This is a genomic window from Sphingobacterium sp. B16(2022), assembly GCF_012030425.1.
GTDB lineage: Bacteria > Bacteroidota > Bacteroidia > Sphingobacteriales > Sphingobacteriaceae > Sphingobacterium > Sphingobacterium anhuiense.
Genome location: NZ_JAAUVN010000004.1, coordinates 173,015 through 230,685, shown reverse-complemented (window position 1 = coordinate 230,685; position 57,671 = coordinate 173,015). Strand labels below are relative to the sequence as shown.

General features: G+C 35.8%; 49 protein-coding genes and 1 riboswitch (2 of these 50 running past the window's edge). Of the genes, 26 read left to right on the top strand and 23 right to left on the bottom strand.

Features of this window, described 5'->3' with window-relative positions; translation table 11 throughout:
* Window positions 1–457, top strand: partial view of a galactokinase gene (gene galK, locus HCX49_RS19310; RefSeq protein WP_206368610.1) — the 3' end only. It extends 695 nt beyond the left edge of the window; the window shows 457 of its 1,152 coding nt (coding positions 696–1,152); its start codon lies off the left edge, out of view; the stop codon is at window positions 455–457.
* Window positions 458–531: 74 nt separating this feature from the next.
* Here galK and mfd read toward each other — a convergent pair whose 3' ends face one another.
* Window positions 532–3,867 carry a transcription-repair coupling factor gene (gene mfd, locus HCX49_RS19305; RefSeq protein WP_132771605.1) on the bottom strand — a complete coding sequence of 1,112 codons (3,336 nt, stop codon included), beginning with the start codon at window positions 3,865–3,867 and terminating at the stop codon, window positions 532–534.
* Window positions 3,868–4,008: 141 nt separating this feature from the next.
* Window positions 4,009–4,590 (bottom strand): hypothetical protein, encoded by a 582-nt coding sequence (locus tag HCX49_RS19300; RefSeq protein ID WP_021187994.1) that lies wholly within the window; start codon window positions 4,588–4,590, stop codon window positions 4,009–4,011.
* A 212-nt stretch (window positions 4,591–4,802) separates the two neighbouring features.
* Here HCX49_RS19300 and HCX49_RS19295 point away from each other — a divergent pair, with 212 nt between their 5' ends.
* Entirely contained in the window at window positions 4,803–6,539 is a 1,737-nt protein-coding gene (locus HCX49_RS19295; protein ID WP_168127915.1) for a tetratricopeptide repeat protein, read from the top strand.
* A 96-nt stretch (window positions 6,540–6,635) separates the two neighbouring features.
* On the opposite strand, the gene galE is transcribed toward HCX49_RS19295, so the two are convergent.
* Window positions 6,636–7,664, bottom strand: a complete 1,029-nt coding sequence (gene galE / locus HCX49_RS19290; RefSeq protein ID WP_168127914.1) for a UDP-glucose 4-epimerase GalE — start codon at window positions 7,662–7,664, stop codon at window positions 6,636–6,638.
* 193 nt (window positions 7,665–7,857) lie between these two features.
* Between galE and HCX49_RS19285 the strand changes: the two genes are divergently transcribed.
* The gene (locus HCX49_RS19285) at window positions 7,858–9,102 is read left to right on the top strand and encodes a 3-deoxy-D-manno-octulosonic acid transferase (protein WP_132771602.1); all 1,245 of its coding nucleotides are present in this window, start codon (window positions 7,858–7,860) and stop codon (window positions 9,100–9,102) included.
* A 49-nt stretch (window positions 9,103–9,151) separates the two neighbouring features.
* Here HCX49_RS19285 and hemW read toward each other — a convergent pair whose 3' ends face one another.
* Together hemW and HCX49_RS19275 are read right to left on the bottom strand one after the other, a co-directional pair.
* Window positions 9,152–10,276, bottom strand: coding sequence for a radical SAM family heme chaperone HemW (gene hemW, locus HCX49_RS19280; RefSeq protein ID WP_031286993.1), 1,125 nt, complete (start codon window positions 10,274–10,276; stop codon window positions 9,152–9,154).
* Between the two features lie 53 nt (window positions 10,277–10,329).
* Window positions 10,330–11,355, bottom strand: a complete 1,026-nt coding sequence (locus tag HCX49_RS19275; RefSeq protein WP_132771601.1) for a helix-turn-helix transcriptional regulator — start codon at window positions 11,353–11,355, stop codon at window positions 10,330–10,332.
* A 920-nt stretch (window positions 11,356–12,275) separates the two neighbouring features.
* On the opposite strand from HCX49_RS19275, the gene HCX49_RS19270 reads away from it, so the two are divergent.
* Window positions 12,276–13,370: a slipin family protein gene (locus tag HCX49_RS19270; RefSeq protein WP_132771600.1), complete on the top strand. Its 1,095-nt coding sequence runs from the start codon at window positions 12,276–12,278 to the stop codon at window positions 13,368–13,370.
* A gap of 107 nt (window positions 13,371–13,477) precedes the next feature.
* Window positions 13,478–14,959, top strand: a complete 1,482-nt coding sequence (locus tag HCX49_RS19265; RefSeq protein ID WP_243655461.1) for an RtcB family protein — start codon at window positions 13,478–13,480, stop codon at window positions 14,957–14,959.
* Window positions 14,960–15,005: 46 nt separating this feature from the next.
* On the opposite strand, the gene HCX49_RS19260 is transcribed toward HCX49_RS19265, so the two are convergent.
* A complete protein-coding gene (locus HCX49_RS19260) occupies window positions 15,006–16,877 on the bottom strand; it encodes a M1 family metallopeptidase (RefSeq protein ID WP_168127913.1) in 1,872 nt (623 codons plus the stop codon).
* 131 nt (window positions 16,878–17,008) lie between these two features.
* Here HCX49_RS19260 and HCX49_RS19255 point away from each other — a divergent pair, with 131 nt between their 5' ends.
* Window positions 17,009–17,869, top strand: a complete 861-nt coding sequence (locus HCX49_RS19255; RefSeq protein WP_132771598.1) for a hypothetical protein — start codon at window positions 17,009–17,011, stop codon at window positions 17,867–17,869.
* A 30-nt stretch (window positions 17,870–17,899) separates the two neighbouring features.
* On the opposite strand, the gene HCX49_RS19250 is transcribed toward HCX49_RS19255, so the two are convergent.
* The 7 genes from HCX49_RS19250 to HCX49_RS19220 form a co-directional block, all read right to left on the bottom strand.
* Complete coding sequence (locus tag HCX49_RS19250) at window positions 17,900–19,297, bottom strand: MBL fold metallo-hydrolase (protein WP_021192213.1); 1,398 nt, start codon at window positions 19,295–19,297, stop codon at window positions 17,900–17,902.
* Between the two features lie 11 nt (window positions 19,298–19,308).
* Complete coding sequence (locus HCX49_RS19245; protein WP_168127912.1) at window positions 19,309–20,151, bottom strand: sulfite exporter TauE/SafE family protein; 843 nt, start codon at window positions 20,149–20,151, stop codon at window positions 19,309–19,311.
* Window positions 20,152–20,234: 83 nt separating this feature from the next.
* Window positions 20,235–20,858 (bottom strand): Crp/Fnr family transcriptional regulator, encoded by a 624-nt coding sequence (locus HCX49_RS19240; protein WP_132771596.1) that lies wholly within the window; start codon window positions 20,856–20,858, stop codon window positions 20,235–20,237.
* A gap of 10 nt (window positions 20,859–20,868) precedes the next feature.
* The gene (locus HCX49_RS19235) at window positions 20,869–21,282 is read right to left on the bottom strand and encodes a DUF6691 family protein (RefSeq protein ID WP_021192210.1); all 414 of its coding nucleotides are present in this window, start codon (window positions 21,280–21,282) and stop codon (window positions 20,869–20,871) included.
* Window positions 21,283–21,288: 6 nt separating this feature from the next.
* Entirely contained in the window at window positions 21,289–21,843 is a 555-nt protein-coding gene (locus HCX49_RS19230) for a YeeE/YedE family protein (protein ID WP_021192209.1), read from the bottom strand.
* A 90-nt stretch (window positions 21,844–21,933) separates the two neighbouring features.
* Window positions 21,934–22,368 carry a hypothetical protein gene (locus HCX49_RS19225; protein WP_132771595.1) on the bottom strand — a complete coding sequence of 145 codons (435 nt, stop codon included), beginning with the start codon at window positions 22,366–22,368 and terminating at the stop codon, window positions 21,934–21,936.
* 78 nt (window positions 22,369–22,446) lie between these two features.
* Window positions 22,447–23,808 carry a WG repeat-containing protein gene (locus HCX49_RS19220; protein ID WP_132771594.1) on the bottom strand — a complete coding sequence of 454 codons (1,362 nt, stop codon included), beginning with the start codon at window positions 23,806–23,808 and terminating at the stop codon, window positions 22,447–22,449.
* Window positions 23,809–23,966: 158 nt separating this feature from the next.
* Here HCX49_RS19220 and HCX49_RS19215 point away from each other — a divergent pair, with 158 nt between their 5' ends.
* From HCX49_RS19215 to groL, 17 genes are all read left to right on the top strand, one after another.
* Entirely contained in the window at window positions 23,967–25,487 is a 1,521-nt protein-coding gene (locus tag HCX49_RS19215; RefSeq protein WP_168127911.1) for a sulfatase, read from the top strand.
* Window positions 25,487–27,004, top strand: a complete 1,518-nt coding sequence (locus HCX49_RS19210; protein ID WP_132843520.1) for a sulfatase family protein — start codon at window positions 25,487–25,489, stop codon at window positions 27,002–27,004. Before HCX49_RS19215 ends, HCX49_RS19210 begins: the two co-directional genes overlap by 1 nt.
* Before the next feature lie 50 nt (window positions 27,005–27,054).
* The gene (gene mutY / locus HCX49_RS19205; protein ID WP_021192204.1) at window positions 27,055–28,104 is read left to right on the top strand and encodes an A/G-specific adenine glycosylase; all 1,050 of its coding nucleotides are present in this window, start codon (window positions 27,055–27,057) and stop codon (window positions 28,102–28,104) included.
* An 18-nt stretch (window positions 28,105–28,122) separates the two neighbouring features.
* Complete coding sequence (locus HCX49_RS19200) at window positions 28,123–28,569, top strand: single-stranded DNA-binding protein (RefSeq protein WP_021192203.1); 447 nt, start codon at window positions 28,123–28,125, stop codon at window positions 28,567–28,569.
* 146 nt (window positions 28,570–28,715) lie between these two features.
* On the top strand, window positions 28,716–29,753 hold the full coding sequence (gene pheS / locus HCX49_RS19195; protein WP_132771591.1) for a phenylalanine--tRNA ligase subunit alpha: 1,038 nt from the start codon (window positions 28,716–28,718) through the stop codon (window positions 29,751–29,753).
* Between the two features lie 207 nt (window positions 29,754–29,960).
* Entirely contained in the window at window positions 29,961–30,536 is a 576-nt protein-coding gene (locus HCX49_RS19190; RefSeq protein WP_031289705.1) for a TetR/AcrR family transcriptional regulator, read from the top strand.
* A 34-nt stretch (window positions 30,537–30,570) separates the two neighbouring features.
* Entirely contained in the window at window positions 30,571–31,980 is a 1,410-nt protein-coding gene (gene rlmD, locus HCX49_RS19185) for a 23S rRNA (uracil(1939)-C(5))-methyltransferase RlmD (protein WP_168127910.1), read from the top strand.
* Window positions 31,981–31,982: 2 nt separating this feature from the next.
* The gene (locus HCX49_RS19180) at window positions 31,983–32,378 is read left to right on the top strand and encodes a hypothetical protein (protein WP_021192201.1); all 396 of its coding nucleotides are present in this window, start codon (window positions 31,983–31,985) and stop codon (window positions 32,376–32,378) included.
* Window positions 32,379–32,444: 66 nt separating this feature from the next.
* A complete protein-coding gene (locus HCX49_RS19175; RefSeq protein ID WP_132771589.1) occupies window positions 32,445–33,206 on the top strand; it encodes a hypothetical protein in 762 nt (253 codons plus the stop codon).
* Between the two features lie 152 nt (window positions 33,207–33,358).
* Complete coding sequence (locus HCX49_RS19170) at window positions 33,359–34,039, top strand: OmpA family protein (protein WP_231577295.1); 681 nt, start codon at window positions 33,359–33,361, stop codon at window positions 34,037–34,039.
* A gap of 151 nt (window positions 34,040–34,190) precedes the next feature.
* On the top strand, window positions 34,191–35,627 hold the full coding sequence (gene miaB, locus HCX49_RS19165; RefSeq protein ID WP_168127909.1) for a tRNA (N6-isopentenyl adenosine(37)-C2)-methylthiotransferase MiaB: 1,437 nt from the start codon (window positions 34,191–34,193) through the stop codon (window positions 35,625–35,627).
* Between the two features lie 39 nt (window positions 35,628–35,666).
* On the top strand, window positions 35,667–36,941 hold the full coding sequence (locus tag HCX49_RS19160) for a sigma-54 interaction domain-containing protein (RefSeq protein WP_021192197.1): 1,275 nt from the start codon (window positions 35,667–35,669) through the stop codon (window positions 36,939–36,941).
* Between the two features lie 8 nt (window positions 36,942–36,949).
* Window positions 36,950–37,471, top strand: coding sequence for an LptE family protein (locus HCX49_RS19155; protein ID WP_132771586.1), 522 nt, complete (start codon window positions 36,950–36,952; stop codon window positions 37,469–37,471).
* An 11-nt stretch (window positions 37,472–37,482) separates the two neighbouring features.
* Window positions 37,483–38,541: a tetratricopeptide repeat protein gene (locus tag HCX49_RS19150; protein WP_132771585.1), complete on the top strand. Its 1,059-nt coding sequence runs from the start codon at window positions 37,483–37,485 to the stop codon at window positions 38,539–38,541.
* 13 nt (window positions 38,542–38,554) lie between these two features.
* A complete protein-coding gene (secG, locus tag HCX49_RS19145; RefSeq protein WP_132771584.1) occupies window positions 38,555–38,920 on the top strand; it encodes a preprotein translocase subunit SecG in 366 nt (121 codons plus the stop codon).
* 214 nt (window positions 38,921–39,134) lie between these two features.
* Window positions 39,135–39,410 (top strand): co-chaperone GroES, encoded by a 276-nt coding sequence (groES, locus tag HCX49_RS19140; protein WP_021192191.1) that lies wholly within the window; start codon window positions 39,135–39,137, stop codon window positions 39,408–39,410.
* A gap of 75 nt (window positions 39,411–39,485) precedes the next feature.
* Window positions 39,486–41,123, top strand: a complete 1,638-nt coding sequence (gene groL, locus HCX49_RS19135) for a chaperonin GroEL (protein ID WP_207898652.1) — start codon at window positions 39,486–39,488, stop codon at window positions 41,121–41,123.
* 74 nt (window positions 41,124–41,197) lie between these two features.
* Here groL and HCX49_RS19130 read toward each other — a convergent pair whose 3' ends face one another.
* From HCX49_RS19130 to HCX49_RS19105, 6 genes are all read right to left on the bottom strand, one after another.
* A complete protein-coding gene (locus HCX49_RS19130) occupies window positions 41,198–41,569 on the bottom strand; it encodes a DUF3192 domain-containing protein (protein WP_031289700.1) in 372 nt (123 codons plus the stop codon).
* A gap of 87 nt (window positions 41,570–41,656) precedes the next feature.
* Window positions 41,657–43,354 carry a gamma-glutamyltransferase gene (gene ggt, locus HCX49_RS19125; protein ID WP_168127908.1) on the bottom strand — a complete coding sequence of 566 codons (1,698 nt, stop codon included), beginning with the start codon at window positions 43,352–43,354 and terminating at the stop codon, window positions 41,657–41,659.
* Between the two features lie 4 nt (window positions 43,355–43,358).
* Window positions 43,359–44,420: a hypothetical protein gene (locus HCX49_RS19120; RefSeq protein WP_132771581.1), complete on the bottom strand. Its 1,062-nt coding sequence runs from the start codon at window positions 44,418–44,420 to the stop codon at window positions 43,359–43,361.
* A gap of 150 nt (window positions 44,421–44,570) precedes the next feature.
* Window positions 44,571–44,897 carry a nucleotide pyrophosphohydrolase gene (locus HCX49_RS19115; protein WP_021192353.1) on the bottom strand — a complete coding sequence of 109 codons (327 nt, stop codon included), beginning with the start codon at window positions 44,895–44,897 and terminating at the stop codon, window positions 44,571–44,573.
* A gap of 4 nt (window positions 44,898–44,901) precedes the next feature.
* Window positions 44,902–45,360, bottom strand: coding sequence for a D-aminoacyl-tRNA deacylase (gene dtd / locus HCX49_RS19110; RefSeq protein WP_132771580.1), 459 nt, complete (start codon window positions 45,358–45,360; stop codon window positions 44,902–44,904).
* A gap of 130 nt (window positions 45,361–45,490) precedes the next feature.
* Window positions 45,491–47,911, bottom strand: a complete 2,421-nt coding sequence (locus tag HCX49_RS19105) for a TonB-dependent receptor (protein WP_132771579.1) — start codon at window positions 47,909–47,911, stop codon at window positions 45,491–45,493.
* A gap of 60 nt (window positions 47,912–47,971) precedes the next feature.
* A riboswitch (TPP riboswitch) is annotated at window positions 47,972–48,097 on the bottom strand.
* 630 nt (window positions 48,098–48,727) lie between these two features.
* Between HCX49_RS19105 and HCX49_RS19100 the strand changes: the two genes are divergently transcribed.
* From HCX49_RS19100 to HCX49_RS19090, 3 genes are read left to right on the top strand one after another with little or no spacing between them, the layout of a single operon-like run.
* Window positions 48,728–49,897 (top strand): amidohydrolase family protein, encoded by a 1,170-nt coding sequence (locus tag HCX49_RS19100; RefSeq protein ID WP_206368607.1) that lies wholly within the window; start codon window positions 48,728–48,730, stop codon window positions 49,895–49,897.
* Window positions 49,898–49,931: 34 nt separating this feature from the next.
* Window positions 49,932–50,213 carry an acylphosphatase gene (locus HCX49_RS19095; protein WP_021192356.1) on the top strand — a complete coding sequence of 94 codons (282 nt, stop codon included), beginning with the start codon at window positions 49,932–49,934 and terminating at the stop codon, window positions 50,211–50,213.
* Window positions 50,214–50,224: 11 nt separating this feature from the next.
* Window positions 50,225–51,736 (top strand): oligosaccharide flippase family protein, encoded by a 1,512-nt coding sequence (locus HCX49_RS19090; protein ID WP_132843534.1) that lies wholly within the window; start codon window positions 50,225–50,227, stop codon window positions 51,734–51,736.
* Window positions 51,737–51,748: 12 nt separating this feature from the next.
* On the opposite strand, the gene dusB is transcribed toward HCX49_RS19090, so the two are convergent.
* The 4 genes from dusB to HCX49_RS19070 all read right to left on the bottom strand — a co-directional run.
* Window positions 51,749–52,747, bottom strand: a complete 999-nt coding sequence (gene dusB, locus HCX49_RS19085; protein ID WP_132771576.1) for a tRNA dihydrouridine synthase DusB — start codon at window positions 52,745–52,747, stop codon at window positions 51,749–51,751.
* A gap of 307 nt (window positions 52,748–53,054) precedes the next feature.
* Window positions 53,055–55,496, bottom strand: coding sequence for an outer membrane beta-barrel family protein (locus HCX49_RS19080; protein ID WP_168127907.1), 2,442 nt, complete (start codon window positions 55,494–55,496; stop codon window positions 53,055–53,057).
* A 10-nt stretch (window positions 55,497–55,506) separates the two neighbouring features.
* A complete protein-coding gene (locus HCX49_RS19075; RefSeq protein ID WP_132771574.1) occupies window positions 55,507–56,640 on the bottom strand; it encodes a PepSY-associated TM helix domain-containing protein in 1,134 nt (377 codons plus the stop codon).
* A gap of 82 nt (window positions 56,641–56,722) precedes the next feature.
* Window positions 56,723–57,671, bottom strand: the 3' portion of a protein-coding gene (locus tag HCX49_RS19070) for a DUF4374 domain-containing protein (protein ID WP_132771573.1). It continues 308 nt past the right edge of the window; 949 of the gene's 1,257 nt are visible here — the last part of the coding sequence; its start codon lies off the right edge, out of view; the stop codon is at window positions 56,723–56,725.

Below are 57,671 nucleotides of genomic sequence, written 5' to 3'. Positions count from 1 at the left end.
TTGGGTTAAGGAAAAATATCCTGAAGTTGTCAATATGCGTGATGTGTCGGTTTCGATGTTGGATGAAATTGTGAAAGATAGAGATGCTGAAGTATATACAAAAACACGTTTTGTCGTTGAAGAAAGCGAACGCGTGCATGAGGCATGTGAGCATCTGAAAGCTGGTAATTTAAAAGCATTAGGACAAAATCTATTGGCGTCACATCATGGTTTGAGTCAAGAATATGAAGTGAGCTGTGCTGAGTCAGATTATTTGGTGGATTTTATCAAACAGTTTCCTGAGGTGCTGGGGGCAAGACAAATGGGGGGTGGTTTTGGTGGTTGCACGATTAATCTTGTGAAAAATGATTTTGTTGTCGCACTTATCGAGAAGATCTCACCAGAATATTTCGCGAAATTTGGTAAGGAATTGACCGTAATACAGGTGAAAACAGATGATGGTACATCTGTTTTGTAATGAATAATCTAAAAAAGGTTTCTATCATTAAATAGAAACCTTTTTTAGATCGTGTACTCATATGACAAATGCTATTATACCATTTCTTTTAAAAGCTTTAAAGCATAACTAATACTATTCACATTACTTAAAGCCAGCCTAAGCTGCTTTTTGATTTCTTTTAAATTACTAATCTCTGGGTGCTGCTGAACAAAAGCAAGTACTCTTCCAAATTGATCTGATTCGAAATAAGTTGATTTTGGGTTGTTAACGAAATATCCTTTTAAAGTGTTTTTCTTGTAGGATATTTTTTCAAATCCAATCTGCTTTCCAAACCATTGTAGGCGCAAAGTATTAAACAATTCAAAGACTTCATGTGGTATCGGACCGAATCGGTCTTCTAATGATACTGCAAAATCTGTCAGTTGGTCTTCATTTTCGAGTTTCGATATTTCCGTATATAGGTTATATCGCTCACTGATATTGGTTACATATTCATCAGGTATCAATACTTCCATATCGGTGTCGATCTGCGTAAAGGAGACATATTTGTGGTCTTTATCATCGGCAAAGACATCTGAGAATTCGTCTTCTTTTAATTCCTGAATTGCTTCATCAAGAATTTTATGATACATCTCAAAACCAATTTCGGCAATAAACCCAGATTGTTCTCCACCTAATAAATTTCCTGAGCCACGAATATCAAGATCGCGCATAGCGACATTAAATCCTGCCCCTAATTCTGAAAACTCTTCGATTGCTGATAATCGTTTATAAGCCTCTGGCGTAAGTGTAGATAATGGAGGGCTTAGCAGGTAACAGAATGATTTTTTATTTGAGCGACCTACACGTCCACGCATCTGATGAAGATCGCTTAGACCAAACATATGCGCATGGTTAATGATGATGGTATTGGCATTGGGAATATCCAATCCGGCTTCGATAATGGTTGTGGCAACCAATACATCAAAATCGTGATTGATAAACTTAAGCATAACATCTTCGAGATCATCACCTTCAAGCTGTCCATGCGCGATACCTACCCGTGCATTAGGGACTAATTTTTGAATCATAGCACCTAGTTGCTTAAGATCGGCAACACGGTTGTGAATAAAGAACACTTGTCCACCGCGTTCCAGTTCAAAGGATACTGCTTCCTGTATCAGTGTTTCATTGAATACATGCAATTCTGTTTGAACAGGTTGACGATTGGGGGGTGGCGTGTTGATTAAACTCAAATCTCGCGCCCCCATCAGCGAAAAGTGTAATGTACGGGGTATAGGGGTTGCGGTTAATGTCAGTGAATCGACATTGGCACGTAATAGTTTTAATTTTTCTTTAACGGAGACTCCAAATTTTTGTTCTTCATCAATGATCATCAGGCCCAGATCTTTAAATTTAACATCCTTACTTACTAGGCGATGAGTACCGATGATAATATCAATTTTCCCCTCAGCTAATTTTGCCAATGTTTCTTTAATTTGTTTTGCTGTTTTAAATCTATTGATATAGTCTATGGTACACGGTAGATCTTTGAGGCGTTCAGTAAAAGTTCGGTAATGCTGATGTGCAAGAATCGTTGTTGGTACAAGTACTGCAACCTGCTTGCTGTCTGCAACAGCTTTAAATGCTGCTCTTATAGCAATTTCCGTTTTTCCAAAACCAACATCACCACATACTAGACGGTCCATCGGATGTGGCGATTCCATATCACGTTTTACATCTGCAGTAGCTTTTTCTTGATCTGGTGTGTCTTCATAAATAAAAGAAGCTTCCAGTTCATTCTGTAAATAAGAATCTGGACTAAAGGCCGTACCGGTCTGTGCTTTACGTTTCGCATAGAGCATGATCAAGTCTCGGGCAATGTCCTTGACTTTTTTCTTTGTGGTTTTCTTTAGCTTGTCCCATACATCTGTTCCCAGTTTATTCATTTTTGGAATAGAACCTTCTTTTCCTGAATACTTGGAAATCCGATTTAAGGAGTTGATGTTTACGTACAGAAGGTCATTGTCAGCATAACTCAATCGGATCATTTCCTGAGATTTGCCATTGACTTCCACTTTCTCAAGTCCAGCATACTTTCCGACACCATGGTCGATATGGGTAATATAATCACCTGGTTTAAGATCTCGCAGATCTTTTAACGTGATGGCCTGACTTTTTTCATAACCTTTTTTTCGCTTGTACTTATAATATCGATCAAAAATTTGATGATCTGTATAGCAGGCTAATTTGACATCATCGTCCCTAAATCCTTCTCTGAATCCTTTATGGACAGGAATAAAGGTAACTGTTTTGTCGAGATCTTCTAAGATTTTATATATCCGCTCTATTTGTTTAGGCGAATCTGAGAAGATTAAATTTTCGATTTTATTTTTCTCATTCTCTTTGAAATTATGGATCAACAGATTGAAATCTTTATTGAATGAGGGTTGTGGGTGGATATCAAATTTGATTGTCGTTTCGGCTTTATAGAAGAATTGTTTTCCGAATTCGACGATTGGGAAATCGAAAAGGAGTGCATTGAAATTTTTTTCGTCAGAAAATCCATAAGCGGGATTTATCCACTCTGAATTGTCTTTCTTTTCTTTTTCTGATAAAGCATTCCAAAACTCGGTTGCTTTTTTATTTCCATCTTTTATCGTATCCAATGTGAACTGAACATCTTTTATCCAAACAACTGCATCTTTGTCAATATACTCCAAAAGGGAAATATTTTGCGCACTTAAGAATTTAGCTTGCACATTGGGGACGATGGTTACTTTATGAATTTTTGATACAGACAGTTGGGATTCGATCTCAAATGTTCGAATGCTTTCAATGTCATCTCCAAAAAATTCTATTCGGTAGGGAAGATCATTAGAAAAAGAGAATATATCGACAATTCCTCCTCGAATGGCGTACTGTCCAGGCTCGTAAACAAAATCTACACGGTCGAAATCGTATTCAAATAGAAACTCATTGATAAAGTCTATACTTAATTTGGTGTTTTCGGTTATTTCTAACGTGTTTTTCTCCAGATCACTTCTATTAATTACCTTTTCAGCAATTGCTTCTGGGTATGTAACAACCATTTTTGGTAATTCGGAAGTATGATTTAGTACATTTAATGTTTCTGCGCGTTGTAAAACATGTGTTGCATCAAGTTGTGTAAAATCAAAAGGTTTACGGTAGGAGGCGGGAAAAAATAATACCTGTTTATCCAGAAGGCTTTCCAGATCACTTAAGAAATAAGATGCATCTTCATGTGTTGGAAGGATAAAGAGGTAGGGGCGTTCTTGTAGGGTATAACTCGCTACTGCAACAACGGCATCAGATGAACCGATAAGGCCTCTTAAATGGACTTTTGGATTTTTAGCTTGTATCGCTTTTGTCAAAGTTTGTGTCAACTCACTTTGACCGTATTTTTCTATAATTTCTTTAATTCCCACGCGTTCACTAATTTGGAATATTGCGAATTTAGTTAAAATGATGGGTTGTTACAAAATAAGCTTTTGCTATCTGCTATAAATAACCAAAAAAATTAGTAAGGTCTCATTGTCATTGGTACTGGACGGTGTTGTAAAACTGTATTATAAGTTTGTATTTACATTTAATACTTTTATATAGTCTTTTAATGCTGTAGCATTTGCTGCATCAAGTATTTCTTGGAAATGCTCTCTATAGTCAAACTGATGGTCCTCATGAATTTTTTCATATTTTGACACAGCATGTTTTATTCTGCCAGCTATATATTTTTGAAGTTTATGTGCGGCAGATTGGTAAGATGAACCAAATAACGATGGGTACATCATGATGGCTCTTTCTAAAATGTAAATACGAAATTCTACTTCACTCAATTTATCTTTTGTGATTTTTTCGTGCTCGTTAACCATGCCGCTGGCTTGTTTTACCAATTTGCTTAATCCTACGAAATTGCTCATACTTGGCGTATTGTACACTTGTGATTCACCTATGTCAAAAAGTTTCTGTAGCTGTTTTCTCAGATGTTCAATGCGTTGTTCTAAGTCAGATTCATCTTCTAAAAGCTGAAAATGTAGTTGTTTGATGAGCATTTTATCTTTACTAATCAATCGGAGTAATAACTTGTCTTTTTCCTTTAAGGGAAGGTTAAGCACAGCTTTTTTTAATTCGGGATCTTGATGAATTGACATGATTTAAAGATAGGTGAAAATTAATGATTTTTAAAATTAGTAACGACGATGTATGCCCTACCTTAAAAAGCGGTTGGCTAATTGTTCATCCTGATGTTACTATAAAATCAAAATTTTAATAACATTATTTTAATAGACCTTCTTGACGTACTACATCTAAAATTATTTATATTTGTAGATAAATACCTACATCCTAATAATCTTCCATTGATTTGAAACTGCTAAATATATTTTTCTGTACGTTAGTTTTTGCGAATACGGCTTTTGCGGATTCTATTAAGCTTGAGGATTTGTTTTCCAGTAAGAGTCGGATTGAATATTTAATCAAACAAGAGAGGGATTTTGGGACTGATACTATTGCTTTAAAAAATTTTTTAAAGCCTATCATTTCTTATTCGAAGATATATGATGATGAGTCCTTGCTCATTGCATACGATAATATGCTTGTAAGAGGATTTGCCAATGTTTATGATTCGGCCAATGCTAGAAGCACAAATCTGTATTTAACTGCGATAAAAAAAGCAAAAAATACCAAAGATAAAGAACTTGAATTTTGGACAAAAGTCAATTATGGGTTTTATCTGTATGATTTGCATAATTATACGGACGCATTTCCAGTTTTCTTAGGTCTACGCGACTTACTGCCTCAGATATCTCTGAAAAAACTTCCTAATCCTGATATTTCCCTACGTAATATGGCTTATTTTTTTGGTAGTATAGGTGATGCTGAGGCTAATATGGAATATCTAAATCTTGCCCGTAAACATGCAGCACCTCAATCAAGAGAAATGGGAAGTATCCTTGATGCATTAGGTACGGCATATCTGAAATTGGCAGATACTGTAACAGCATTTCGTTATTTTAAAGAAGTGGAGTCACTGTCTAAATTTAATGGTGACGAAGTTCGATTGGGTAAGGCACTTGGTAATCAGGCACTCATTTATCGGGGGAAAGGGGATTTCGGAAAAGCAGTTGATTTATTATTGGAAGACCTTGTTTATTCTGAACGCAATAGTAGTAATCAGAATACCATGTACGCTTATATCTTATTGGCTCGAATATATGTCGATCAGGGTAAATTAGACCTCGCTGAGAACGCGATCAAGCGAGCGAGTAATTACGCTACTCAAAAAGTGTATCTGAAAAAATCTGAAAAGGAGATTACGGAAGTTAGATTACAAATTGCTGTAAAGCGACAGGATGACCATAGCGAACTTTTAGCCAGGAGGAGACTGATTCAGATTAATGATAGTTTACAGCTGTGGAATAGTGATGAGAAACTGCAACAATTAAAATGGCTGGCGGATAAACAGAAATATATTCATAGAATAGAACTGGGCAAAGAACAATTCGAGAAAGAATTGTTTAAAAAGAGAGCGTACAGTATTGTTGTTGTATTATTATTGGCGTTATCGATAAGTTTGTATTTTCTTTTTAACAGAAAACTGAAGGTGCGTAGAATTATCTATGAGAGGCGTGTATTAGGCCTGCAGATGGAAAAGTATTTGTCTGACCAAAAGCTAATGGAAGCAAATAATAATTTATCTTCTTTTACTATATATCTAAAAGAGAAGAATGAGTATATCGCTAATTTGAAAGATGAAATAGAAACTGTAAAACAAACTTCGTTTTCTGTTATTGAGAATGAAAGGGGGCAACTACAAGCATTGTTGGAATCCCATTTAATGACTGAAGATAAATGGAGTTTATTTAAGGAAGCTTTTGTAAAGGAGTATCCGCTTTTTTACAATGATATCCTTAGAAAATTCCCAGAATTGACTGAATCAAATCTGAGATTCATATTTTTAGGTAAGTTAGGCTTAAAAAATAACGAGATATCTAATTTATTGGGCGTGACTGAGGATGCTGTGAAGAAAGCTAAACAGAGATTGAAGAAGAAAATAGGGGAAGACCGTTACACCGTATTGTCTTCGAATTTAAAATCGTAGCGCTGTCATAGGTGATCTCCACTTTCAAAGTCAAATATCTGTTTATGGATAAAAAATAAAAGGAGTTAACACTAAACGTTAACTCCTTTTATTTTTTTAATCGATTGGATTTTCCTGCAGGTATTTCTCCCACTTCCAAGCGCTATCCATCATTTCGAAGATGCCTAATTGTGCTTTCCAATTTAACTCATTGGTTGATTTTGTGACATCGCCATATACCTTGACGATATCGCCTTCACGACGTGGTCCTACGACATAGTTTAGTTTTTGGTCTGAAGCTTCTTCAAAAGCTTTTATAGCTTCTAAAACAGAATATCCATTTCCTGTGCCTACATTAAATACATCGTACTTTCCTTTAGGATTTCCTTTTTCCAATAATTTGATTGCTGCAACGTGTGCTTTTGCTAAATCTACAACATGGATAAAGTCACGTACACAGAAACCGTCGTTTGTATCGAAGTCATTTCCAAAAACAGTCAATTTATCGCGTTTTCCTATAGCTGTTTGGGTAATGAATGGAAGAAGATTTTGAGGAACTCCTAATGGTAATTCGCCAATTAATGCTGACTCATGTGCTCCTACAGGATTGAAATAACGTAATGCAATAATATTAAAATTGTCATATGCATTTGCAGTTTCTTCTAATATTTCTTCTGCAATCTGTTTGGTGTTACCATATGGAGAAGTTGCTTTTTTTACTGGGGCAGCTTCGTCAACAGGTAAGTAATCAGGTTCTCCATAAACTGTACAACTGGAAGAGAAGACAAAGTTTATCGGCTTTTCACGATAAGCTTCTAAAAGATTGATTAGGGAGAAGAAGTTGTTGTGATAATATTTTAATGGATTCTGAACGGACTCACCTACTGCTTTAGATGCTGCAAAATGAATGATACCGTTGATATCTGGATTGTTTTTAACAAATTCTAAAACTTTGGTGTCATCACATAGATCAAACTGATGAAACTCAGGCTTTATACCGATGATTTTTTCAATTTGATCTAACATTTTGATGCTAGAATTAGATAAGTTGTCAACGATAACCGGTGTATAGCCTGCATTATGTAATTCAACAACTGTATGCGAACCAATATATCCTGTTCCGCCTGTTACAAGTATTTTGCTCATTGTTTATAGTTATAATATGTAAAGTCTTTGTGATCTAAATGCTCAGTTGATACCTATCGATAATATGTCATCGTTTTTTTAATCTTACCGCTTCGGTTATTAAAATTCGTTTCCCAGCCTTATTTTCTACTTATTTCCAACAATTAGAAAAGGGTTTAATATCTTTGACGAATATAAGTATTATTTTACGAACATGCGTCTTCTTTATTCTTTAGGAATTCATCTTTATGGGCTTTTATTACGCTTAATAGCGCCTTTTCATCCGAAAGCAAAGCTTTGGGTAGAGGGGCGTAGGGACTGGTATGCACGCATGAATCAAACGGTTGAAACGGGGCAAAATCACATCTGGTTTCATTTTGCTTCTTTGGGTGAATTTGAGCAGGGAAGGGCTGTTTTGGAAGGAATAAAAAAAGATTTCCCCTTAAAAAAAATTGTTATTACTTTTTATTCTCCCTCGGGATATGAAGTTCGTAAAAATACAAATTTAGCAGATTACGTTTTTTATTTACCTGAGGATACAGCAAAAAATGCAAAACTGTTTATTGATTTAATTAATCCTGAGTTTGTAGTTTTTACAAAATATGAGTATTGGTATCATTATTTTTCTGAGCTGAAAAATAGACAGATATCATTATTGATGATTTCTGCCATTTTCAGGCCTGATCAAATTTTCTTCCAGCCTTATGGCGGTTTTTTTCGAGAGATATTGAGTGCTGTGACTTATTTTTTCATGCAGAATGAAGAAAGTGTTCATTTATTGAAAGAGCATGGATTTAGAAATGTTGGGTTAACAGGGGATACGCGATTTGATCGTGTGGTTGAATTGCCTAAGCAGAGAAAACAGATCGATGAGGTTACGCAATTTGTCGCAGAATATCCAGTTTTGGTTGCGGGTAGTACTTGGCAAGAAGATGAGCAGTTATTAAAAGATTTAATGTTGAAATTTCCGAAGTGGAAGCTGATATTGGCTCCACATGAAATTCATGATACTCATATAAGGGCAATTTTAGCGTTATTTCCTGATGCTTTACAATTCTCTAAATATGTTTCGTATGCTGATGAAAGAGTAGCACATGCTCAAGTGCTGATTATTGATAATATTGGCATGCTGTCGTCGCTATATGGTTATGGAAAGATGAGTTATATCGGTGGAGGCTTTGGAATTGGTATTCATAATACATTAGAGGCTGCTACTTATGGTATTCCCGTTATATTTGGTCCTAAATATCATAAATTTCAAGAGGCTAAAGATCTGATTGAGCAAGGCGCTGGGTTTTCAATTCAAAATCGGGAAGAACTGTATAAAGTGTTTACATGTCTGCAGGATAGTGTAAAAAGAGAATATTCCGGGAAACAAGCAAAATGTTTTGTGCAGCAGCATGCTGGTGCTACTGCAATTATTATGAAATATCTTTATTCTTCTAAATTATTGAAGTAAGGTGTTTATGAGAAATATGATCGAACTTTGATCATACAAGTTTGATCATTTAGTCTACAATAAACAGTTCTGACATAATGTGATCGGCCATGAGTTTTCCTGTATCTGTAAGGGTCAGCTGATTTTCAACTTGAGTTAACTGCTTGTTGTAGATGAACTCTTCAGCATTGTTCAATAATTGTTTTTTAACCTCTGATCCGAATTTATCTTCCACTATTGTAAGATTAATACCCCACATCGTCCTTAGTGAGGTCATCGTATATTCATTGATACGGTCTAAGGCTGATAATTCTTCAGTTTCCAAAGGAAGTACTCCTTGGTAGATATCGTGTATATATTTGGCATTATTCGCGATATTCCATGAACGTGATGTACCATTAAATGAATGTGCAGATGGACCTATGCCTAAATAATGCTTTCCTTTCCAATAGTTCGTATTATGCTTTGCATACATCCCATTTTTAGCAAAATTAGAAATTTCATATTGTTCAAACCCTGCAGTTGTTAATCGATCAATCAGCATCAACATTTGATCCGCTGCTTGATCGCTATCTATTGCGGCTGCTTTTCCTGTTTTGATCATATGATCGAGCGCTGTTTTCTTTTCTACAGTCATCGAGTAGGATGAGATATGCGGAATCTGAAAATCCAGTAGCTTTTGCATATTCATTTTCCACTTTTCATCGGTTAATAATGGAAAGCCATAGATCAGGTCGCAGGTTATATTTTCGAATCCAGCATCTTGAACCCGCATAATACAGGATTCGGCTTCTTCTTGATTGTGTGCCCGGTTCATCCATCTTAGATCTTCTTCAAAAAAGGATTGAATGCCGATACTAAAACGATTGATTTCTGTTTGCCGCAGTTTCGCTACTTTTTCTCGCTTAAGATCGTCGGGATTAGCTTCTAAGGTAATCTCAACATTGGTGTCAATTTCGAAATGCTGCGATACTTTGTCAATCAGTCTGGAGATATCTTCCGCTTCTAGTATAGAGGGGGTGCCACCGCCAAAGTAAATGGACTGAATATTTTTGTCTTCCAGATAATCAGCTCTAAGTTCCACTTCCTTGTATAGCATGCTGAGCATTTCGTCTTTATATTTCAGTGACGTGCTGAAGTGAAAGTCACAGTAATGACAGGCTTGCTTACAGAATGGAATGTGAAAGTAGATCATGGGTACGTTTTATATGAAGGCAAAGGTAAAGGAAAATCCATATTTAAATGGATTTATTCTATTTCTTTGGTATACTGTTGCATGTTTTTATGAACTCTTCTTTTGATCCGATCGCGTAGATTACGGGGAGCAATAACCTCTATATTCTCGCCAAAGCCCAATATTTCTCGTTCCAGTTCAAAGTTTAAAACGACATCAAGACGAATCATGATACTACCATCATTATTTTTATCGATGATCTGTTGAGAGCTGTGTAATGGTTTGGTCTCTACATAAGGAGCATTGAAACTGTCAATTTTTAAAATTACTTTTTGGCCTCGGTCTTTGTGGCTTTTTGTTACGCCGATTGTATCGGCAAAGTAACGATCGAAATCAATTCCATCATAGGCTATGAAACCATTTTTTGCCATTTCATCAATATCTACAATACGATCAAGGGCAAGGTTGAGTAATAATTTTCCTTTTTTTGGTTTACAGATTAAAAACCACCTATTTCGGTATTCTTTTAAAAGGTATGGGTAATAAACATCTTGCGTTGGTGCAAGCGACTTAAATGATTTGTAGGTGATAAGTAAAGGTATTTCTTCGAGGATGGCATGATGTAAGGTACTGATCCAGTTCAAACCTTTCAGTAGTTTATTACTTTCCATTTGCACGACAGGTTTTTGAATTCCTACGGATTTAATGAGTGTATTTTCTAAACGTAAGATCATATCACTCATCTCGTCAAAATAAGAAAATCCATTAAGATGCTTGAGTAAATCCACGGCTTCTTTCATCTTCTTCATATCTAAGGAGGTGATGGGTGAATTACTGATGCTATATTTTGGATCACTATAGCTGTAAAATTTCCGATCTGTCACAATGATTGGAGCATTATATCCTAACTTATTGCTACGCATAAGCTGTATGTCTCCTTGAATCGTTCTTTTACTTATCCCATTATGGATACCTTCCAGTTCGTAAAGGGCATTGGATACTTTTTCAATGAGATCTTCTAACGTCCATTTGCGATGACGTTGACATAAACAACTGTCTATGGTTTTGTAGCGTATTAATGCAAGTTTATTGGTGGACATCTTCTTTTTGATGAAATTTTACAAAGTTAAATGTACAAAATTCATTTTTACTGCGCAATGTATTTGCGCATGAAGTTTTTTGTTAAGATTTTTTTTATATATATTCAAATTTATAAATTTGATTTTCAGTTATATATGTATTTTTTGTATTGTTTTTTAAAAGTATTTTTTGCTACGCAGTAAGGTTGCGTGATTAGGTGTGCACATTTGTAATGTCGATCAAGACAAATAGTTCTTTGAGAAATTAAGCGAATAGCTTTTAAGATATATACCTGAAAAGGTGTATGACATAGTGGATTATTTTAAAGTCCTCGTCTCCTGTTTCTGTATAGCAGGGTAGTATTATTTCAGTTGAAAATAATATGCTGACTTAAAAAACTACTATTGTCTCATGTTGGGGTCGTAGGTTCGAATCCTACCTCCGTCTCGAACGGAGTAACTCAGGGGGTAGAGTACAACAAAAAGGTGGGTTCGAATCCCACGCACATCTCAAAAGTGTGTCCATCGGTTGGAGGAACGAAAGTTCCATGTTCAAGTTTAAACTTTCTTTAAAAAAGTTTCCACTTAATAAGCGCTTCGTCTCTCGTTTGGTTTTCTCTTTTTGTGAAAAGGGCAGACAATTGAATGGGGTCTTTGTAGTATAAAATAGGTTCTAAAAGCAACAATAGGGTTGAGGATAGTGGAATACTTAAAAGTAATACAGGAATGGGCTGTATTTTATTTAGGGATAAGCTGTCATCATTTTATTTTTCTTTTAGCCCACTTTTATATTCCGGTCATATTCAATAAACAGGAATCGAAGCGTTTATAAATAATTGGATGATCTTTTTGATCGCGAGAAAATGTTAGAACAATAGTATATTCTGATAAAACACAGTGTTTTGTGTTGGGGAAGAGTATAATAAAAAATAAAATTAGAAATGAAAAGAGTAAGTATAGATATCAATCAATTGGGATTAGTTGTTAAAAAAAATCGTTATATCCGCGTAGTGCCTGCTGGAAAATACTGGCTAGGTTTTGGTGAAAAACTGGAATTATATGATTTGTCGAAGCCTTTTCCAGGTAGCTTGGATGTCGATGTATTGATGCAGCTTGCAGGTTTTTCGGAGCATGTGGAATTGGTGGAAGTTTCCGATAATGAGATCTGTCTGATTTTTGTTAACAACAACTATAAGCAGGTACTAGCAGCGGGCAGGCATGTTTTCTGGAAGGGTTTATTAACCTATCATTTTCAAAAGGAGGATATTACTGATATAGAAATAGGAACGACAGTACATAAGCAACTGTTGGAGAAGCAGACGCTGGCTTACTACGTACGGCAGTTTAAGTTGGAGCCTTCGGAAAAAGGTTTACTATTTCTTAATGGAGCATTTTCAAAGATATTGGAAGCGGGTACATATTACTGGTGGAAAAATGCGACATCCATCAGTATTTCAAAAGTAGATATACGATTGACGACTATGGATATTGCTGGTCAAGAGATTTTGACTAAAGACAAGGCGCAGATTAGGATTAATTTTTCGATACAGTACCAAGTTGTGGATGTACTGAAAGCAATGCTTGAAAACAAAGATTTTGAGAAGCAGTTGTATATGTTGATGCAATTGGCATTACGTTCTTATATAGGTCGAATGACTTTGGATGAACTGATGGACAATAAATCTGCAATCAACGCACATGTGCTAGAGGAGACTGCTTCACAGGTTGAATTGCTGGGTGTCAAGGTATTTCATGCCGGTGTTAAAGATATCATCTTGCCAGGAGATATCCGAGAGATAATGAATCAGGTACTGGTCGCGGAAAAAAAAGCTCAAGCCAATATCATCACGCGGCGTGAAGAAACTGCTTCTACAAGAAGCTTGTTGAATACAGCGAAATTAATGGAAGATAACGCGATGTTGTTTAAATTGAAAGAGATGGAATATGTGGAGAAGATTGCAGAAAAAATAAACAATATTTCGGTTTCGGGTAATGGTCAGATTGTGGATCAGCTGAAGCAGCTGTTTGTGAAATGATAGAGTTATCGTTTTATTTTAGCGTAAAACGGAGGTATAAATAAAGAGGCGCAGGGGACAGCGGTAAAGAGGTGCTGTTCCTTGCTTAAGAGAAATGAATAACCGATGTGAAAGATTGTCAATCTGTAAGCAATGGTTTCAGTACAATGGATTTGAGTAAGATCATGATGGAAAATAAAAGAATAAATGGCAATGACTTAATTGCTTTAGGCTATGAAGAGAATTTTGCTTTAGGTGAAGCATTGAAAATTAATAAAAAGAGATTAGGGTTTACCCGTGAAGAGATGTTGTTGAAGTTTGCAGAAGTATTGGCCACTCCGGATAGCTATTTGGAGGATGGGCTATTCAAGTCGCTAGCGTCAGCACTTTTAAATGTTGATGAAGTAGCTAAAGCTACGATTTCTTTAAAGGAGGGGAAACAACAATACACTATTTATGGTGAGTCACAGATTGAAGAGGGGGCATTGCGCCAGATGGATCTAGCGATGAAGCTTCCTATTGCAGTTGCAGGAGCATTAATGCCCGATGCGCATCAAGGATATGGTTTGCCAATTGGTGGGGTATTGGCTACTCATCATGCTGTCATTCCTTATGGTGTGGGTGTTGATATCGGTTGTCGAATGGCATTGTCAATTTTTGATGTACCCGAAGAGCATCTTTATCTGCATCATGATTTATATAAGAAAGTGATTATGGATAATACCAAATTTGGTGCTGGACATGGTTATTTAAAACATGAACGTGTTGACCACGCTGTATTAGCGAATAAAGCTTTTGAAGCGAATGATTTTATTCGTCAATTAAAGGATAAGGCTTGGACGCAGTTAGGCTCTTCTGGTGGGGGAAATCACTTTGTTGAATTTGGGGTCATGGAGTTTAAAGAAACAGATCGTACACTTGGTATTGAGAAAGGTCGATATGTGGCTTTATTGACGCACTCGGGATCTAGGGGATTGGGCGCAACTATTGCCGATCATTATACTAAATTGGCTAAAAAGCTTTGTTCTTTACCTTATGAAGCTCAGAATTTGGCTTATATGAGTTTAGATACTGCGGAAGGGCAAGAGTATTGGTTAGCGATGAATCTTGCTGGTGATTATGCTTCGGCTTGCCACGAGGTAATACATGAGAAAATCGGTAGGGCATTAGGTGCAGAGCGATTGGCGATGATCGAAAATCATCATAATTTTGCATGGAAGGAGTTACACCAAGGCGAGGAGGTGATTGTGCATCGGAAGGGAGCAACTCCTGCCGCGAAAGGGGTGCTGGGTATTATTCCTGGATCGATGGCAACTCCAGGTTTCTTAGTACGAGGGAAAGGAAAAGAGGAGGCAATTCATTCGGCTTCTCATGGTGCTGGACGTTTGATGAGTCGTACGAAAGCTATAAAAACCATAGCCCGTAAAGATCTAAAATCCATGTTGTCGGATAATGGTATCACTTTAATCGGTGCCGGATTGGATGAAGCACCAATGGCTTATAAAAATATTCACGAGGTGATGGCTGCGCAAGAAGATCTGGTAGATATTATCGCGAGTTTCTCTCCGAAGATTGTGCGCATGGCTGATGATGGAAGTCGGGAAGATTAACATAAAAATAAGAGGCCGGTTTATTAACCGGCCTCTTATTTTTATGTTATTTCTTTTCCCAGATATTGTCGTTGGATTCAATATCTGCTAAGCGTAGCGATGGATCAATGATTACTTTTGCTGGTTTTTTTGTTAAATTGATCTCATAGGATGGCTGTGTCCAGTTCCAGTCTTCCAATGTTGTTCTTTTAATACCTTCGTATATCTTGAAGTTTTCCGATGGCTTTTCGCCTCTCATTTCACGTAATGGGATATAGAAAAGTTCTTTTGTGCCATCTTCATAGGTTACTGATAGATCAATAGGCATTGCAAAGTCGGATTTGTTCTGTAAGATAATTTCTTTATCGGTAACCGTTTTGATTGCATAATCAATCTTACGAGTTGTGTTTATAAAGAGGTTGAAGTACCATTTCAGATTGATTCCTGATATATTTTCTGCAATTCTTTTAAAATCATTCGGTGTTGGATGTTTGAATTTCCATTGTTTATAGAATTCTAAAAATGTTTTGTCCAAGTTATCTTTACCGATAATATAACCCAACTGTACTGCTAGTACCTGGCCTTTGTTGTAAGCTTCATTACTGTATGCATAGTTGGTGTTGTAATAATCGGCAAGTAGGCTTGCAGGTTCTTCTTTTCCTGATAAAGCTAGTTTGTAATATGCACGATAAGCTTCTATTGATGGGTTAGCTTCAATGGCTCCACGTTTTTCAAATAGATTTTGCATGGCAAGTTCTTCTACATAAGAAGTGAAACCTTCGTCAAACCATTCGTCTACGGTTTCATTAATGCCAAATAAGTGCTGGTACCACGAGTGGGCTGCTTCGTGGAAGATGACACCAACTAGGCTTTTTAAATTACGGCCACCTGTAACCAACGTTGCAGTTCCATATTCCATTCCTCCATCTCCTCCTTGGATAATGGTATAATTTGGCCAAGGGTAAGCTCCAAATGTCTTAGAATTGAAATCAAAAAACTCTGTTGCTAATCCAAGTGCTGTTTTCCAATTTGTTTTGACAGAATCGCTTTCTGGAACATATACTGTATAAACATGCACTCCTTGGTTGCTCTTCGCGGAGTCAACAACAAATTTTGGATCTGCAGCCCAAACAAAGTCATGGATGTTTTTAGCAACATAGTGCCATTGGACTTTATTATCTTTTGCTTTAATCCTTGGTTTTCCAACATAGCCTTTTACTTCTGTAGGGTTTTGTAAAACACCGGATGCGCCTAGAATATAATTTTTGTTGATATTGATGGTGATATCAAAGTCTCCAAATGGGGCGATAAATTCGCGTCCAATATACTCATCTAAGTGCCATCCAAATTCATCAAAATGTGCCATTTTAGGATACCATTGCGCCATGGATAAGGCGACTCCTTCTTTAGAATTGCGTCCCGATCTTCTGATTTGTTCAGGGACTTGGGCTTCCCAGTTCATCTCAAATGTTGCGGTTTCGCCGTCTTCAATTTCATTAGGAAGGGTCACTTCTAAAATGGTACCATCAACTTTGAAATTGGTGTTGTTACCATTCATCGTTAATGATTTTATTTTTTGATAACCAATTTGTTTTGCTGTTAATGTAGCAATACGGCTCTGGTATTTGGGTTTATCTTTTGTTCCAAGATTGGTGGTCATTCTTTTGTCTGGATCGGCAATGTTTGCCAGTCTGTTGTCCATCATTGATCCTGGTTGAAAGGCGTTGAAATACAGGTGGAAATACACTTTTTTGAGTGATTGTCCTGAATTATTACTGTATTTCAATTGCATATTTCCGTCATATTGATATGTCTTCTCATTCACATCAATGTTCATTTTATAATCTACGGTCTGTTGCCAATAGCCTTTTCGTTGTGCTGTTGCTGTCTGAAAGACGAACAATCCTACGATTAATGTGTAGAGGTATTTCAAATTCATGGTCCAAATTTACAAAAATGATTAGGAATTTGTGGAACTTAAAGAAGTGCTGTTTTGTAATATTTGTTTGATAAAGGGTTGTTTTTACATCTTTCAATTGTTATTTTAGATATATATCTAATCAAATTTATATGGAGGAAACCTATTATAAATCTTCAGGAAAAGCTCCGATTGGGGGAGTCCTATTTGCTATTGTTGCTGGATTATGTGCTTCTGTTATTTTAGCTATTGTTTATATTGCTTTGCAATGGTTTATACCACTTGTGTATTTCAATTTTTTAATCACATTTGGATTAGCATATGGTTTATTTTATGTCATTGATGTTCTTCTAAAGATAGGAAAAGTTAGGAACAGGATGATTGCACTTTTGCTTACTTTGATCTGTACTTTGGTTGCCTGTTATGCGCAATGGTGCTTATTTGTTTCTTTGATGTTTAATGCGGAAGGTACAATGGGAGGTGATATATGGGTGAAGTCTTCCTTTAATTTGGATGGTTTTTTATACTTTCTATTTCACCCAACGGATACCTTTAGCGGGATTCAAGAATTAAATGCAGTTGGAACTTTTTCTCTACAGAAAAATGTTGTGAGTGGCTGGCCTTTGTGGATTTTATGGGGTATTGAGGCGGCTACCATTATTATCTATCCTATGGTATTAGCCTTTTCGGGTAAGACAACTGAACCTTTTTCTGAGAGGGGTAATGAATGGATGAGAAAAAGGGAACTGGAAAAACAAATTGCTTATATCCAAGATAAGCAGATACCCGAACAGAATTTGCAAAAAAAAGATTTTGCAAGCCTACAAACGTATCTTCAAAGTGATGATTTGGGTGCTACGTTTGCAACTGTCACGATTTATGAATCTGACGCTGATAATTATCAATATATTTCAGTGGTTAATCATAAATTGGGCACAAATAAAAAGGGCGATATTGTTGATAATAAGACGAATGTCCTCACATACTTCAAGATTTCTGAACGTAGTCTTTAAAAATAGAAAAAGCGGATTAATCCGCTTTTTCTATTTAATAAGCTGGCCATTCTTTTCTTTCCAATCTTTCATGGAACCACTATAATTTTTAATCTTTTTTATCCCTGCTCTATAAAGGAGTGAAGTGGCTATAGTAGCACGATCTCCTGACTGACAGTGTAAATAAAGTTCTTTGTTGGTGTCAATTTTATGAAGATTTTCGGTTAAAGTTCCCACGAATAAATGTGTTGCATTTGGAAGATGTGCAGTTTTAAATTCATTCTCATTGCGAACATCTAGAATTTGTGCATTAGGATTATTTAAAGCATTATTCATTTCTTCGAAATCAATAATTTTCTGCTTTTCAAGAGGTAAGCCAAGTGTCGTTATTGTTTCGGGAGTGATAAAACCAATCGCCTGATCAATACCTATGCGCATTAGTTTTCGTGTAACGTCTTCTAATTGGTCTTTTGAAACAATGAGTATAAAAGGGTTATTATAATCTAATATCCAGCCAGCCCAATTGCTGAATGCTTTGTTATTTTGAATGTTAATGCTATTTGGGATAAATCCTTTTGCAAACTCTATTTTATGGCGTGTATCAATAACTGTTACATTATTTTGATAATGCGATACAAATTCATTCGTCTCTAATTCTTTGTAATTGGGTACGGATGTTAATAATGGACGCTTGATTTTGTTGAGTTTTTTCATCATTGCAAAATACTTTGGTGGTTCTGGCTGCCCACTTAACAGTTCTTCTACAAATCCCACTTCATTATTTCCAAATTGTAATGCCCAGTTTCTTACTTTTTCATATCCGACAGTTGTACTTGGGACTGCGCCTAAAGCTTTTCCACACGCTGATCCTGCTCCATGTGCAGGCCATACTTGGACGAATTCGGGAAGGTTGGCAAATATTTTCAAGGATTCGAACATTTGATGTGCTCCAATTTCTTTTGTGCCAATAAGTCCTGCCGCATTTTCTAATAGATCTGGACGACCCACATCGCCAACGAAGACAAAATCTCCTGTAAATAACATGACGGGTTCGCTCGTTGCTGGAGTATCGGTTAATAGGAAACTGATACTTTCAGGCGTATGTCCTGGTGTATGTAGTACTTTGAAAATAAGATTCCCTAATTTTATTTCATCTTGATGCTTTAACCCGATATGATCAAAATCATACTGCCACTCTGGCCCTCCTTCATCAGATAGATAGAGTTGAGCTCCTGTTAGCGATGCTAATTCTAATGATCCCGAAAGATAGTCGGCATGAATGTGGGTTTCTGCGATATGAGTTATTTTTAAATTGTTTTTTTCTGCAATTGATAGGTATGTGTCTACATCTCTTTTAGGATCTATCACAATTGCTACGCCTTTGGCTTGACAGCCAATAAGGTAACTTGCATGTGCTAATGATGATTCGAAAATGTGTTGGAAAAACATAATTTATTTCTTTATAAATTTATAAACTGACTGATTTCGGTACCTGCTATGGCAATGCCTATTGCTCCAAGAAAGTATCCAAATACTACTTTTAAATTTTCTGGCTTTAATTTCGTTTTCAATTGGAATCCAATCATCAATCCAATCAGTGTGATTCCTGTAAAGATAATTAATATTGCCCAATTGATTTGATCTAAGTGTCTGAAATTGCTGAGTAGACCGAATGTGGCGTTAATGGTAATAATGAATAGGGATGCCGCCGTGGCTTGTTTAATGTTAATTTTCATTAATAATACGAGTGCGGGTACGATGATAAATCCTCCTCCGGCCCCCACCAATCCAGTTAATAATCCAGTGATAAATCCGATGGTTATTAAATGAGCTATAGTATTGCGTACTCTTCCAGAATTATTATTATTATTATTATTATTATTATTATTATTATTATTATTATTTCTTTTAAGCATTACAAATGCCGAGACTAAAATCAGTACTGAAAAGAAACTCATAATAATCTGATCTTTCGAGATAGTACTCTGATTGATAGGGATACTATTGGGAATATTTGGAAGTATATATTGCTTCGTAATGTACACCGCTAGCAGCGATGGAAGAATAAATAATGTTGTTGTTTTAAAATCAATTTCTTTTTTGTACACGTGTCCAATGGAGCCTATTAGTGATATTATGCTAATGGTAAATAAAGAATAATCAAGTGCCTGGATGGGCTCTATATGAAATAAGTAAACAAATATAGGTAGTGTTAAAATACTGCCGCCACTGCCCATAATACCCATTGTGAGGCCTACAGCTATTGCTAATGTGTATCCGAGAATGAGTGATAATTCCATCATATTATTCCTTTTTTTTCAAAGGTATGGCCTTATTAAATCATAAAAGGTAACATAAGTTACCTTTGAGTGTTTTATTTTATTCATTAAAGTAGCTGGATATTATTCCTTTGCAATAGAATCCTCCCTTGGTTTTCTAATGATTTTAATATGCGCGATACCACTACACGAGATGTATTGAGGTCATTGGCAATTACTTGGTGTGTGATGTCAATGTCTTGTGATTGAATGATTGTTGCTTTTTCTTTTAAGTAGTTCATGATCCGAACGTCCATTTGCAAAAAAGCGATGTTGTCGACGGTTGTTAGCATCTCATTGAGTCGATTGGAGTAGCTCTCCAAAATAAAATTTCTCCAGGATTTATAATGCCCCATCCAGCCATCTAGATATTGATTGGGTATCATAGCAACTATAGTATCGGTATCAGCAATTGCTCTGATTTCACTTTTTTTTGCCCCAACACAACAAGCTATAGACATGGCGCAAGTATCTCCTTTTTCTAAAAAGTATAATAACAGTTCACCTTCTTTTTTGTCTTCGCGAATAATCTTGATGACGCCATCTAATAGAAGTGGCATAAATTTAATATACTGACCAATGTCTATGATTACTTCGCCTGCTTTAAATTTTTTGACGATGGCAACTTGTTCGATTTCTACGATCAATTCTTTCTCAAAAATTCCAGAAAATGCTTGTTGAACTGTGATCATTTGTTAGTGTTTAATGAGGTAACTTATTTCTTAAAAGGCCATATAACCACGTTCCCAGGAGTGCAAATACCAGTACAATTCCCATGGTCCAATATCCTGCTCCTAGGAGTGTAAACATTGGTCCGGGACATGCGCCGGTGAGCGCCCAGCCTAACCCAAAGATTGTTCCTCCAAGAAGGTAGCGTGTGATACTCCTGTTTTTATCTATGAATTGAATATCTTGGCCACTCGTATCTTTGATATTCTTACGTTTGATTATTTGTACAATTATAATTGCTGTGGTTAAAGCTGTACCAATTATTCCATACATGTGAAATGATCTGAATTGGAACATTTCATATATGCGGTACCAGGAAGCGGCCTCTGACTTATACATGATGATACCAAAGAGTATTCCAATTAATATAAATTTTAACTGTTTCATAAGGATTTAGAAAATAAGTGGGAATATAAATTGAACCATGATGATCCCGCCAATAAAAAAACCGATAACGGCAATCAATGAGGGCAATTGAAAGTTGCTCAATCCGGAGATGGCATGTCCTGACGAGCATCCTCCAGCATAACGGGTCCCAAAACCGATTAATAAGCCACCAATGCTTAAGAGTAAAAACTGAAAAAGTGAGCCATCAAATAGAAACAGACGGTCGGGCATATATCCTTGTAGATTTTCTATAATACCTAACGATTGAAGGTCAAGGACACTTTTGCTGTTAATATCAGGTGTGCTCCCATCACTTAGATAGAAATGCGCTATGAATCCCCCGATTATAGTGCCTAGTACTACTAATAGATTCCAAATCTGTGATTTCCAGTCAAACCGGAAAAAAGAGCTTGTTTTACCTGCCCCTGCTATTGAACACATTGTTCTTAAATTATTGGACATCCCAAAATCTTTGCCCTGTTTTAGTAATAAAAACATGATAAGGGCAATCAATGGACCTGATATATACCAAGGCCATGGTTTTTGAATAATTTCATACATAATAATCAATCCTAATGTGACACAAAGTAAAGGAAGAAAAAAGAGAAAGATTGTAACTTTAGTTACAATCTTTCTCTTTTTATGTATTTGTTACATGTCGTAATATTCTAATTTACTGTCTTTTAGTGATTGACAGAGATTCTTGAGATCATCTTCCGATTCGAATAACTTATTTCTCCAAGCTCTGACGTGCGCTCCGGTTTTTAATTTAATGATGATAAGATTGCCTCCCGATCGTCTTAAATTACGCACATAGTCTATGGTATTGAGCGGTATGATTTTATGAGAAGTGGGATCTTCTATTGTTAGAGATTCATTGTCAATAGTCCAAACTGTTGGTTTTCTTGAGCATTTTACGGCAATATACAAGACAAGAGGCAATGAAAATAAGGAGCCCATTATTTTTACTACTTCGGATAAAGGCAGTCTCGATACGATGTAAACAAGAGCTAGGACAAATAGCATCATGAGCAACATATATCTGCCCCGGTGTAATGTTGCAATCTTAAAGCTCAATTTTTCCATGTTATATTTTTAATGCAAAGAAACAGAAACCTGAGCTAAAACAAAAATGAGACAAGTAATTGCCTCATTTTATTATTATTACTCTGTTTCCATCTTTTGGACGAATTTTCCTTTATGGTCGATATAAAAAAAATCTTCTCCATTTTCTGAGACTAAAGATAACCCAGAATCGAACGGAGCTGCGTACTGATATTTAATGGGCGTGACAGGTTTGCCTTTTAAATCAATGAATCCATATTTTTCGTTCTGCATACAAAGCCAGAGATTCTCCCCACCGTTTGTTATAAATTCGAAAGCTGCACTAAGTTTTTTCTCCTGATGGTCAACTAGGTAATATAGTTCTTCTTCTGATATGACAGCTGTTCCATTTTGAAATTCGTGAATGAGTTCAAATTTAGTAGGAATGATTATCTTCCCAGTCCTGTCAATGACACCTGATCCAGTTTTTGTTGTTACGATGGCATGTTCATTGTCGAATTCACGGGCATAGCTGTATAATGCAGGAATAATGATATGAGCATTCGTATCCATAAATCCGTATTGGTCATTTTTTGAAAATAATAATGGACCATCTTCCGTTCTTGCTAAGTGTTCATATTGACATGGTATAACTTCTTTGCCTTCAAGATTTAATAGACCATAGCTATTATTAGAATCTACAGCTACGGCATATCCTGCAATGTATTCTTGAATAATGCTATATTTAGCAGGTGTAACTTGATTGCCATCCTCATCGGAGATACCAATGTATCCGGTGTTTTCGTCAAAATAGGATACTCTGTTTTCATCTAATTGAGTAGGTTCAAATGTGAATTGTTCTTCAGCTTTTTCGATAAGTTCAAAATCAGCAGGGATTTCAAATAATGAAGGATTTATTTCTGATGCTGTAACTTTAAAAGCTTGAATTCCCATTTCATAGGCTGATATGGATAATGCCGCGCCGGGGATCTTCTCTAAATAACCATATTCTCCCCAGTACATTTTAGGGAGAGCTTTCGTATACCAGACTTCAATAATTGGATTTCCTTCTTCTGTTTCAATTGGAAGTGTGATGATGGCTTTGTTACAGTTGTAGCCTGCAATTGATTTGGATTCTCCTGTTATAAATTCAACCTGTAGATCAGCTGTTGAGATGGGGTCTTCAGTATCAGTGACAGTTAATTTTCCTGATAACAGCTCCTCCTCATAATAGTTTTCATTATCGTAATCTAATGTATAGGCTTTGTGTTTGTTAAAGTCAGATATCTGAACTGTTTTATCCATAAATTTATTTTCTACTCGTAGGAAGTCGCGAGTGGAATAAAGATCTGCTACAGATTCTGCCTCTGCAACTCCGCCCATATGGAGAGCAAATTGAATTTTATACATTTTCTCCTGTGCATTGGAGAAATTAACAAAAATTAATAGCAGGATAAGTGTTTGAAAGTGTTTACTTTTCATTGTTTTTTCTATGAACTGCGAAATTATGCATTTTCTAAATTCTTTTAAGGGGTAAAGTTTGTTGCTGTGATTTTTTCGTTACAGCATTTCTTCAAATTGCTGTTTTAAATCGTTTCTGTATATTTGAAATTCAACCAAAACTAATTCTTTTATAATTCATGAAGAAGACCGCATTATTAATAGTTCTCTGTGTAGCAAAGGTGCTCGCTTTTGCTCAACAAAAGCCAAATATTGTTATTATCATTTCGGATGATCATTCGTACCAGACAATTGGTGCCTATGGTTCTACCTTGGGACATACGCCAAATATTGACAGAATCGCAACAGCAGGTATCCGTTTTAACAAGGCTTATGTAACGAATTCGATCTGTGGACCGAGTAGAGCTACTTTATTAACGGGAAAATATAGTCATAAAAACGGCTTTAAGGATAATGAAACATCAAACTTTGATCATAGTCAAGATTTGTTTGTTAAAGACTTACAAAAGGTAGGTTATAAAACGGCCTGGATTGGAAAACAGCACTTAGGTAATGAACCTCAGGGTTTTGATTATTTTAGCGTGTTGGTGGGGCAGGGACATTATTTTAATCCGACTTTTGTGAACGCAAATAATCAAAGAGAGACCGTTAATGGTTATGTGTCTGATATTGTTACGGATAAGGCAACTCACTGGTTGGATTCTTTAGATAAAAGTAATCCATTTTGTCTTGTTATAGGCCACAAGGCTACCCATCGTACCTGGATGCCTGATCCGCAAGATTTTGGCAAAAATGATGAAAAGGAATTTCCTCTTCCTGCAAATTTTTATGATGATTATGAGGGACGATTGCCTGCCGGGGGGCAAGAAATGTCAATTGACAAAGATATGCAGATGGGATATGATCTTAAAATGTACAACTCTGTAGCGGCAATGAAGAAGGAAGGCAATTTTTCCCGTATGAATGACGATCAGTGGCGTAAATACTTGGCCTATTATAAGCCTATCAAAGAGCAACTGGATATGAAGCAACTTTCTGGAAAAGCTTTGGCAGAATGGAAATATCGTCGTTATATGATTGATTATTTGAATACTGCTGAATCTATGGACCGTAATATTGGTCGCGTGCTGGATTATTTGAAGGAACATGACTTGGAGAAGAATACAATTGTTATTTATTTGTCGGATCAAGGTTTTTATATGGGCGAGCATGGATGGTTTGATAAACGATTTATGTATGAGGAGTCTTTCAGGACTCCAATGATTGCTAAATTTCCTGAAATGATTGCCAAAGGGACGGTATCCGACGCTCAGATTATGAATGTTGATATTGCTCCAACGTTGCTGCAGTTGGCAGGAGTGAAGAAACCCCAGGAGATGCAAGGTCAATCATTTGTTGATGTGCTCACTGGAAAAGATAAACGGGGACGTCAAAATTTGTACTATCATTATTATGAAAATGGAGAACATGCTGTTTCACCTCATTTTGGTGTGAGCGATGGACATTACAAACTGATCCGTTTTTATAAACGTTTCAATTCTTGGGAGTTATATGATCTTACTCAAGATCCATCTGAAATGAAAAATATTTATACTACTGCTCCCGCAAAGATTGTGAAGGATCTGAAAAAGAAATTAAAACGTGAAATCATGAAAGTGGAGGATCATGATGCATTAACTATCTTTAATAAAAAATTATAATGAAATTGGTAAACCACTATATTATTAGTCTGCTGACTTTAGTTGGCTCTGTTACTCAGGTAGAGGGACAGCAACAGAAACCTAATGTTGTTCTGATCTATGTTGATGATCTAGGATATGGCGACCTAGGAAGTTATGGCGCTACAAAATTAAATACCCCCAATCTGGATGCTTTGGCTTCGGAAGGAATCAGATTTACAAATGGTCATGCTACGGCAGCGACTTGTACGCCGTCTCGATATTCTCTAATGACGGGCAATTATCCATTCAGACAGACAGGTACAGGTATTTTACCAGGTGATGCTAAATTGATTATTCCTCAGGATAAAATAACGTTACCCAAAGTATTTAAAGATGCGGGGTATCAAACCGCTGTGATTGGGAAATGGCATTTAGGTCTTGGAAATCAAGTGGATAAGGACTGGAATGGGAGTGTCAAACCAGGTCCTTTGGAAGTTGGCTATGATTATTCCTTTATTTTTCCAGCTACTGCCGATCGTGTGCCAACTGTTTTCTTGGAAAATCATCATGTACTTGGTGTTAATAAGGCAGATCCGATAATGGTTTCTTATAATAAAAAAGTAGGTAGTGAGCCTACTGGTAAAGAAAATCCGGAGTTGCTGAAGATGAAAAATTCTCTTAATCATGGTCATGATAATACCATTGTGAATGGCATAGGTAGAATCGGATGGATGTCAGGTGGCAAAGAGGCTAAGTGGGTTGATGAAGAATTAACGTTAACATTTGCAGATAAAGCGATCCGTTTTATACAAGATCATTATCAAAAGCCTTTTTTCCTTACTTATAATGCCACCGAACCACATGTGCCTCGTATGCCTGCGACAATGTTTAAGGGTAAAAGTGGATTGGGTTATCGCGGAGATGCTATACTGCAACTGGATTATACTGTTGGACAACTGGTTAAAACATTAAAAGATAATAACGTATACGAGAATACGATTATTATTTTTTCTAGTGATAATGGACCTGTGCTGGATGATGGTTATGATGACGGTGCTGTTAGTCAGTTAAATGGACATAATCCATTTGGACCTTATAGTGGTGGGAAATATTCTGCATTTGAAGCGGGGACGCGTGTTCCTTTTATAATCAGCTGGCCAAAAATGATTAAAAAGGGTACTACATCGGATGCTTTAGTTTGTCAGGTTGATTTATTGAGCAGCTTTGCTTCTTTTCTGAATGTTAAATATCCTAAAGGGGAGGCTGTTGATAGTGAAAATACTTGGAAAAGCTTTATGGGTAAAGATCTGGTAGGAAGACCTTATCTAATAAAAGCATCAGGTACTTTGAGTGTATTAAAGGATAATTACAAATATATTAAGGCTGGTAAGGGCGCAAAAAGAAATAGCCTAGTCAATATTGAGCTTGGAAACGACGAGGTTGATCAATTGTATGATCTGCGCACAGATAAAGGAGAAAAAATCAACATTGCAAAAAATAATCCTGAAAAAGTCAATGAGCTGAAAGCGATTCTTGAAAAGGAAATGAATAAATAATTGACGGGGATTAATTTGATAGCTGGTATAAAAAAACGCATTTTTGCAGGATGTCATTTGCAAAAAAAATAATAGAATGGTATCATGATCATCAGCGTGATCTGCCTTGGCGAAATACAAGGGATGCTTATAAAATATGGTTGTCTGAAATTATTTTACAGCAAACCCGTGTAGAGCAGGGCATGCCTTATTACTTGCGGTTTGTGGATCGATATGCTGATGTTTTAGCTTTTGCTAACGCTTCTGAAGATGATATTTTGCATTTATGGCAGGGACTTGGGTATTATTCCCGTGGCCGAAATATGCATAAGGCTGCAGGAATTGTGCGTGATATGTATCAAGGTGAATTCCCTAAATCGTATGTAGAATTAATTAAACTGCCGGGAGTTGGGGAGTATACTGCAGCGGCGATTTCTTCTTTTTCGAATGATGAACAGCAAGCAGTGTTAGACGGAAATGTTTTTCGTGTTTTATCTCGTTATTTTGGTGTAGAGACGGCTATTAATACTCCTGCGGGTAAAAAAATCTTTACGCAATTGGCAAAGGATAATCTTGATCGAGACTATCCGGCATTGTATAACCAAGCGATTATGGATTTTGGTGCTCTACATTGTAAGCCAAAGGCTCCATTATGTGGTGAATGTGAATTGCAATTAGACTGTTTTGCCTATACGCATGGAATGGTGGCTGATTTACCTGTGAAAATTAAAGCTAAGAAAAGCAGAAATCGTTATTTTCACTACTTTATTATTCAAAAGGACGATGAAATTTTAATGTCTAAGCGTGGCGCATCTGATGTTTGGGAGAATTTGTATGAATTTCCTATGATTGAAACTTCTGAGGCTTTAGAAGGGTTGGAAATAACTGCTCATCCAGAGTTTTTAGCTTTATTTGGGCCAGAAGTTACAATAAGTTTGTTGCAACGGAATAAAAAACATGTTTTAAGCCATCAAAATATTTATGCGACTTTCTATAGCGTGTTAAGCTCTAGGGATTTGGAGCAAAAAAAAGTAAATTGGAATTATGTTTTATTAAAAGATTTGGATAAATTAGCTAAACATAAGCTCATATTTTCTTTTTTAGAAACAGCTAAATTATAACCAAATACCTTAAATATTATGTCAGGAGTCAACAAAGTTATTCTAGTAGGCCATTTAGGCAAAGATCCAGAAATTAGATATTTAGACAATAATGTCTCTGTTGCTAGTTTTCCATTAGCAACATCAGAAAATTTTAATCGAGATGGAAAACGTGTAGAGCAAACGGAGTGGCATACAGTTGTTCTTTGGCGTGGATTGGCGGATGTCGCAGCAAAGTATCTGACAAAAGGAAAGTTAGTTTATATTGAAGGACGCTTAAGAACGCGTTCATATGAAGATAAAGAGGGTATAAGACGTTATTCTACTGAAATTGTAGCTGAGAACTTCACCCTATTAGGAAGGAAATCTGATTTTGAACCTCCTACAGCTCCCCCTGCTCAATCTCATGCAGATAAGATTGAGAATAAGGAGGTTGAAGTCGATTTTACAGAGAATGAGAATGATAGTGATCCATTACCGTTTTAGGTGCTGGAATATATTTCGAAAAAGAGCATCTTTTTTAATGATGCTCTTTTTTTGTGATTATTTTTTTGCTCTTGTTACATAAATTTGAACTTCACTTACGAAAACCCTTTATCTTTTATAATATTTTGGTGTATCTTTGAATAATTATGTTGCAAGATAAAATAACGCAGTATACTGAGGAAATTAAGCAATTTGCTCCAACTTCTTCAGCTGATGTAGAAAATTTCAGATTGAAATTTTTAGTTTCAAAAGGTATTGTTAAAAGTTTGTTTGATGAATTTAAAACTGTTTCTGTAGAAGAGAAGCGTGTTTTGGGTATGGTATTGAACGAGTTTAAACAATTTGCTGAAAAAACATACCAAGAGGCTCACGAAAAATTTGGTGCGAATAAATCACAGGCTCAAAAGAGTGAAGGTGATCTTACTTTACCTGGTCAGGGTTTGAAGTTGGGATCCCGTCATCCACTGTCTTTGGTACGTAAAGAGATTGTTGAGATTTTTAAGAAATTGGGTTTTATCGTTTCTGAGGGACCTGAAATTGAAGATGACTGGCATAACTTTTCGGCTTTAAATTTTCCTCCGGAACATCCTGCTCGTGATATGCAGGATACTTTCTTTATTAAAAAACAAGAAGGGAATGATATTACATTGCGTACGCATACCTCATCGGTACAGGTTCGTTTAATGGAAGCTGGTAAGCCACCTTTCCGCGCTATTATGCCTGGTCGTGTTTATCGTAATGAAGCGATTTCTGCTCGTGCACACTGTTTCTTCCATCAAGTGGAGGGATTGTATGTGGATGAGAATGTTTCTTTTGCGGATTTGAAGCAAACATTGTTTCACTTTGTGCAGGAATTATATGGTGAAGGTACACAGGTGCGTTTCCGCCCTTCCTACTTTCCGTTTACAGAGCCATCTGCTGAGATGGATATTTCATGTACAATTTGTAAAGGTGCAGGTTGCCAATTGTGTAAATACTCCGGTTGGGTAGAGATCTTAGGTTGCGGTATGGTAGATCCAAACGTTTTAGATAACTGTGGTATCGATAGTAAAAAATACTCTGGCTTTGCTTTCGGTATGGGGATTGAGCGTGTCACCAATTTAAAATATGAGATTAAAGATTTACGATTGTTTTCTGAAAATGATGTGAGGTTCTTATCTCAATTTGAAAGCGAAATCATTTAATGATAGAACGAATAGATTATTTAATCACATTATCTATACTTTTAATCAAGAAATTGATTTTAAAAGGTATAGATAATGTGATTTCTTTTTTCATTAATGCAAATAAATATGTGTTTGATAATGAAATTTTATTGATGAATAATCGTATTTTAAACGTTGTGGTTGCTCGACGTTTGGTTCATGTACTTAAATTTTCAAGATAAATTTATGGAAGCAGATAAAATTATTGAATCTATCAAAAGATCTGCTCGAGAGCTATTTCGTAAGTACGGTTATAATAAAACCAGCGTTAATGAATTGGCAAAAAGAGCTAATATAGCAAAAGCGACATTCTATAAATATTTTGATAGTAAAGAGCTGATTCTTCACGCTATTTTAATGGAGTATATTCAAGAGAATGTGAAGGATATTCTGAAAAAGAACGTCGGAGAAGAGGATTTGGCAGTTTTTCTTGGAAATACAATTTTGAAAGTTAGCCGCCTTACTTATACAGTCTGTAATGAATTTGTAGGTTGGGAATTTATTCGTGAATCTGCTAATGCGCAGGAGTATTTAAAGACGCTCTCCGATGATTTAGAATTTTTATTGCTGAGTTCTTTTATTCAAAATGATACCATTGCAGCTTCTATCTCCGAAAAGAAGCTGACTTTCCTTATTAAGACGAGCAAAAACATTGTATTTTCATTTGCATTTACAGCGGTTACAGAAGCAGATGTGCGTAAAAATTTCATTTCTTTTCAAAAGGAAATTCTTCCTTATTTAGTTCACGCAACTATTCATTAAAATTCTGATCAAAAAAGCGTAATTTTGCGCCAATATGAGAAGAAGAAATTCACAAGAAAGATTAGTTTTCAACGATATCGCGATTATTGATATTGCAGAAGAAGGTAAGGGTGTTGGAAAAACAGATGATTTGGTATTGTTTGTTGAAAAGGCAATTCCAGGTGATGTGGTTGATGTTGAATTGATGCGCAAAAAGAAAAGCTTTGGTGAAGGTCGTATTCAGACCTTGAAGAAAGCATCTGAATATCGTGTTGAACCTTTTTGTGAGCATTTTGGAGTATGCGGTGGTTGCAAATGGCAACATATGACCTATGATGCACAGCTGTTGTTTAAACAGCAGTCTGTAGAAAATGCGCTCACACGTATTGGCAAAGTTGATACTTCTTCAATGGAGCCTATATTGGCATCTGGGCAGACGGAATATTATAGGAATAAATTGGAGTACACTTTTTCTAATAAGAAATGGTTGACGACTTTGGATGATAATGTGGAAGATATGAATATGGATGCTCTAGGTTTCCACGTTCCGGGAAGATTCGATAAGATTCTTAATGTTAGTCATTGCTATTTGCAAGAAGATCCTTCTAATGTATTGCGTAATAGTGTTCGAGAATTTGCTGTCGCAAATGCGCTATCATTTTATGATTTACGTGATCATAGTGGCGTGTTACGTAATTTAATCATTCGTATTTCTTCAACAGGAGAATTGATGGTGATCGTGGTGTTCGCTTATCCAGAAGAAGGACAAGTTGAGCTATTAATGTCTTTCATTAAGGATAAGTTTCCGTCAATAACTTCTCTTCTTTATATTATTAATCAGAAAAAGAATGATACGATTTTTGATCAGGAAATAGAGATTTATAATGGACGCGATTTCATTTATGAGGAAATGGAAGGTCTTAAATTTAAGGTTGGACCAAAGTCATTTTATCAAACGAACTCTGCGCAAGCTTATGAACTGTATAAAATAACCCGAGATTTTGCAGGCTTGTCTGGTGATGAACTTGTATATGATTTGTATACAGGCGCTGGTACAATTGCAAATTTTGTTGCTAAATATGCTAAGGAGGTTATTGGTGTTGAATATGTGCCGTCGGCAATTGAAGATGCGAAAATCAATTCGGAAATAAATGGCGTGAAAAACACGAAATTTTATGCAGGAGATATGAAAGATGTGCTAACGGCAAGCTTTATTGCTAAACATGGCAAACCTGATGTAGTCATTACAGATCCCCCTCGTGCTGGTATGCATACCGATGTTGTTGCACGACTATTAGAAATGGAATCTCCAAAAATTGTTTATGTAAGTTGTAATGCGGCGACTCAGGCACGTGATTTGACTTTATTGGCTGAAAAATATGATGTGGTTCGTATTAAACCTGTTGATATGTTTCCGCATACACAACATGTTGAAAATGTTGTTTTATTAAAATTAAAGGGATAATTATGGAAATAGAAGAGTGGTTTGGGGCATCGAAAAATAATGAAGATGATAGCCAAAAATCTAGTCCCCTAAAGAGTTTAAAGATCGATTTAGATTATTATAGTGATTCGATTAAGGAGATATCTTTAGAAATTATGGCTGAGGGCTTATCTGCGTATCCAATTTTTATAGCGCACCAACATGTTGTTAATGTCGGTGAATTGATTTTAGATCATGTCGAGCTAAAAACAAACTGGAGTATTAACGCTTCTACATTTGAAGAGCTTGTTGAATCAAATATTATTAAAGAGGATAGGAAAGACGCGTTTATCAAAAAGTTTAAGCGTGCACAGGATTTTATGTGTTTGTTAGTTATTGTTCCTGAAGGTGCAAATTTTGTCTTTTATCCTTATAAATAGGAATTCTTAAATATTTAAACTTTTTTAACAATTGATGTGTCAAACTATTATTACTTTTATTTAAATATGTATAGAAAAATAATTTGCCATATCAGTTTGCTTAGCTTCGTGTTCCTGTTTTTTTTAGGCACAAATGTTCAGGCACAACAAATACAGCGTATCTCAGGGATGGTGTTCGAAAAAGGGACTTCATTGCGTCTTCCGGAGGTGAATGTTCGTAATTTGAGGACAAATAAATCTGTTGTGTCCAATTCATTTGGTGTATTTGTAATTGAAGCATCTATTGGAGATAGTTTATCTTTTTCTAAAATCGGTTACGCTGAGGCGAAAACTTTAATTAGTGATCTTAAAGATTTCTATGTTGAATTGCAATCAGGAATTCGACTAGAGACCGTTATTATAGAACGTAAAACTAAGGAAGCGGAATTAAATGAAGCTATGCGTGACTACGGAAAGAAGGGCGTTTATAATGGTGGTAGTAATAAGTTTGGAACCTACTTGGCTAGCCCGGCCACTGCTCTTTATAACCTTTTTGGGCGTGAGGCTAAAAATGCAAAGCGTTTCAGTCGTTTTCTAGACAGTGAAAAAGAACAGTTGCAGGTGGATAAGGTTTTTTCTAAGGACGCTGTCCGAGAAATAACAAAATTGGATGATAAAGATTTAGATTCCTTTATGCGCATTTATAGGCCATCTCCGAATATGGTTGCAAATTGGCAACATTATGATTTTTTGGAGTATGTGCAACGTTCTCTTGCTGATTTTAATAAAAATGGCCGTCCAGAGGGGCTTACTCTTCCAGATATTGAAGTGAAGACACAGGAAAAATAATCAGTTTAATTTTATATCTGTCAACTATTGTCGACATTTTTGTTACTAAAATCGGCGTTTGTTGGCTATTATTTATTTTTTGGCATTCGGTTTGTTTCATATAGCTTTGGAATCACACTGGAAATATTATTTAAGATATTATAATTATGAAAATGAATAAGAAGTTAGCTGTTTTTGGTCTTACAGTGGCTACATCAGCAATGTTATTTGGGAGTTGTTCAACAATTCAAAATACAAATAATACCACAAAAGGTGGCGTAATTGGTGGGGTTGCAGGAGGTGCATTAGGAGCTTTAATAGGCAACAAGGCTGGTAGTACCGCTATTGGTACTATTGCAGGTGCTGCTATCGGTGGTGCTGCAGGTGTCTTAATTGGTAAGAAGATGGACAAACAAGCTGCCGAGATCGCTAAAACTGTTGAGGGTGCTGAAGTTACTCAAGCGGGTGAAGGTATCGTGGTTAAATTTGATTCAGGTATTTTATTTGATTTTAATAAATCTGATTTGAAAGCTTCTGCGAGAGAAAATATTAAAAACTTAGTTGCGACTTTAAATAAAGAGCAAGGTACTGATATCTTGGTTATCGGTCATACGGATAACGTTGGATCTTTAGATGCCAATCAAAAAGTTTCTGAAAACCGTGCTAATGCGGTTCGTGCATTTGCAGTTTCTCAAGGTTTAGCTTCCTCTCGTATCCGTACGGAAGGACGAAATTTCTCTGAGCCTTTGGAGAGTAATGATACTGAAGCAGGTCGTGCAGCAAACCGTCGTGTAGAAATTGTTATCGTTGCTGGTAATCAAATGAAACAAGAAGCTAAGAGCCAAGCTCAATAGGTCTGAAAAATATTTTATATTTAAAAAAGCGCTGATGTATCATCAGCGCTTTTTTGTTGGTTTTTATATTCATTTAGGTGCAATATTAATATGACAAACTGTCATCAATTCAATATTTATTCCTAACTTTGTAGTCTTTGAATTTTGAGCTATGTTAGATTTTGCGCATACAACTAAGGAACACGACGAGACGCGTCAAGGTGAAGCCTTATTGATTGAAAATAATGTTTCCAAAGGTAATGGACGTAAGTTATATATTGAGAGTTATGGTTGTCAAATGAACTTTTCTGATAGTGAAATAGTTGCTTCTATTTTATTGGAGACAGGATTTGAAACAACGAAAAACTATCAAGAGGCAGACGTTGTCTTTATCAATACATGTTCCATTCGTGAGAATGCTGAGCAACGTGTACGTAATCGTTTGAAAGAATTTGAATTTGCTAAGAAAAGCAACCCTGGTATGATCGTGGGTGTGTTGGGATGTATGGCAGAACGATTGAAAGCTAAATTTTTGGAAGAAGAAAAGTTAGTTGATGTTGTTGTTGGTCCTGATGCTTATCGTGATTTGCCAAATTTAATTTCACAGGTGGACGATGGAAATCGTTCTGTTAATGTATTGCTTTCGCGTGAAGAAACATATGCTGATATAAGTCCTGTTCGTTTAAACTCGAACGGTATCACAGCATTTATTTCGATTATGCGCGGATGCGATAATATGTGTTCGTTCTGTGTTGTTCCATTTACCAGAGGTAGAGAACGCAGTCGTGATGCTGCATCTATTGTGAAGGAAGCGCATGATTTGTTCAATGCAGGATATCGTGAGGTTACTTTGTTGGGACAAAACGTTGATTCATATAAATATACTGCCCCTACAATTGAAGGGCAAGAAGCAAGTACTCCTGTTAATTTTGCGAACTTATTAGCATTGGTGGCTGAAGTGAACCCGTTATTACGTGTTCGATTCTCGACATCTCATCCAAAAGATATTACTGATGAGGTGTTGCATACAATGGCAAGCTATGATAACATCTGTAAATACATTCATTTACCTGTACAGTCTGGAAATTCTAGAATATTAGAATTAATGAACCGTACTTATGATAGAGATTGGTATATCAATCGTATTGATGCAATCAACCGGATTATTCCGGGTTGTGGTATTTCAACAGATATCATTACTGGTTTTTGTACAGAAACGGAAGAAGAGCATCAAGATACAGTGAGCATGATGGATTACGTGAAGTATGATTATGCGTTTATGTTTGCGTATTCGGAACGTCCGGGTACATTAGCTGCTAAACGTTATGCTGATGATATTCCAGAAGAAATTAAGAAAAGTCGTTTAACAGAAATTGTTGCGAAACAAAGAGCACATAGTTTTGAACGTTTACAGCAATTTGTAGGTAAAAACCAACGTGTTTTAATTGAGGGTTTTTCAAAACGCTCGGATAAAGATTTTGCTGGTCGTAATGATCAAAATGCAATGGCTATTTTTCCTGTAGATGAACGTTATCAGGCTGGTGATTACGTTACTGTAATGATCGAGTCTTGTACTTCGGCTACTTTACTGGGTAAAATAGTTGATTAATTAGAATATAATAGAGGTCTTTATTCTTAAATTTAGAGGATGGATAATCAAGATATTAAGAATCGATTTGGGATTATAGGTAACTCACCTTTACTTAATAGGGCTATAGATATTGCCCGTCAAGTGGCTCCTACTGATATTTCAGTTTTGATCCAAGGGGAGAGTGGTAGTGGTAAGGAGGTGTTTTCACATATTATTCATCAATTAAGCGCGCGTAAACACGGTGCTTTTATTGCTGTGAACTGTGGGGCTATTCCTGAAGGAACAATTGATTCGGAATTGTTTGGTCATGAGAAAGGTTCTTTTACTGGGGCACATGAAGCAAGAAAGGGATATTTTGAGGTTGTCGATGGTGGTACTATTTTTTTAGATGAGGTAGGGGAGTTACCTTTAGGTACACAGGCTCGTTTGCTACGTGTTTTAGAGTCTGGTGAATACATCCGTGTGGGTTCTTCTAAGGTTCAGAAAACTAATGTTCGCGTAGTTGCTGCGACAAATGTTGATGTTTTTAATGCTGTACAAAATGGTAAATTTCGAGAAGATCTTTATTACAGATTGAACACTGTTCCCCTTCGTATTCCATCATTACGTGAACGTGCGGAAGACATTTATTTGTTATTTAGAAAGTTTGTTGTCGATTTTTCTGATAAATACCGCTCACCAAGCATACAGCTGACTGACGATGCACAACAACTATTGAAGACATACAGCTGGCCAGGAAATGTGCGCCAGTTGAAAAATATTGCGGAACAAATTGCCGTTCTTGAGAAAGAACGAGTTGTGGATGCGCGAATTTTACAAAATTATCTTCCTTCTGAAAGCCGTTCTACTTTACCAGCAGTAGTTGCTAATCAAAGTGGAAAGGATGATTTTTCAGAGCGCGATCTTTTATATAAGGTTCTTTTTGATATGAAGAAAGATATGGTTGATTTGAAAAAATTGGTTGTTGAATTGATTCAAAATGGAGTTAATCCTTCCACGTTTGATGAAAATTCTCCCTATATTAATCGATTGTATCAAGAGGTTGAACCTAGTGCTGATCGGCTTCAAGATCATTTGGCCGCTTCACAGACATTGACTATACATCAACCTAATGTGCTGAAAAGTAACCCGGGTCAAGATGGATATTTAAATTATGATACACAAGATGCCGAAGAAGTTGAAGAATCGTTATCTTTAACAGAGAAAGAATCCGATTTGATTAAAAAAGCGCTTAAGAAGCATCGTGGTAAACGTAAAGCGGCAGCGCAGGAGTTGGGTATCTCCGAAAGAACTTTGTACAGAAAAATTAAAGACTTAAATTTAGATTTATAATCTCGTTTATGAAGAAGCTTAGATCAAGTTTGCTACCGGGTTTTATCATGATAGCGATGTTGTTTTTTACAACAAGCTGTGGTGTAAAATATGGTTTTACCGGTGGATCTATTCCTGATGGGATGAAAACAGTGAGCGTATTGTACTTTGAGAATATTGCATCAATGGTTTATCCAACCTTAAGTCAGAATTTTACAGAAGCCTTAAAAGAGCGTATACGTAATCAATCGCGGTTGAGTCAGGTTAATGATAATGCTGATGCAACTTTTGAGGGTTTTATCACGGATTATACGATTAGTCCCGCTGCTGTTGAGGCAGGAACGGATCGTGCTGCATTAAATCGCCTTTCAATAACGATTAAAGTAAATTATCATAATAAAATCGTTGAGAAGGATAATTTTGAACAATCTTTCACAAGGTTTAAAGATTTTTCTGGTCAATTGCAATCGGCTCAAGAGGAAACATTAAATAAAGAAATTATTCTAATGTTGACAGAAGATGTTTACAATAAAGCATTTGCTAATTGGTAGTGGTTTGAGATATGGAAAATAGACGAATTTCAGACGATATAAACTTGTTTCATCAAGCGATCAACAATCCGTTATCTCTTTCGGAATCTGATTTGTTGTCCTTGATTGCCAAATTTCCATATGCGCAGTCTCTTCGTTTTGCTTATGAAAGACACCTCTACTTGCTAAATAGGGAAGTTCATAATATTTCTTCGACATTGCTTTATGCTGCTAATCCAAATTGGTTATATGAGTATCTGCATAAAGCTGTTCCTGTTGAATTACCTATTGAAGTTGAATCGGATGATTATATTGCTTTCGAAGATACAATTGATGATGTACAGGAGGATTCAACTGCAGATCTTGATAATGGAAGAGAGGAACTAAATGCTTTGATTCAATCCGGTGTAGCGCATGATTTTTTTCGATTGGAAAAAACCGATGATATTCTGGAGGAGATTAAAGATGATATTTCTAATGAACCAATGTTATCTGTGGAGTCGACCTTTGTCATAGGTCCTGTGGATGAAGAAGTGCGTGAGGAAGAGCGGATCAGTGTGTATGACGATGAGCTGATGCCTTATAGTTTTTTATGGTGGTTACATAAAACTCGTTTAGAGCATGCAGATACGTACCAGCCATTTTTGAAGGCCCCAAATTATCATGCCCATTCTGCAGAACAGCATGTGACTCGGTTTAAACAGACGATTGATGCTCAAGTTTTGGATCAACAGATTAAGGAGAATATTTTTCATCTGCAGTCTCCTGAGGTTAAGTTAAGCGAGGAATTTAAAAATACGGTACCATTTCAGGTAGAGAAGAAAAATACGGATCATCTGATCGAACGATTTATCAAAGAGGATCCGCAGATAAAACCTCCTCCTGCTGATAAGATTAATCTGGAAAATAAAGCAAGGAAAAGTTCGGAAGATCAGTATTCGCTGGTGACTGAAACTTTGGCCCGAATTTATATCGAACAAGGATTATATCCTAAGGCTATAGAGGTTTACAAAAAATTAGTTTTGAAATATCCAGAAAAAAATGCGTACTTTGCGTCGGAAATTTTAAATTTAGAAAAGAAATTAACTTAATACATATAGAGAAATGCAAGGAATATTAATTGCTCTTATAATTTTGGCAAGTATTTTATTATCATTTTTAGTTTTAATACAAAATCCAAAAGGAGGTGGTTTATCATCAGGATTTGCTGGTGGAACTAATATTATGGGTGTAAAACGTACAGGTGACTTTTTAGAAAAAGGTTCTTGGGGATTAGTGATTGCGATCATGGTTTTTTGTTTAGCATTTAATATCGTAGCTCCAACTACAACAGCTACTGTGGGTGGTGGTTTGGGTAATCAAATTGAAACTCCTGCACAAACTAGTCCATTGAATTTAAATAATACACAACAACCTGCTCCAGCTCAACAAGCTCCGGCACAGAAAACTGTAACAGATTCAACTAAATAGGTTGTTGTATAGAAATTGAAAGCCCCCAAGTAATTGGGGGCTTTTTTTGTATTGTCAGTTTTGTAGCGTGACAGCCTGACAGAATGTGAATGAAATCTGCCAGTGCCTTGTTTTTTCGATGCAAATTTGTCTCAAAAGTCTGCTCTTGGCTCTTTGGCATAATTGCTGATGACATTTAGATATAATTGAAATAGAACTAAAAATAAAATATATTATGGCATTAAACATTAAACCTATCGGTGACAGAGTAGTAGTTGAAGCTGCTCAGGCAGAAGAAAAAACAGCTTCAGGATTATACATCCCTGATACAGCAAAAGAAAAACCATCACAAGGAATCGTTGTAGCAGTTGGAACGGGTAAAGTTGACGAACCTTTGACTGTTAAAGTTGGTGATAAAGTTTTATATGGTAAATATGCTGGAACTGAAATTACTGTTGAAGGTAAAGAGTATTTAATTATGCGTGAGGCTGATATTTACGCGGTTATTTAATTTTTTTATATAGTATCCAAATGTAAATAAATTTGGTCTCTTCTGGGATCAGGTGAAAATTTCAAAAATTTAAAGATAATGGCAAAACAAGTAAAATATAACGTTGAAGCTCGTGAAGCACTTAAAAAAGGTGTTGACACATTGGCAAATGCAGTAAAGGTAACTTTGGGTCCTAAAGGACGTAATGTAATCATTGAAAAAAAATTCGGTTCTCCGGTTATCACTAAAGATGGTGTTACTGTTGCTAAAGAAATCGAATTGAAAGATGCCTTAGAAAATATGGGCGCTCAGATGGTGAAAGAAGTTGCTTCTAAAACTGCTGATCAAGCAGGTGACGGTACAACTACTGCAACTGTTTTGGCTCAGGCTATCGTAGCTCCAGGTATTAAATCTGTAGCAGCAGGTGCTAATCCAATGGATTTGAAACGTGGTATTGATAAAGCTGTAGCAGCAGTTGTTGCGAATTTAAAATCGCAATCTCAAACTGTTGGTCAAGACAATAATAAAATCAAACAAGTAGCATCAATTTCTGCAAATAATGACGAAGTTATCGGAGCTTTAATTGCGCAAGCAATGGAAAAAGTAGGTAATGATGGTGTTATTACTGTAGAAGAAGCAAAAGGTACTGAAACTGAAGTTAAAACAGTAGAAGGTATGCAATTTGACCGTGGTTACTTATCTCCATATTTTGTTACAAACTCTGATAAAATGGAAGCGGAACTTGAAAATCCGTACATTTTAATCTATGACAAAAAAATCAGTAACATGAAAGAGTTGTTGCCGATTTTAGAAAAACAAGTACAAACTGGCAAACCATTAATCATTATTGCAGAAGATTTAGATGGTGAGGCATTAGCTACTTTAGTTGTTAATAAAATCCGTGGTTCACTGAAAGTTGCAGCAGTGAAAGCTCCAGGGTTTGGTGACCGTCGTAAAGCAATGTTAGAGGATATTGCTATCTTAACTGGTGGTACAGTGATTTCTGAAGAAAGAGGTTTCAAATTAGAAAATGCTGAATTATCTTACTTAGGTCAAGCAGAAAAAGTTGTTGTTGATAAAGATAATACAACAATCATTAATGGTGCCGGTAATGCTGAAGATATTAAATCTCGTGTTGCTCAAATCCGTTCTCAAATCGAAACAACTACTTCTGATTATGATCGTGAGAAATTACAAGAGCGTTTAGCTAAATTATCAGGTGGTGTTGCTGTTCTTTATGTAGGTGCTACTACTGAAGTAGAAATGAAAGAGAAGAAAGATCGCGTTGATGATGCTTTACATGCAACTCGTGCAGCTGTTGAAGAAGGTATCGTTGCAGGTGGTGGTGTTGCTTTCATTCGTGCTACTGACGCTTTAAAAGGATTAAAAGGTGCTAATGAAGATGAGACTATCGGTATCGAGATCATCAGACGTGCTATCGAGGAACCTTTACGTCAGATCTGTTTCAATGCTGGTATTGAAGGTGCTGTTATCGTTCAGAAAGTGAAAGAAGGTACAGGGGACTTCGGTTACAATGCTCGTACTGATGTATTCGAAAACCTAATTGGTGCTGGTGTTATCGATCCAACTAAAGTTTCTCGTGTAGCTTTAGAGAATGCAGCTTCTATCGCTTCTATGTTGTTAACAACTGAATGTGTATTAGCTGATGAGCCAGAAGAAAATAATGGTGCTGGTGCTCCTCCAATGGGTGGTGGCATGGGCGGAATGATGTAAGATCATTCTTCTTTACTAAATATAATAAAAAAGCCCTGTTGCAATTTTGCAACAGGGCTTTTTTGTTTATTTAATTAATGACGGCGTCTATACTTCTCGTAATATCCATCGTAATCAGATGGTGAATAGTTTCTTTTTATTCCCCATTCTTGAAGTTCATTGTTGAAAAAGTATAGCCAGTAGATTCTATATCCTGAAGTTGAATCTGCCGCATTTTCTAATTGTGCAGTGCCATATTCATAAATCTCTAATATACCGTCTTGATATTTTTTTGAGGCTACTACGGCATCCGGCTTTCCTAGTTGCTGAACAACCTTCTCTTTGGTCATGCCAACTTGTATTTTTGTAAAGTCAGGACCTTTTAGCATGCTGCAGCTCACGATTAAAGTGGCAAAAAATAGCATCATCATTGTTCCGCTGATTGGATACGTATAATTTTTAATCATAAAATCAGTGTTTGTTATATAGAGCTGATATGTTTGTATAAGTTTAATTGTTTTAAAAATAATCTATACTATTTAAAATTTAATATACTAAAAACCTGAAGCGGTATCATCACCCCTCGGATCGGCACCTGTCTGGAGTTTTCCGTTGGGTAATATTATGATATTTTCCACTCTGCCTATATTACCTCTAGGTGATATTTTGTACCCTGCATTTTCTAGACTTTTTCTTACTTTGGGAGTTATTGCATTTTTTTCTACATCAATCTGATCGGGTAGCCATTGATGATGAAAACGCGGGGATGAAACGGATTGCTGTGCATTTTGTTGATAGTCAATTACGTTGACTATCGTTTGGAAGACGGAGGTCATAATTGTTGATCCGCCTGGTGTTCCTACTACCATAAATAGCTTTCCATCCTTTTCCACAATAGTTGGTGTCATTGAACTTAACATACGTTTGTTTGGCTCGATGGCATTCGCTTTTCCGCCAACGAGGCCATAGATATTTGGAACTCCTGGTTTAACTGAGAAGTCATCCATTTCATCATTTAATATAAAGCCTGCGCCAGATACAAAGACACGTGATCCATATGAATTATTAAGTGTTGTCGTAATAGAAACGGCATTGCCTTCGGAATCGACGATATTAAAGTGTGTTGTTTCTTCTGATTCATATCCTGGAAATTTCGCAGCCTTTACATCGCTGCTTGCGGTTGCTTTGGTTAAGTTTACGGCTTTTAATCTTTCACTGTTGAAAATAGAGTCTGTCAATTCTTTGACAGGTACTCTTATGAAGTCTGGATCACCTAAATACTTTGCTCTATCTGCATAAATACGACGTTCGGCTTCAACCATTACACGTACAGCGGAATCACTTTGGAATCCCCATTTTCCTAATGGATATTGTGCTACTGATTGTAATAGTGCAACTAAGGCTGGTCCACCACTAGATGGAGGTGCCATACATATGATCTTATGTCCACGGTAATATCCTGTAACGGGTTGTCGCCATACTGCTTTATAATTCTCAAGATCATTATAACTGATAATGCCATTGCCTTTATGCATTTCTTTAACAATGAGGTCAGCTGTTATGCCTTTGTAGAAGCCATCACGACCATGATCAGCAATTCTTCTAATTGTGTTAGCCAGTTCCTGTTGCTGGAATAAATCGCCTTTTTTCCAGCTGGTGGTTTTCAGTATAGGGGCGCCACTTGGGTTATATTTTTGAAAGCTTTCTTTATATTCGTTGAATTCCTCTGCCTGTTGTTTTGTAATCGGAAAGCCTTTTTCAGCTAATGCTATAGCAGGATTTAATAAAGTTTTCCAATCTAATTTGCCATACTTTTTGTGAGCTTCAACCATTCCGTCAACTGATCCTGGTACTCCTGCGGATAAATGGCCATATACACTTAGATCTTCTATTACATTTCCCTGCTTGTCTAGGTACATATTAGCATGTCCTTTTTCTGGTGATTTTTCTCTAAAGTCTAAAGCATTGATTTCACCTTTACTACTTCTGTAGACCATAAACCCACCACCACCTATGTTTCCAGCATTAGGGTAAACTACTGCTAATGCAAATTGTACTGCGACAGCGGCATCAATGGCGTTGCCCCCCATTTTTAGGATATCTACACCAACTTTTGAAGCTAAGGGATGCGCGGTAACAACCGCCGCCTTATTGAAGGTCTTGGCTTTTTTATCAAGTTCTAACGAAACTGTGCACGATTGTACTGACAGCGCCGCCGTAATAATAAACAAATAGAATTTGCTTTTTTTCATAATCTTAATTAGGTAGTTGTTCTATTTTTTCAAAATTTCCATCTACATGGTCAATTTTTATTTTGTATCGCTTAATGTTTGAAGGTGCTGATCCCACTCCAATTCCAATCATTCCACCTCCATATCCAAAACCTGATCCTATGCCTGCTGATATCGAGAAGCTAGTACTGTTTTCTTCTGCTAAACCATAGAAATAGTATTCGTCATTTTCCATTACAAGTGGATAATATCCATAACTTGTGGAGACATAGGTTTCGTCATTATCTACCACGGCATATATCTGTGAATCTTTTAATTTTACTTTTTTCCCTTTTTCATTGGTGTAATAATAGTATTTGATTTTGCCTTTTTTATCTTTCTCATCAACTAGCGGATAATCTGGTTTTTGGTTTTTTAGAGTTTCATAGCTCATATAAATCCCGTCCACGAGATGTTCTGCGGCATATAATGGTAATTTCTCTTTTTCCTTGTAATCAATGTTTTGGATATCATGTAAGGTTAATGATTCGGACGATATGTCTTTTACTTTTAAATTTTTACGAATGAATGAATCTATAATGAGGCTTCCTTTTTTTAATAATTTGTTGGAGACATCGATTCCTGAAACTTGAAAGCTACTGTCGATATGATTTAATGGGAAATAATTGTTCCCTTTTTTTTGATATAGATTTGCTCTGAAATCAAAAAAGCCCTTTTCTTTGATTCCACCACCAATTTCAGAAAATGATAATCTTCGAATTTGCAAAAGCAATGTATCTCTCTGCGTATTTCCATTACTGATTGTTTCTAGATATTTCTGCAATTGATCTTCAAGAGCTGGATTTGCAACTACAGTAGCGGATTTTCCTAATAAACCTTTTTGTATGATTCCGTAATGAGTTGTATCTTTTCTTGAATCCAGGATCTGGATCTTTTGGTATTGGCTACCATTAACGATTTCCTGAGGGTCATATTGAAAGGTAAATTCTTTATTTCTATCTTGTGCTGAAGCGTGTGTTAATCCTGTAAGTAAGATTGCTAAAAGCACATGGTGTTTTAATGTATGGACGTAATGTGTTAAATTCATTTCCAGAGGGAATTAATGATCTGCATTAAAGATAAAGAAATTAAAAGGCTGTATCAAGTTTCTTGATACAGCCCTTCAACAGTTTGCATGCAAACTGTATTAAAATTAATTTGATACTTATATAACGAACTAAATTATAGTAATGTTGTATTACTTTAATTTTTCATTGTTTTTATGTCGATCGGCGTCACGGATTGATTTTTTCTCTAAATTTTTTTCTAGCGCATCTGTTAAATCAATACCGGTTTGATTGGCCAGGCACATTAATACAAAGAGAACATCGGCCATTTCATCCGCTAAATTTACTTCTTTATCAGATTTTTTAAATGATTGTTCGCCATACTGTCTTGCCATAATTCTAGCAACTTCTCCAACTTCTTCCATTAGCATTGCTGTGTTTGTTAATTCATTAAAATAGCGAATACCTGTTGTATTGATCCATTTATCAATGGTCTCCTGTGCTTCTTTTATTGTCATAGTATTAGAAATTATCTTTATCCTGTGTATTCATTATGATGGTAACGGGCCCATCATTTAATAAATCAATTTTCATATCTGCACCAAATATTCCCATTTGCACTTCGCTGTTTATTAAAGTGCTAAGATAGTGGGCCATTTGTATGTACATTGGCTGTGCTTTATCTGGTTTGGCTGCACGGATAAAAGAGGGGCGATTTCCTTTTTTTGTTTGTGCGAATAATGTGAATTGGGATATAAGTAATATTTCACCACGTATGTCTAGCACCGATCTATTCATTAAACCGTTTTCATCATTAAATATTCGAAGATTGACGAATTTTTGTGCCATCCATTTCATATCTTCAATTGTATCTTCCTCTTCGATCCCAATAAGGATTAGTAAGCCGTCTTTAATCTGACCTGTTATTTTGCTATCGACCGAACAGCTCGCCCTGGAAACTCGTTGTATTACTGCACGCATAGGACAATATTAAGAAAAAAATGCCAACTATTGAGTTTGATCTGATTAAGTATTGTTGACGTCATGGATCTTGAAAATGCTGTAAAACAACTTGCGCCTTAAAATAATGTTGAAGGCGCAAGTTGTTTTATTAGAATTTTACGTTTAGGCTTAACATAAAATTTGTTGTAGCCTGTGGATAGTAAAAATTAAAATATTTTCGAGATGTACCGTCCATATAACCCCAAGTATATCCGTTGGTTTGATATTTTTCATTTAGGATATTGTTGACAGTAAGTCCAAGGTCTATATTTTTCAAACCTAATATGGAGAAATTATAAATAGCTCTAATATTGTTTACAAATGAAGGGTCTATACTTCTTACTTTGGCTGAACTATTGTCCAGATATTGTCTTGAAATATATTTTGATAATAGTGCAATTTCTACTGAACGAAGAGGGCGATAAGTGAACTCGCTTGATAAAATAGTTGCCGGAGAAAGTGCAATATCTGTTTTTTTAATGAATTCTCCACTCGTTTCATCCGTGTAATTTTTGATTTTGTTCTGACTTAGTCCCGCTGTTGCTTTCCAACCAAAGTACGCTGAAATTTTCCATGCGGCATCTACTTCTAAGCCTATTCTATAGCTATTTGGGATATTCATTCTCAATGGAGAACCTACATTATTAAGTGCTCCGGTCGGAATAAGTTGATCTTTATAGAACATACCATAAAAGTTCGTACCGATGTTAAATGTTTCATTATTGAAGCGGTAGCCAGCTTCGATATCTTGCATTTTCTCTGGTTTGGGATTGTTTCCTTTTAGATCAACAAAGTCATTTCTGACAGGTTCTTTACTAGCATAGGCATATGAGGCGTATAAATTTGAATTTTCATTGATGAGGTAAGTAATTCCTAATTTTGGATTTACAAAATTGAATTTTCTTTTAAAATCCATTCCTTTGATTTTATCGTCATCACCTTTTACTTGGTAATTAATATTACGATACTGTATATCCGCAAATAATAACCATTTTTCGAATGTAAAGTCTGCTTTCAGAAATGTACTGATGTCATCTTTTTTAGCATCATTGAGATAGTATTTATCCCCTAAGTTGCTGGCGGAAGCATATTTTGCCCAGATTATTTCACCGTAATGATCTCCCTTATATTGATTTGCAGCTCCACCCCATGTCAATTTTATTGTCTGTGAAGGATTATAGTTGAAGGAAAAGGTAGTCCCATAGAAGTAATTATCTAACCATCTTCTCCTTACCAAATCGGTTTGTTTGATGGTATCGGTTCCTGAAATGACTGGTGGTAAATTGTATTTTGAAAAGTCGTCTTCAGGTCGGAATTCTTCGTAATAGCCTGCACCTCTGGTGTAATGTAGTGCCGCATTAAAAATTAGTTTTTCATTGATAAAATTGGTGTAATGTAACTGGTGATGTGTTTGCGTGTAGTTGTCTGTTTGGTTTTTATATAGGTATTTGTTGTAAGTGCGACCAGAATTTAATAGATTTTCTGTTTCTAGCTGTGTATAGCCATCATTGACGGCATAATCTTTCATCCCCGCTACATCATTGTTTAATCTTGGCTCTGGTGTTCCGTACCAAGATTGATATGTTTTTTCCTTGCCAGAGAATACAATGGCCTTTAAAATATGTTTGTCACTATAATAACCTCCATCTACATAAAAAGACTTTAAATCGGAAGATGCTCGGTCGATATAGCCATCGCTCAAGATACGTGAGAGACGAACATTAAAGGCAAATTTATTATTTAGTAGTCCTGAACCTACTTTCAAAGTATTTTTCCAAGAATTATAAGAGCCGAAAGAGTTGTTGAATTCTACGTACGGCTCTTTTTCGAGTGTATTGGATTGTATGTTTAGTGATGCCCCGAATGATCCCGCCCCGTTTGTCGAAGTTCCAATTCCTCTTTGAATCTGGATACTCTCGGTAGAGGATGCAAAATCGGGAAGATTGACGAAGAATGAGCCCATACTTTCCGCGTCATTCAACGGAATTCCATTCAATGTTACATTTATGCGGGCATTATCAGATCCTCTTATTTTCATATTTGTATATCCTATACCTGCTCCTGCGTCCGATCCTATGACGACAGATGGTGTTTGATCTAGTAGGTATGGAATATCTTGTCCGAAATTGTTTTTAGCGATATCTTGTTTGCTAATATTTTTATAGGTTGTAGAAGAGTTGTTTTTGGCACGTGTTGCCATGACCAGGACTTCTTCTGTTTTTATAGCACGTGGTTTTAGAAAGATTTCAAGATCAGTATTTTGTACCAGATCAATCTGCTTCTTTTCTGTACTATAGCCTATGTAAGAGATTGTTATGGCGTATTGTCCATCAGGTAATCCTGAAAACTTTGAAGTGCCATTTCGATCAGTTGTTAAATTCTTACTCTGATTTTTTGTCAGAACGATACTTGCGCCCTGTAACGATTTTTTTGTTTCATTGTCTAAGACTTTGATGGATAAAGCGTTTTGAGCTGATACGGATAATGTTATTCCTAGAAATAGCACTGTGCTGATTAAATTTTTAATCATGTTTTTTAATTGAATTTTGAGTTAAACAAACTATTGCTAGGGGTTACAACAGTTTTTCACTTATTTAACTAACCTTTTCCCTCCGCCAGCATTATCTGGATCAGGTGCACAACACATAAATGTATTGTTGGGTATAATCTCAGCCTTTATTCGTGTTCGTAGAACAAGGCACCCCTTATTGATAATGCGAAGGTATTAAATAAAATCTGTACTAAAAATATAATGTAAAAATGGATGTTGAGGAATTGAGTTTTGGAATATCAATTTGTTTTGCTCGTAAAAATAAGTGGAATAGATTTTCGTTTATAGGATTGTATTATGATGAATGTTGTGTTGCTTTATCTTTAGCTTCTTTCGGATTTTAAAGTAGCTGTATTGATCCGGTTTCTTTTTTTAATAACTAAAAGGATGTCCATTTATAATTCCATGATTTATTGATGCTTCACTGACATAACGTCATTGAATCGCTACAAAAATGAATAAAATTGTGGTTTTTAGATAATATATTGGCTGAATTTAAACTTATTCCCTACCTTCAAAAAATATGCTAAAATTCAAACTTTTAGCTCATGTTAATTATTTTTAGCAACAAGGGAGTTTTTATTAAGGTTTAAATTTATGTTACATTCCTATAAGTTAATTTATCTAAAAGTCTTTGATTTTTATCACGATTAAATAATTAAACTAATTGTGTAAATTTGTTTTTTTTAATGGTAATATTTTTTTTACTAAATTTTGGCACGAATTTTAACGTTAATAACCACAGTTCCTTTGCGTTGACCTGAATGCTAAGTAACTATTAAAGTTTTTATAATAATGAAATATTTTAGCGCTACCTATATCTTACCAATTACATCTTTACCTATTAAAGATGGAGTGGTAAAAGTTAATGATGATGGTGAAATCCTTGGGATTTATGAAAGTAAAGACGTAGAATTGAGCGGCCAGCATATTGAAAAATTTGAAGGAGTTATTGTTCCTGGATTTATTAATGCGCATTGTCACTTAGAATTGTCCCATATGAAGGGTACGATTCCGCAAAAAACTGGATTACCAGCTTTTCTTTCTTCGGTTATGACAAGTCGTGGCACTTCTTTAAAAGTGATTGATAAAGCGATGGCTGCTGCTGATGAAGAAATGTACAATAATGGTATTGTGGCAGTTGGAGATCACGTGAATTCTGATAACACATCTAACATTAAGGAGTCTAGTAAGATTCTTTACCACACTTTTGTTGAAGTCTTCGGAGTAGAGCCGGATGAAGCTGATGGTCGATTGCAGGAGGCTAAGGATTTGATTCATGAATTTGATCCAGCACATTCTTCAATTACACCACATGCTCCTTATTCTTGTTCGAAAATACTTCTGAAGAAATTTAAAAAAGCGGTTTCTGATGTTAATATTATCAGTATTCATAATCAAGAGAGTGATGAAGAAAATCGATTGTTTCGTTATAAAACGGGAGGATTTATCGATTTCTTTAAAGTAATAGGGAAAAATCCTGATTTGTTTAAAGCTCAGGCTAGAAATTCAATTCAGTCATATTTACCATATTTACCTCATCCTAATAAGTTGATCTTGGTTCACAATACGTATACGTCATTGAAAGACCTTGATTTTGTGGACCGAATGGGCCGTGATATCGTATGGTGTTTATGTCCGAAGGCGAATCTTTATATTGAAGGTCAATTGCCAAAAGTAATGAACTTTGTAAACGATAATCAAAAAATTGTAATCGGTACAGATAGTTTAGCATCCAATGATAAGCTTTCAATTTTAGATGAATTAAAAGTGTTACATAAACATTTTGATAATTTAGATTTTCAGCAATCTATCCAGTGGGCTACTATTAATGGGGCACAGGCTTTAAATATCGATGATAAATTTGGTTCAATTGAAGTTGGTAAAAAACCAGGTCTTGTTCTATTGAAAAATATGGAACATTTTAGATTATCTGATAAAGTTACGGTGCAAAGATTAGCATAGTAAAATACTCAAAATCTTCTGTACTTTTGTTGATATGAAACATGTTAATATTTCTATCAAAGGAAAAGTACAGGGGGTTTATTTTAGGTTATCTACCAAAGCAGTTGCCGACCAATTGGGTATTAAAGGGTTTGTTAGAAATTTAGCGGATGGTTCTGTTTATATTGAGGCAGAGGGTGATGATTTTGCTCTAGATTGTTTAAAAGAATTCTGTGAAGAGGGACCTGAGCGCGCAGTAGTGGAAGAAGTGATTTGTGAAGAGGGCGTCTGGGAAGATTTTAAGAATTTTGAAGTGCTAAAAAAATCGTCTAAATAAATCTTAATATCTTGTCTGTTTTTAAAAAATTTGCTGGTCAAACCTTGATCTACGGTCTCAGTACTATCATCTCTAGATTACTGAATTTTGTTTTAACGCCAATTTTCGTTCGTAAATTTGAAGCTTCCACCTATGGAATATTTACGAATATGTATTCTTGGGCAGCTATGATCAATGCATTCCTAGCTTTTGGGATGGAAACAACCTATTTTAGATATTTACAGAAAGTTGAGGAGAAGGATAAATCTAAAGTATTCAATAATAGCTTTGTTGTCACCATTTTTACTTCTTTAATTTTTCTATTAACTATTCTTATTTTTTCTAATGACATTGCGCATTGGTTTGCAAAAGAAAATATTGACTCTGTAGGTCAATATAAAAGCTATATTTACTTTGTTGGACTTACTTTAGTCGTTGATGCACTTGCTGTTGTTCCTTTTGCCAAAGTTCGTGCTAATGGTCGGCCATTGCGCTACGGCGTATTGAAGTTAGTCAATATCATCACATTTGTTATTTTAAACTTGACATTCATTGTCTTCATACCTTATTTACTTCAACATTTTCCGGATACTGAACCATATTTTTCTAGCTGGTATATAAACTCATGGTTGGGTTATGTGTTTATTTCTAATTTTGTAGCGAGTGCAGTGACATTGTTGATGCTGTTGCCCGAGATTAGAACATTTAATTTTAAAATTGATCGGGTGTTATTAGGTGATATGTTTCGATATAGCTTTCCTATTTTGATCGCTAATATTTCATTTATCATAAACGAAAACCTAGATAAGATTTTAATGCCTGAATTATTACCGAAAAGTATTGCTGACCGAGATGTTGGTATATATGGTGCTATTGCAAAGATTGCTGTTTTCTTAAGCATTTTCGTGCAGGCATTTCGTTTAGGAGCCGAACCTTTTTTCTTCTCCTATGCCAAAAATGATAATTCGAAAAAGGTTTATGCAATGATCATGGAATATTTTGTGATTGCTATGATGGTTGTCATGATCGGATTGTCTGTCAATATTGAATGGCTTAAGTATTTTATTCAAGGAGGATCTGCTTCAGAGAGTGCAGAATATTGGTCGGGTCTATTTATTATTCCTGTTATTTTATTCAACTATGTGATGCTTGGGATATATATGAACCTTTCTGTGTGGTATAAACTTTCTGATCAAACACGATACGGTCTCTATATTTCAGGTATTGGGGCTTTAATTACAATTATATTGTGTTATATCCTGATTCCGCGCTACAGCTATGTCGGTGCAATTTATGTGACGACCATAACTTATGGTGTAATGGTATTTTTATCCTATTTTTGGGGACAAAAGAATTATCCAATTCCTTATAAGATCTTTAAAATTGGGGCTTATATGTTGGTTGGTACTATGATCGTTTATATCCATTACATAGTATTTGACCGGAATTTTTGGATTGGCAATATGATGTTGATTGCTTACTTATTGGGAACCGTTTTTGTCGAGAGGAAAACGGTAATGAAGATGTTGAAGTCTAAAAGTTAGAAGAAGCTATTTTTAATAAATAGCTTCTTCTGCAAAGTTATGTTGTATTTCGTCTAACACTTCTTGGATCTCTTCGAATGTCTGAAGACTGACTAATCGCATTCTGTATTCTTTAAAGTCTGGTATACCTTTAAAGTAGTTTGAATAATGACGACGCATTTCGAAAATACCTGTTTTAGGTCCTTTCCATTCAATTGATTTAACCAAATGTGTTCTGCACACATCTACACGTTCAGCAATTGTTGGACCGGCTAAACGTTCTCCTGTGTTGAAAAAGTGTTTTATTTCTCTAAATATCCAAGGATATCCAATTGAGGCGCGACCAATCATAATACCATCAACTTCATATTCCTGGCGCCATGCAATTGCTTTTTCTAAAGAATCTACATCGCCGTTTCCAAAAATTGGAATTTTAATGCGTGGATTACGCTTAATATCACGAATCATAGACCAATCTGCTTGCCCTTTATACATTTGTGCGCGTGTACGTCCATGTATTGATAAAGCTTTAATACCGATATCCTGTAAACGTTCTGCCACTTCATAAACATTTTTGGTGTCATCGTCCCAGCCAAGGCGGGTCTTCACAGTAACTGGTAGATGTGTTCCTTCCACGACTGCTTTTGTCATTGCGACCATACGATCGATATCTTGCAATAAACTAGCGCCTGCTCCACGGCAAGCAACGTTTTTAACTGGACAACCGTAATTAATATCGATTAGATCTGGATTTGCTAATGTGCAGATTTCGGATGACTGTCTCATGTGTTCGATTTCGGAACCGAAGATTTGTATACCTATTGGTCTTTCATACTCGAAGATATCTAACTTTTTACGTGATTTTGCTGCGTCTCGAATTAATCCTTCTGAAGAGATAAATTCCGTATACATCATATCTACCCCATTTTGCTTACAAACAAAACGGAATGGCGGATCACTTACATCCTCCATTGGAGCTAGCAATAATGGAAAGTCTCCTAAATCTATATTTTCGCCAATCTTAACAGACATATTTGATTTTTTTACAAAGATAACAATTTTGAGATAGTTCTATTTATGGTGTTTTTGATATGAATGTCATATGATGATTTAGGAAATTCATGTTTTATTGTTTATTAATATGCAGGGCAGGTTTCTTGCTAAAATGTGCTTCTTCGTAAAGAGATTAATTAGTAAGGATATATGTTCTGAAGTTTTCAAAGTTGTTCGTATTTACAACGCTCGAATAAATATAAATAGAAAACAGCTATCAATTTCTTTTGATAGCTGTTTTCTATTTATACTGGTGTGGAATATCACCTTTGCATCGTGTTGATTTTTATAATCTATTTTTGATATCTTCCGAACCTGTTGAGCGTTCTTTTGCTCTGTTATCTGAACCTCCAAATCGGTAATTGAATGATAAAATTGCTGTTCTGCTATCTGGATTTGATTTTCCTATTAATCTCACTGCATTGGATACTGTTTCATATCGACGGTTATTGGTATGAAATATGTCGTTAACGACCAGCTTAATCGTTGCTTTTTTACTTAAAATGCTCTTTTGTATTCCACTGTAAATAAGTCCGTAACTTTTGATATTCGTTAAACCAATGGTCAGACCAGAGTTATAATTTCCTCCAATCTCTACAGACCAATCTTTGGGTAGTTTGAAAGTATTTTGTGTATTTAGTGATAACGTATTGCCTGATCTTTTGATTAGTTCATTTTCTTGTGGAATCTCATATTCGTTTCTGTAATAGTTTGCAAAATGTGTAGCTGTCCACCAGGAAAATAATTGTGTAGGAGCCATGAATGATACGCCAAAATTTTTGAATGAACCGATATTTTCGGGTCTTTCAAAAGTGATTTGTTTGTTTGTAGGATCTAATCCTATGATATCATTTACGATATTAGATCTGTCTGCATAATTTAACGTAAATATATATTTGTTAGCTAGTGTATAGTTAGCTTCATAAGCGTGCTCGTAAGCAGGATCTAGTTTTGAATTTCCTTCTGAATAGGAGAAGGGGTCTGTATAGACGCGGAATGGGTTTAGACTCCAGAAGGATGGACGCTCGATGCGATAGCTATAGCTTAGTTGTACTTTATGATTGTTATTGATGCTATAAGATAAAAATGCTGATGGGAAAAACTTTAAATAATCTTTAGAGAACTGTTCATTTAAAGTTATTTGATTACCATCGGTAGATGTGTGCTCTGCTCGTAATCCTACTTGTGTTGAAAATTTGCTCCAAGTTTTTGATAGATTCACATAACCTGCTTGTATCGTTTCTTTATAAATGAAGTGATTACTTGTCGATAGATCTGGAACATAACTCTCATTTAGCAATGTATCATACCGCAAATCGTTTTCTGTCCGGATATGACTTGCTTTCCAACCAGTTTCTAGCTTAAAAGTTTCATTAAAAGGGAGTGTATAATCAATTTTTGCAACATAAACCTTACTGTCTGAGGGAATATCGCCAGTGCGTGATGATAAGGGGCGTATATTATTTTGATTTTCATTACTGTATTTAGTATTTAGTGTTTGATCCATTTTGGAATAATGGTCAATCATATCAAAATCCACTTTTAGTTCATGTCCATTTTCGTTGAACTTCAGGTTATAATTGATGTTATATAACATGTCTTCCCATCTTTCTTTTCCTTCGGTTATGGTTGAAGCCGACCAGATGAGATCTTTTGTCGCATAGTTTCTAAAATAATTGGTGGTTGGTTCATATTTTGGATATTTACCAAAGCCTCCATTTACTAGAAATCCCAAAGTCTGTTTTGAACTTAAATAAAAATCCATACCAACTCTGAAATTATTTGAACGCAGTTTCGGTTGAATTTTGTTTTCCTGTTGGGAGTAGGTTTCTGGTTCTGCTTGCGTATCTTTATAAAAGTAGCGTGTTAATGAATTGTAATACTCTAAATTTTGAAAGTATTGATTGTAATTTCCGAAGATATTTATTTTTTCCGTTCTGTAATTTAGGTCTAAACTACCGCCTAGGTGTAATCCGCGACCTGCTCCCATATTTCCGGAAACAGCTCCGTTCAACCCTTGCTTCAATCCTTTTTTTAATACGATATTGATTATCCCTGATGTTCCTGCCGCATCTTGCTTGGCATTAGGATTAGTCATAACTTCAATTTTTGTTATATCGTTTGAGGATGTACTTCTTAACAAATTGGCTAGCTGATCTGCGGAGAGGTAGGTAAGTTTTCCGTTAATCATGATAGAAGCACCAGATTTTCCTTTTAAACTGAAGGTTCCATTATCATCTAGACTTATACCTGGAATTTTGGTCAAAAGTTCTAATCCACTGTTACCATCTGCTAATGCAGAGTTTTCTATGTTGAAAATGGTTTTATCTTGATGTTGTTCTATAAATTGCTTGCGTTTATTGATGACAACCTCACTCAGATAAGCATTGTTTTGAAGCAATACAATTTTCCCAAAATCATATGCATTCACGTGCTCGCTTAATATGAATTGAGATGTTTTAAAATCTTCGTGTGTCATATTTTTTATATGCACATAGTAATTTCCATATGGTGCATTAGGGAAAATAAAATTCCCTATGCTATCGGCAGTAATAATTTTTGCGACAGTTCCATCATGAACGCGATGTAAAGTTACTTGTGCATGGGGTACAGGTTCGTTCTGTTCATCTAGGACACGGCCCATGATTTTAGCAGAATTTTGAGCACTGGCAACAAATAAAGTAAAAACTAGAAATAAACTAAGTAAGTAGTTGCAATGATGAAACATGTCTGCAAGATTAAGATGTTATTGGATGAATAGATTTTGATTTTTTTACTTTTTTTTTCTTTTTCCCCCACCAGATATAGAAACCAGTAATCGGTAATGTTGCGCAAATAAGTGATGCTAAAAAATATATTATTTTAGTAGCCATTCCCCCAATGAATCCTGTATGTAAGGCATAATTTGCGCGCATTAGCCATTCTGTGGTATTGGCATCATCAATGGGACCTTGTTTTCTGCCTGTTAATTCTAGCGTATTACGATCAAAATTTAAGTCACGCCATATACCGTTTTCCATATCTGTACATGCATATACGGATTTATCCTCGGCTTCAGGGTAGTGGACGATAACGGCTTCTTTGTTATGGCGAGCATATTCATGGCGCACTTTATACCAGATTTGATCAGCAACAATCAATGCATCATTCAAGGGCTGATCATCAGGTATTTCTTTTTCAACTTGTTCTACTTTAGGTTTATTCGGGTATCCTCCGCTGAGCCAAACTACTGATTTGCGCATCCACGGGAAGCTCATGATTAACCCTGTAAGGCACATAACTAAGGCTATGGTTAGTCCGTAAAATCCTAATACATTGTGCAGGTCATAATTTACTCGTTTGAACCGCGCTTTCCATTTGATGGTAAAACTCTGCTCACGAGATCTTTTGTTCCATTTTTTTGGCCACCATAAAATAAGACCAGTGATTAGTAGTGAAAAGAATATAAAAGTACTCCAGCCGACTACTTGACGGCCGATCTTGTTCGGCATCCATAGATGACGGTGCCCCTCATCCATGAAATGAAAGAAATCTTCATGATTAACAACAGCTAGGATCTCAGCTGTATAAGGATTGACATAGACTAAACTATCGGAGTGGTCTAAACTTACTTTAACTGATTTATCTAAACCATAATACCAGGAACTAGCTATTTCTTTGTCTGGAATGGCTGTCTTTACAGCTTTGTAGATTGCAGATGGAGGAAGCTGATCTTCTGATCTTTGTGCTTCTACGCGAATATAATTTGTAGTGAATTCTTTGATGTCATGTTCGAAGACAAGTACACAGCCGGTTATACTTAGGATAACAACAGGTATGCCTGCCGCTAGTCCTAACCAAAGATGTAGCCATGCATTAATTTTGCTGAGCATAATAATTTAAAGCGCTATTTATAAAGTGATAAAATTTATTCTGTCAAAGTATTTCTTTGACAGAATAAATGGATTTTTATTTTTAGTAATTGATTTTACTCATGGACGAAACACCAGATACACCGACAAATTTTAAACCTCTTTTGGCTGTTGCATTATTGATGTCAATTGTATAGGTATAATATTGTTTGTCTTCTAAACTCTGACATGCATAGTAAGCTTTACTGCCATCTTTTTCAACAAATACGACGTCCTTATATCCTTGTTGTTCATGGGCAGGAATTTCTTTGATTTCAGTCATCTTTTTTGTCTGAATATCGACGATGTATAATTTTACTAATCCACCTCCTACACCTTCAGCTTGTTCGCCTTTATTATAAACTGTCATTAAGAATTTATCATCTTTAAGATAACTTCCTCTTGCAATTTTGCCATTTCCTAATGATTCAATATCAAAATAATAGTCTTTATCAAATTCATCAGTTCCTTTCTTAATTCGAAGAAATCCTGATTTGTTTTTAGAAGCTAAAGATGCTTCATTTGCTGAAAACCAAACGTATGCATCACCTTTGTTGTCTACAGCAAGACCTTGTTGTGCCCACCAATTTCCAATATGTGAACCACGTCCATCTCTAATTGTTTTTTCGAATTTTAGCTCAGGATAAGAGAAGATACCGATATAAGTAGTGTCGGTGGTTGTGAAATTACCGCCCCAGTTGTTTGATCCGTCTCCAGATTGAAAAGGAACATATATTTTATTTCCTACTTGAAACACGCCGGTCCAGATGGCCATTCTTTTTCCGCCTAAAACTTTGGATAGATCAACGGTGTTTTTATTTGCTATAGAGAAATTTTGAGCATCGTAATTTCTTAGGGTTGCCACTGGATTAACAATACTTCTATTTGTGGTACCTAATATAATATTTTTGTCTCCAAAATGTCCATAAATACCTGATGTCTCAGCATTTACTTGTTCATCTTTAAGTCTCTGGAACTCACCTTTACTGTCAATGTTGTAAGGGGTTATCGGT

What these genes read in the sequence shown, in the direction of transcription:
- rlmD (WP_168127910.1), top strand. Translation starts at nt 30,571, where the DNA reads ATGAGAAGAAGAAATTCACAAGAAAGATTAGTTTTCAACGATATCGCG.
- secG (WP_132771584.1), top strand. Translation starts at nt 38,555, where the DNA reads ATGCAAGGAATATTAATTGCTCTTATAATTTTGGCAAGTATTTTATTA.
- HCX49_RS19260 (WP_168127913.1), bottom strand. Translation starts at nt 16,877, where the DNA reads ATGAATTTGAAATACCTCTACACATTAATCGTAGGATTGTTCGTCTTT.
- HCX49_RS19175 (WP_132771589.1), top strand. Translation starts at nt 32,445, where the DNA reads ATGTATAGAAAAATAATTTGCCATATCAGTTTGCTTAGCTTCGTGTTC.
- HCX49_RS19155 (WP_132771586.1), top strand. Translation starts at nt 36,950, where the DNA reads ATGAAGAAGCTTAGATCAAGTTTGCTACCGGGTTTTATCATGATAGCG.
- HCX49_RS19250 (WP_021192213.1), bottom strand. Translation starts at nt 19,297, where the DNA reads ATGTTTTTCCAACACATTTTCGAATCATCATTAGCACATGCAAGTTAC.
- dusB (WP_132771576.1), bottom strand. Translation starts at nt 52,747, where the DNA reads ATGTCTGTTAAGATTGGCGAAAATATAGATTTAGGAGACTTTCCATTA.
- miaB (WP_168127909.1), top strand. Translation starts at nt 34,191, where the DNA reads ATGTTAGATTTTGCGCATACAACTAAGGAACACGACGAGACGCGTCAA.
- HCX49_RS19215 (WP_168127911.1), top strand. Translation starts at nt 23,967, where the DNA reads ATGAAGAAGACCGCATTATTAATAGTTCTCTGTGTAGCAAAGGTGCTC.
- HCX49_RS19230 (WP_021192209.1), bottom strand. Translation starts at nt 21,843, where the DNA reads ATGTATGAAATTATTCAAAAACCATGGCCTTGGTATATATCAGGTCCA.
- HCX49_RS19105 (WP_132771579.1), bottom strand. Translation starts at nt 47,911, where the DNA reads ATGATTAAAAATTTAATCAGCACAGTGCTATTTCTAGGAATAACATTA.
- HCX49_RS19240 (WP_132771596.1), bottom strand. Translation starts at nt 20,858, where the DNA reads ATGATCACAGTTCAACAAGCATTTTCTGGAATTTTTGAGAAAGAATTG.
- HCX49_RS19255 (WP_132771598.1), top strand. Translation starts at nt 17,009, where the DNA reads ATGGAGGAAACCTATTATAAATCTTCAGGAAAAGCTCCGATTGGGGGA.
- HCX49_RS19225 (WP_132771595.1), bottom strand. Translation starts at nt 22,368, where the DNA reads ATGGAAAAATTGAGCTTTAAGATTGCAACATTACACCGGGGCAGATAT.
- HCX49_RS19200 (WP_021192203.1), top strand. Translation starts at nt 28,123, where the DNA reads ATGTCAGGAGTCAACAAAGTTATTCTAGTAGGCCATTTAGGCAAAGAT.
- HCX49_RS19300 (WP_021187994.1), bottom strand. Translation starts at nt 4,590, where the DNA reads ATGTCAATTCATCAAGATCCCGAATTAAAAAAAGCTGTGCTTAACCTT.
- HCX49_RS19170 (WP_231577295.1), top strand. Translation starts at nt 33,359, where the DNA reads ATGAATAAGAAGTTAGCTGTTTTTGGTCTTACAGTGGCTACATCAGCA.
- HCX49_RS19095 (WP_021192356.1), top strand. Translation starts at nt 49,932, where the DNA reads ATGAAACATGTTAATATTTCTATCAAAGGAAAAGTACAGGGGGTTTAT.
- HCX49_RS19235 (WP_021192210.1), bottom strand. Translation starts at nt 21,282, where the DNA reads ATGAAACAGTTAAAATTTATATTAATTGGAATACTCTTTGGTATCATC.
- HCX49_RS19220 (WP_132771594.1), bottom strand. Translation starts at nt 23,808, where the DNA reads ATGAAAAGTAAACACTTTCAAACACTTATCCTGCTATTAATTTTTGTT.
- HCX49_RS19120 (WP_132771581.1), bottom strand. Translation starts at nt 44,420, where the DNA reads ATGAATTTAACACATTACGTCCATACATTAAAACACCATGTGCTTTTA.
- HCX49_RS19210 (WP_132843520.1), top strand. Translation starts at nt 25,487, where the DNA reads ATGAAATTGGTAAACCACTATATTATTAGTCTGCTGACTTTAGTTGGC.
- HCX49_RS19285 (WP_132771602.1), top strand. Translation starts at nt 7,858, where the DNA reads ATGCGTCTTCTTTATTCTTTAGGAATTCATCTTTATGGGCTTTTATTA.
- HCX49_RS19100 (WP_206368607.1), top strand. Translation starts at nt 48,728, where the DNA reads ATGAAATATTTTAGCGCTACCTATATCTTACCAATTACATCTTTACCT.
- HCX49_RS19245 (WP_168127912.1), bottom strand. Translation starts at nt 20,151, where the DNA reads ATGATGGAATTATCACTCATTCTCGGATACACATTAGCAATAGCTGTA.
- pheS (WP_132771591.1), top strand. Translation starts at nt 28,716, where the DNA reads ATGTTGCAAGATAAAATAACGCAGTATACTGAGGAAATTAAGCAATTT.
- groES (WP_021192191.1), top strand. Translation starts at nt 39,135, where the DNA reads ATGGCATTAAACATTAAACCTATCGGTGACAGAGTAGTAGTTGAAGCT.
- mutY (WP_021192204.1), top strand. Translation starts at nt 27,055, where the DNA reads ATGTCATTTGCAAAAAAAATAATAGAATGGTATCATGATCATCAGCGT.
- HCX49_RS19115 (WP_021192353.1), bottom strand. Translation starts at nt 44,897, where the DNA reads ATGACAATAAAAGAAGCACAGGAGACCATTGATAAATGGATCAATACA.
- HCX49_RS19180 (WP_021192201.1), top strand. Translation starts at nt 31,983, where the DNA reads ATGGAAATAGAAGAGTGGTTTGGGGCATCGAAAAATAATGAAGATGAT.
- HCX49_RS19275 (WP_132771601.1), bottom strand. Translation starts at nt 11,355, where the DNA reads ATGTCCACCAATAAACTTGCATTAATACGCTACAAAACCATAGACAGT.
- HCX49_RS19150 (WP_132771585.1), top strand. Translation starts at nt 37,483, where the DNA reads ATGGAAAATAGACGAATTTCAGACGATATAAACTTGTTTCATCAAGCG.
- HCX49_RS19270 (WP_132771600.1), top strand. Translation starts at nt 12,276, where the DNA reads ATGAAAAGAGTAAGTATAGATATCAATCAATTGGGATTAGTTGTTAAA.
- HCX49_RS19130 (WP_031289700.1), bottom strand. Translation starts at nt 41,569, where the DNA reads ATGATTAAAAATTATACGTATCCAATCAGCGGAACAATGATGATGCTA.
- HCX49_RS19075 (WP_132771574.1), bottom strand. Translation starts at nt 56,640, where the DNA reads ATGCTCAGCAAAATTAATGCATGGCTACATCTTTGGTTAGGACTAGCG.
- dtd (WP_132771580.1), bottom strand. Translation starts at nt 45,360, where the DNA reads ATGCGTGCAGTAATACAACGAGTTTCCAGGGCGAGCTGTTCGGTCGAT.
- HCX49_RS19190 (WP_031289705.1), top strand. Translation starts at nt 29,961, where the DNA reads ATGGAAGCAGATAAAATTATTGAATCTATCAAAAGATCTGCTCGAGAG.
- HCX49_RS19160 (WP_021192197.1), top strand. Translation starts at nt 35,667, where the DNA reads ATGGATAATCAAGATATTAAGAATCGATTTGGGATTATAGGTAACTCA.
- ggt (WP_168127908.1), bottom strand. Translation starts at nt 43,354, where the DNA reads ATGAAAAAAAGCAAATTCTATTTGTTTATTATTACGGCGGCGCTGTCA.
- hemW (WP_031286993.1), bottom strand. Translation starts at nt 10,276, where the DNA reads ATGATCTACTTTCACATTCCATTCTGTAAGCAAGCCTGTCATTACTGT.
- HCX49_RS19080 (WP_168127907.1), bottom strand. Translation starts at nt 55,496, where the DNA reads ATGTTTCATCATTGCAACTACTTACTTAGTTTATTTCTAGTTTTTACT.
- galE (WP_168127914.1), bottom strand. Translation starts at nt 7,664, where the DNA reads ATGAGCAAAATACTTGTAACAGGCGGAACAGGATATATTGGTTCGCAT.